The 42,354-nt window shown below is 59.9% G+C and carries 36 protein-coding genes, 2 tRNA genes, 1 pseudogene and 1 riboswitch (1 of these 40 only partly in view); of the genes and pseudogenes, 29 read left to right on the top strand and 10 right to left on the bottom strand.

Annotated features, from left to right (window positions below; all coding sequences use genetic code 11):
• From JHD62_RS04850 to JHD62_RS04835, 4 genes and pseudogenes are all read left to right on the top strand, one after another.
• A pseudogene (locus JHD62_RS04850) lies at positions 1 to 357 on the top strand (cytochrome bc complex cytochrome b subunit); the annotation flags it as partial.
• Positions 358 to 374: 17 nt separating this feature from the next.
• Positions 375 to 1,136, top strand: coding sequence for a cytochrome c1 (locus JHD62_RS04845; protein WP_199101986.1), 762 nt, complete (start codon positions 375 to 377; stop codon positions 1,134 to 1,136).
• Between the two features lie 156 nt (positions 1,137 to 1,292).
• Positions 1,293 to 1,895, top strand: a complete 603-nt coding sequence (locus JHD62_RS04840; protein ID WP_045846647.1) for a glutathione S-transferase N-terminal domain-containing protein — start codon at positions 1,293 to 1,295, stop codon at positions 1,893 to 1,895.
• Between the two features lie 8 nt (positions 1,896 to 1,903).
• On the top strand, positions 1,904 to 2,350 hold the full coding sequence (locus JHD62_RS04835) for a ClpXP protease specificity-enhancing factor (protein WP_045846739.1): 447 nt from the start codon (positions 1,904 to 1,906) through the stop codon (positions 2,348 to 2,350).
• Positions 2,351 to 2,394: 44 nt separating this feature from the next.
• Here the strand turns inward: JHD62_RS04835 and JHD62_RS04830 are convergent, their stop codons facing one another.
• Complete coding sequence (locus tag JHD62_RS04830; protein ID WP_199101985.1) at positions 2,395 to 4,065, bottom strand: histidine kinase N-terminal 7TM domain-containing protein; 1,671 nt, start codon at positions 4,063 to 4,065, stop codon at positions 2,395 to 2,397.
• Between the two features lie 103 nt (positions 4,066 to 4,168).
• Positions 4,169 to 4,234, top strand: a riboswitch (S-adenosyl-L-homocysteine riboswitch).
• A 70-nt stretch (positions 4,235 to 4,304) separates the two neighbouring features.
• Here JHD62_RS04830 and ahcY point away from each other — a divergent pair.
• Both ahcY and metF read left to right on the top strand, forming a co-directional pair.
• Positions 4,305 to 5,705, top strand: a complete 1,401-nt coding sequence (gene ahcY / locus JHD62_RS04825) for an adenosylhomocysteinase (protein ID WP_045846645.1) — start codon at positions 4,305 to 4,307, stop codon at positions 5,703 to 5,705.
• A gap of 136 nt (positions 5,706 to 5,841) precedes the next feature.
• Positions 5,842 to 6,678, top strand: a complete 837-nt coding sequence (metF, locus tag JHD62_RS04820; protein ID WP_045846644.1) for a methylenetetrahydrofolate reductase [NAD(P)H] — start codon at positions 5,842 to 5,844, stop codon at positions 6,676 to 6,678.
• A 65-nt stretch (positions 6,679 to 6,743) separates the two neighbouring features.
• Here the strand turns inward: metF and JHD62_RS04815 are convergent, their stop codons facing one another.
• The 3 genes from JHD62_RS04815 to JHD62_RS04805 all read right to left on the bottom strand — a co-directional run bounded on the left by JHD62_RS04815 (position 6,744) and on the right by JHD62_RS04805 (position 10,258).
• Positions 6,744 to 8,597 (bottom strand): diguanylate cyclase, encoded by a 1,854-nt coding sequence (locus JHD62_RS04815; protein WP_199101984.1) that lies wholly within the window; start codon positions 8,595 to 8,597, stop codon positions 6,744 to 6,746.
• Positions 8,598 to 8,607: 10 nt separating this feature from the next.
• Positions 8,608 to 9,654: an ABC transporter substrate-binding protein gene (locus JHD62_RS04810; RefSeq protein ID WP_199101983.1), complete on the bottom strand. Its 1,047-nt coding sequence runs from the start codon at positions 9,652 to 9,654 to the stop codon at positions 8,608 to 8,610.
• Between the two features lie 118 nt (positions 9,655 to 9,772).
• Positions 9,773 to 10,258: an Lrp/AsnC family transcriptional regulator gene (locus JHD62_RS04805; RefSeq protein ID WP_045846641.1), complete on the bottom strand. Its 486-nt coding sequence runs from the start codon at positions 10,256 to 10,258 to the stop codon at positions 9,773 to 9,775.
• A 460-nt stretch (positions 10,259 to 10,718) separates the two neighbouring features.
• Between JHD62_RS04805 and hppD the strand changes: the two genes are divergently transcribed.
• From hppD to JHD62_RS04770, 7 genes are all read left to right on the top strand, one after another.
• Positions 10,719 to 11,801 carry a 4-hydroxyphenylpyruvate dioxygenase gene (gene hppD / locus JHD62_RS04800; protein ID WP_045846639.1) on the top strand — a complete coding sequence of 361 codons (1,083 nt, stop codon included), beginning with the start codon at positions 10,719 to 10,721 and terminating at the stop codon, positions 11,799 to 11,801.
• A 94-nt stretch (positions 11,802 to 11,895) separates the two neighbouring features.
• Positions 11,896 to 13,026, top strand: coding sequence for a homogentisate 1,2-dioxygenase (locus JHD62_RS04795; RefSeq protein ID WP_062789191.1), 1,131 nt, complete (start codon positions 11,896 to 11,898; stop codon positions 13,024 to 13,026).
• A 58-nt stretch (positions 13,027 to 13,084) separates the two neighbouring features.
• Positions 13,085 to 14,068: a fumarylacetoacetate hydrolase family protein gene (locus tag JHD62_RS04790; protein ID WP_199101982.1), complete on the top strand. Its 984-nt coding sequence runs from the start codon at positions 13,085 to 13,087 to the stop codon at positions 14,066 to 14,068.
• Positions 14,061 to 14,711: a maleylacetoacetate isomerase gene (gene maiA, locus JHD62_RS04785; protein WP_199101981.1), complete on the top strand. Its 651-nt coding sequence runs from the start codon at positions 14,061 to 14,063 to the stop codon at positions 14,709 to 14,711. The genes JHD62_RS04790 and maiA overlap by 8 nt, the downstream gene beginning before the upstream one ends.
• A gap of 125 nt (positions 14,712 to 14,836) precedes the next feature.
• Positions 14,837 to 14,912: transfer RNA gene (locus JHD62_RS04780), tRNA-Phe, on the top strand.
• Between the two features lie 21 nt (positions 14,913 to 14,933).
• Positions 14,934 to 15,009 (top strand) — tRNA-Phe (locus tag JHD62_RS04775).
• A 127-nt stretch (positions 15,010 to 15,136) separates the two neighbouring features.
• On the top strand, positions 15,137 to 15,931 hold the full coding sequence (locus tag JHD62_RS04770) for a Cof-type HAD-IIB family hydrolase (protein WP_370541028.1): 795 nt from the start codon (positions 15,137 to 15,139) through the stop codon (positions 15,929 to 15,931).
• A 268-nt stretch (positions 15,932 to 16,199) separates the two neighbouring features.
• Here JHD62_RS04770 and ptsG read toward each other — a convergent pair whose 3' ends face one another.
• From ptsG to JHD62_RS04755, 3 genes are all read right to left on the bottom strand, one after another.
• Positions 16,200 to 17,981: a PTS glucose transporter subunit IIBC gene (gene ptsG / locus JHD62_RS04765; RefSeq protein ID WP_199101979.1), complete on the bottom strand. Its 1,782-nt coding sequence runs from the start codon at positions 17,979 to 17,981 to the stop codon at positions 16,200 to 16,202.
• 90 nt (positions 17,982 to 18,071) lie between these two features.
• Entirely contained in the window at positions 18,072 to 20,585 is a 2,514-nt protein-coding gene (gene ptsP / locus JHD62_RS04760; RefSeq protein ID WP_199101978.1) for a phosphoenolpyruvate--protein phosphotransferase, read from the bottom strand.
• Positions 20,586 to 21,016: 431 nt separating this feature from the next.
• On the bottom strand, positions 21,017 to 21,406 hold the full coding sequence (locus JHD62_RS04755; RefSeq protein ID WP_045846632.1) for a DoxX family protein: 390 nt from the start codon (positions 21,404 to 21,406) through the stop codon (positions 21,017 to 21,019).
• A 127-nt stretch (positions 21,407 to 21,533) separates the two neighbouring features.
• On the opposite strand from JHD62_RS04755, the gene JHD62_RS04750 reads away from it, so the two are divergent.
• Entirely contained in the window at positions 21,534 to 22,451 is a 918-nt protein-coding gene (locus JHD62_RS04750; RefSeq protein ID WP_199101977.1) for a LysR family transcriptional regulator, read from the top strand.
• Positions 22,452 to 22,485: 34 nt separating this feature from the next.
• Here JHD62_RS04750 and JHD62_RS04745 read toward each other — a convergent pair whose 3' ends face one another.
• Positions 22,486 to 23,784 carry a dicarboxylate/amino acid:cation symporter gene (locus tag JHD62_RS04745; protein WP_199101976.1) on the bottom strand — a complete coding sequence of 433 codons (1,299 nt, stop codon included), beginning with the start codon at positions 23,782 to 23,784 and terminating at the stop codon, positions 22,486 to 22,488.
• Between the two features lie 377 nt (positions 23,785 to 24,161).
• On the opposite strand from JHD62_RS04745, the gene JHD62_RS04740 reads away from it, so the two are divergent.
• Positions 24,162 to 25,049: a DNA-binding protein gene (locus tag JHD62_RS04740; RefSeq protein WP_199101975.1), complete on the top strand. Its 888-nt coding sequence runs from the start codon at positions 24,162 to 24,164 to the stop codon at positions 25,047 to 25,049.
• 46 nt (positions 25,050 to 25,095) lie between these two features.
• Here the strand turns inward: JHD62_RS04740 and JHD62_RS04735 are convergent, their stop codons facing one another.
• On the bottom strand, positions 25,096 to 25,701 hold the full coding sequence (locus JHD62_RS04735; protein WP_045846629.1) for a MarC family protein: 606 nt from the start codon (positions 25,699 to 25,701) through the stop codon (positions 25,096 to 25,098).
• Positions 25,702 to 25,994: 293 nt separating this feature from the next.
• The gene (locus JHD62_RS23045) at positions 25,995 to 28,880 is read right to left on the bottom strand and encodes a THUMP domain-containing protein (RefSeq protein ID WP_370541027.1); all 2,886 of its coding nucleotides are present in this window, start codon (positions 28,878 to 28,880) and stop codon (positions 25,995 to 25,997) included.
• Positions 28,881 to 28,974: 94 nt separating this feature from the next.
• Here JHD62_RS23045 and mutY point away from each other — a divergent pair, with 94 nt between their 5' ends.
• From mutY to JHD62_RS04660, 14 genes are all read left to right on the top strand, one after another.
• Positions 28,975 to 30,051 carry an A/G-specific adenine glycosylase gene (gene mutY / locus JHD62_RS04725; protein ID WP_233160639.1) on the top strand — a complete coding sequence of 359 codons (1,077 nt, stop codon included), beginning with the start codon at positions 28,975 to 28,977 and terminating at the stop codon, positions 30,049 to 30,051.
• 54 nt (positions 30,052 to 30,105) lie between these two features.
• Positions 30,106 to 32,310 (top strand): bifunctional (p)ppGpp synthetase/guanosine-3',5'-bis(diphosphate) 3'-pyrophosphohydrolase, encoded by a 2,205-nt coding sequence (locus JHD62_RS04720; protein WP_199101974.1) that lies wholly within the window; start codon positions 30,106 to 30,108, stop codon positions 32,308 to 32,310.
• A gap of 9 nt (positions 32,311 to 32,319) precedes the next feature.
• Positions 32,320 to 32,748, top strand: a complete 429-nt coding sequence (locus JHD62_RS04715) for an NUDIX hydrolase (protein WP_199101973.1) — start codon at positions 32,320 to 32,322, stop codon at positions 32,746 to 32,748.
• A 137-nt stretch (positions 32,749 to 32,885) separates the two neighbouring features.
• The gene (gene deoC, locus JHD62_RS04710) at positions 32,886 to 33,653 is read left to right on the top strand and encodes a deoxyribose-phosphate aldolase (RefSeq protein ID WP_199101972.1); all 768 of its coding nucleotides are present in this window, start codon (positions 32,886 to 32,888) and stop codon (positions 33,651 to 33,653) included.
• Positions 33,654 to 33,751: 98 nt separating this feature from the next.
• Entirely contained in the window at positions 33,752 to 35,095 is a 1,344-nt protein-coding gene (gene deoA / locus JHD62_RS04705) for a thymidine phosphorylase (protein WP_199101971.1), read from the top strand.
• Positions 35,092 to 36,306 carry a phosphopentomutase gene (locus tag JHD62_RS04700; protein WP_199101970.1) on the top strand — a complete coding sequence of 405 codons (1,215 nt, stop codon included), beginning with the start codon at positions 35,092 to 35,094 and terminating at the stop codon, positions 36,304 to 36,306. Before deoA ends, JHD62_RS04700 begins: the two co-directional genes overlap by 4 nt.
• A 24-nt stretch (positions 36,307 to 36,330) precedes the next feature.
• Entirely contained in the window at positions 36,331 to 37,041 is a 711-nt protein-coding gene (gene deoD, locus JHD62_RS04695) for a purine-nucleoside phosphorylase (protein ID WP_199101969.1), read from the top strand.
• A gap of 12 nt (positions 37,042 to 37,053) precedes the next feature.
• Entirely contained in the window at positions 37,054 to 37,536 is a 483-nt protein-coding gene (locus tag JHD62_RS04690) for a hypothetical protein (RefSeq protein WP_199101968.1), read from the top strand.
• 37 nt (positions 37,537 to 37,573) lie between these two features.
• On the top strand, positions 37,574 to 38,008 hold the full coding sequence (gene rplM / locus JHD62_RS04685) for a 50S ribosomal protein L13 (RefSeq protein ID WP_045846621.1): 435 nt from the start codon (positions 37,574 to 37,576) through the stop codon (positions 38,006 to 38,008).
• Between the two features lie 10 nt (positions 38,009 to 38,018).
• Positions 38,019 to 38,411 (top strand): 30S ribosomal protein S9, encoded by a 393-nt coding sequence (gene rpsI, locus JHD62_RS04680; RefSeq protein ID WP_045846620.1) that lies wholly within the window; start codon positions 38,019 to 38,021, stop codon positions 38,409 to 38,411.
• A gap of 371 nt (positions 38,412 to 38,782) precedes the next feature.
• Entirely contained in the window at positions 38,783 to 40,663 is a 1,881-nt protein-coding gene (locus tag JHD62_RS04675) for a methyl-accepting chemotaxis protein (protein WP_199101967.1), read from the top strand.
• A gap of 102 nt (positions 40,664 to 40,765) precedes the next feature.
• Positions 40,766 to 41,809 (top strand): N-acetyl-gamma-glutamyl-phosphate reductase, encoded by a 1,044-nt coding sequence (gene argC, locus JHD62_RS04670; protein WP_199101966.1) that lies wholly within the window; start codon positions 40,766 to 40,768, stop codon positions 41,807 to 41,809.
• A 95-nt stretch (positions 41,810 to 41,904) separates the two neighbouring features.
• Complete coding sequence (erpA, locus tag JHD62_RS04665) at positions 41,905 to 42,255, top strand: iron-sulfur cluster insertion protein ErpA (protein ID WP_159874944.1); 351 nt, start codon at positions 41,905 to 41,907, stop codon at positions 42,253 to 42,255.
• Between the two features lie 75 nt (positions 42,256 to 42,330).
• A protein-coding gene (locus JHD62_RS04660; protein WP_199101965.1) for a CheR family methyltransferase crosses the window boundary here: on the top strand, positions 42,331 to 42,354 show its 5' portion. Its footprint extends 840 nt past the window's final position; only the first 24 of its 864 coding nucleotides appear in the window; the start codon lies at positions 42,331 to 42,333; its stop codon lies beyond the right edge, outside the window.

Genomic DNA, 42,354 nt, shown 5'->3' with positions numbered 1-42,354 from the left:
GGTGCTGCCGTGGTGGTGATTGCCTTCCTGCCGTGGCTGGATCGTTCCCCGATCAAGTCCATCCGTTATCGCGGTCCCAAGTTCAAGTTCATGCTGGTGCTGTTCATCATCGCCTTCATCGGCCTGGGCATCCTGGGTGCCATGCCGCCGACAGCTGGTCGAACCCTGATCTCGCAGATCCTGTCGTTCGTCTACTTCGCCTTCTTCCTGGGCATGCCGTTCTACACCAAGAACGACGTTGGCACCGTACCGGTACCGACCCGTGTGACGGACACCAATGGCAAGCGTCAGCTGCAGTTCCTGGTGCTGGTGGCAGTGACCGTGATTGCGGCCTACCTGTTCGCCACCAACGTGTAAGCAAGGGGAAAGGACATATGAAAAGCAAAATCCGCCACCTGATCGCTGCCATGGCGCTGGTGTTGCCGGTAAGCGGCACGGTTCTGGCCAATGAAGGGCCGAAGCTGGAAAAGGCTCCGATCGACATTCAGGACACCGAAAGCCTGCAACGTGGTGCCCAGCTGTTCAGCAACTACTGCCTGTCCTGCCACTCGGCCAGCGCCATGCGCTACAACCGTCTGGAAGACATTGGCCTGACTGAAGAGCAGATCAAGGCCAACCTGTTGCCGGAAGGTGCCAAGATCGGCGATCAGATGAATGTTTCCATGGACAAGAAGGACGCCAAGGTATGGCTGGGTGCGGCTCCGCCGGACCTGTCGCTGATTGCCCGTTCCCGTGGTGCAGACTATCTGTACGCCTACCTGCGTGGCTTCTACCGTGATCCGTCCCGTCCGACCGGCTGGAACAATCTGGTGTTCGACAAGGTTGGCATGCCGCACGTACTGTGGGAAATGCAAGGTGAGCAAGTACTGAAGACCGAGAAAAATGCTGAAGGCCATGAAGAGCACAAGCTCGAACTGGTCAAGGCCGGTACCCTCACCAAACTGGAAAACGGCAAGGCCAATACCGCCGAGTTTGACAAGCGCATGGCTGACCTGACCAATTACCTTGTGTTCATTGGTGAGCCGGCTCAGGTGAAGCGCCATCAGATCGGCTACATTGTGCTGCTGTTCCTGGGTGTGCTGCTGCTGCCGCTGACCTACTTCCTGAAGAAGGAATACTGGAAAGACGTGCACTAAGTACTGGTGCAGTTCAAAGAAAAAGGCGGATATTTCCGCCTTTTTTCTTTTGTAATCATGGTGTTGTGATCTAGTTGTGGAAATTGCTACTCCGAAAATGGTAAAATCCCTTCTTTGATCGAAATCGACAGCTCCTGTCAAGGATATCCGCAAGCCATGATGACTCTTTATTCTGGAATTACCTGCCCCTTCAGCCAACGTTGCCGTATCGTGTTGTATGAAAAGGGCATGGATTTCGAGATCATCGATGTAGACATTCACAACAAGCCGGAAGATCTGGCTGTGATGAATCCCTACAACGAAGTGCCGGTACTGGTGGAGCGTGACCTGATCCTGCACGAATCCAACATCATCAATGAATACATTGACGAGCGTTTCCCGCACCCGCAACTGATGCCGGCCGACCCGGTGATGCGTGCGCGTGCCCGCCTGTTCCTGCACCGTTTCGAAAACGAGCTGTTCTGCCATGTGAAAGTGCTGGAAGCTGGCGCTACCGGCAAGGAAGCCACCAAGGCGCGTGAAGCCATCCGTGATGGCCTGACCACCATTGCACCGGTATTTGCCAAGCAAAAGTTCATGCTGGGTGAAGAGTTCTCCATGATCGATGTGGCCATCGCTCCGCTGATGTGGCGCCTGGAGCATTACAACATCGACCTGGGCAAGCACGCTGCTCCCATCCTGAAATACGCCGAACGCATTTTCCAGCGCCAGTCTTTCATTGATTCGCTGACCCCGTCCGAAAAGGCCATGCGCAAGTAAGGATGACCATGAGCGCCAGTACCAAGCCATATATGCTCCGCGCACTGTATGAATGGTGTACGGATAATGGTCACACCCCCTTTGTGGTGGTGTGGGTGGATGAGCATACCGATGTCCCGCGCGAATACGTGAAGAACAACGAAATCGTGCTCAATATTGCTGCCAGTGCAACCCATAATCTGCGCATCGACAACGAGTGGTTGTCGTTCTCCGCCCGCTTTGCCGGTGTATCGCGTGATATCTGGGTGCCGGTTGGCAATGTGATGTCGATTTTCGCGCGGGAAACCGGCGAAGGAATGGGCTTCGAGGTTGAACTGGGTCAGACACCTGGCAAACCTGCCTTGCAGCCGGTCAGTGCGGCTACCGAGCCGGTGGCAGATGCCGACGCAGACAGCCCGGCACCGGAAACCCCGCCGCGTGCGGGTGGTCGTCCCAGCCTGCGTATCGTGAAGTAAGGCGTGTGATGTCAAACAAGGCCGGGATATATTCCCGGCCTTTTTCATTCACTGCCTGCGTTTTGCGTCGGGGTGTGCGGACTGTTTTCCGTCGGGCTGGAGTCCTCCGCGACTGCCGGAGTGGGGGCGTGCAGTAAAACCTGGTTCTTGCCCTTGGCCTTGGCCTGATACAAGGCCATGTCCGCCAGCTGGTACAGGCGGGCAAAATTATTGCCATCCTGCGGAAAGCAGGCAATACCGCAAGAGAAGCTGGTTTGAAAGCGCTGCTCCTCAGCCTGGAACTGTAGCTCGGAGAAGCGTTGGCGCAGTAATTCCATGCGCATCCAGCCATTGCGCTGGTCTGCCGAAGGCAGCACCACGATGAACTCCTCACCTCCCAGGCGACAGACAATATCCGCCTGCCTGCAATGGGCGCGCAGCAAGTCGGCCAGTGCGCACAGCACGGTATCGCCAATGATGTGACCAAAGCGGTCATTGATGCTTTTGAAGTTGTCCAGATCAATCAGCGCAAAGGTCAGCGAGCGCTGTTCCCTGCCAGCCCGGCTGATTTCCCGGCCCAGGGTTTCTTCCAGATAACGACGGTTGTACAGGCCGGTGAGCGGATCGTGCAAGGCCTGCTCCCGCAGTGTGTCCTGCAGGGTTTCGATTTCGTCGATACGGGTTTTCAGTTGCAGATAGGCCTGGTGCAAGGCCTCCTCCGCCAGACGCTGCCGTGAAATATCGCGCAGCACCAGCATGCGCCCACCCAGGGTAACGCCACTTTCGCGAATCGGAAAAGCGCGGACTTCCAGAATGGAACGCGAGCCAGGCCCATTCAGTTCCACCTGATGCGAGCCATCCTGATCTGCCACTGCAACCAGGGCGGCAATCTGCAATTGCTGTCCGCACAGCACACCTGCCGGTTTGCCAAACAGGTTGGCAGCCGCCGGATTGATATCCAGAATGGTTTTTTCATTGTCTATCACCACAATGCCGTCACCCATGGCATTGAAGGCGTTGCCGCGCGCGATAGGCACCACGTACAACATGCGCAGGTAAAGCAGGTCGAAGGCAAAAATGGCACCGGTGGCGGCAAAGCACAGCGGTGTGGGGTCCAGTCCTTGCCAGCTGATATTGCCTGACAGGTACAGCAGATTGCCTATCCACGGGACAATGGCGCCCAGCATCAGGATGAGCGACTGGCCGCGGTAATGAGGCGAGTAAAAGTGCAGGGTACGCAGCAAGAGCAGTGAGCCAAGCAGCATCATCAGATAGGAATACCCGGCAACCAGTAACCAGAACAAAGGCCCGTGGTTGAAAATCAGCAGATTGTGTCCGGAGGGAGAAGGCTGAAAGCTGCGCCAGATCAAGCCATGCTTTTCATTGGTAAGCGCAAGCGCCAGGCTGAACAGGGGAATCAGCAATAACTGCACGATGGTGCGTGGACGTAGTGCGCGTTCCAGCTGGTTGTAATCGGCGGCCAGCAGGAAAAACAGTACCGGCACACTCAGGGTGCCCAGGTATTCCACCTTGGACCAGAATATCTTGTCGCGCAGCAAGGTGGAGGACAACTCCAGTGTGGCTGCACCAGCCCAGACCGTGACAGCCAGCATCAGCCAGGCCAGATAGCGGGCTCCGCTTACCTTGCGCCTTTCCCAAGCCAGGATGCCGATGGTGGCAGCACTGAGGGCGGCTAACCCGGAAATGGCTGAAATGGAGGTAAAAACAAGAGACATGAGACCCGCTATGCAAAGTGACTATATTTACCGCAACGTTTTAGTTTAACCCCTGTTGTGCAAGTTTCATTCACATTTTTGTGTCTCTAGGTATAATTACGGCATTCCCGAGGAGCGCTGCGAGGTCAATCCCCAGGCTCGGGCTTCTTGCAAACGGCGCTCACCTGACTAATCTCCGTGCCGATGCCGGAATAGCGGGTGAGCCGCGTTCCGGCCGGCGTGCGAAAGGACTTTGCACGATGGCTGAATTCTCCGATTTTCACGTAGCTGACATCAATCTTGCAGCCTGGGGCCGCAAGGAACTGGCAATCGCCGAAACCGAAATGCCCGGCCTGATGGCGCTGCGTGAAGAATACGCGCACCAGAAGCCGCTGCGCGGTGCCCGCATTGCCGGCTCGCTGCACATGACCATCCAGACTGGCGTGCTGATCGAAACCCTGGTGGAACTGGGTGCCGATGTACGCTGGGCTTCCTGCAATATCTTCTCCACGCAAGACCATGCAGCTGCTGCCATTGCCGCAGCGAATATCCCGGTATTTGCCTTCAAGGGTGAAAGCCTGGATGAATACTGGGAGTTCTCCCACAAGATCTTCGAATGGCCGGAAGGCCAGGAAGCCAACATGATTCTGGATGACGGTGGCGATGCCACCTTGCTGCTGATGCTGGGCAGCAAGGCCGAGCAAGACCGCAGCGTCATCAGCCATCCGTCCAACGAAGAAGAAACCGCGCTGTTTGCTGCCATTGCCCGTTATCTGGAAGTGGACCCGCACTGGTATTCCAAACGCCTGCCGCATATCAAGGGCGTGACCGAAGAAACCACCACTGGCGTGCATCGTCTGTACCAGATGCAAAAAGAAGGTCGTCTGCCGTTCCCGGCCTTCAACGTCAACGACTCGGTGACCAAGTCCAAGTTCGACAACCTGTACGGCTGCCGCGAATCGCTGGTGGATGGCATCAAGCGTGCCACCGACGTGATGATCGCCGGTAAGGTAGCCGTGGTATTGGGCTACGGTGATGTGGGCAAGGGCTGCGCCCAAAGCCTGCGTGGCCTGGGTGCCACCGTGTGGGTGACTGAAGTGGACCCGATCTGCGCGCTGCAAGCCGCGATGGAAGGCTACCGCGTGGTGCGCATGGATGACGTGGCCGATCAGGGCGACATCTTCGTTACCACCACCGGTAATGTGTCGGTGATTACCCACGAGCACATGGTCAAAATGCGCAATAACGCCATCGTGTGCAATATCGGCCACTTCGACAGCGAAATCGAAGTCGCCAGCCTGCGCCAGTACCAGTGGGACAACATCAAGCCGCAGGTTGACCACATCATCTTCCCGGATGGCAAGCGCATCATCCTGCTGGCCGAAGGCCGTCTGGTGAACCTGGGCTGCGCTACCGGCCACCCCAGCTTTGTGATGTCCAACTCCTTCACCAACCAGGTGCTGGCGCAGATGGAAATCTTCCAGCATGGTGAAAAGTACGGCAAGGAAGTCTATGTGTTGCCCAAGCATCTGGACGAGAAGGTGGCCCGCCTGCACCTGAAGCGTATCGGTGCCAACCTGACCGAGCTGTCCGACGAGCAGGCTGCCTACATCAGCGTACCGAAGCAGGGCCCTTATAAGCCGGCGCACTATCGTTATTGATAGCGGGCTGTAAGGCAAACGGACAGGGCAGGGTATGATGCACCTGTCCGTTTTTCTATCTGCGGGCCACTACCGCTTCGACACGCTGCAGTATAAAAACTAAAGCCTGCCGCCCCGAGCAGGGACAGAGACGATCATGAACGAACAGAAAAAAACCTTCAGCTTCGAGTTTTTCCCGCCCAAGACCCCGGAGGGCGTGGCCAAACTGCGCACTACCCGCCAGCAACTGGCCCAGTTCAAGCCACAGTTTTTCTCGGTGACCTTCGGTGCTGGTGGCACCACCCGCGATGGCACCCTGTCCACCGTGCTGGAGATCCGCAGCGAAGGCCATGCGGCGGCACCGCACCTGTCGTGTATCGGCTCGACACGGGAAAACATCAGCGCCATCCTCAACGAATACCGCAATCACGGCATCCGTCACATTGTGGCGCTGCGTGGTGACATGCCGTCCGGTATGGTGGCGGCTGGTGAATTCCGCTATGCCAACGAGCTGGTCGAATTCATCCGCAGCGAGCATGGCGAACATTTCCATATCGAAGTGGCGGCTTATCCGGAATTCCATCCGCAGGCCAAGTCGGCCGAGGACGACCTGAACAATTTCGTGCGCAAGGTAAAAGCCGGTGCCAACTCGGCCATGACCCAGTATTTCTTCAATGCGGATGCCTACTTCCGCTTTGTCGACGAAGCGCAGGCGCGCGGTGTGGACATTCCGATCGTGCCGGGCATCATGCCGATTGCCAACTTCGGCCAGCTTTGCCGCTTCTCCGATATGTGCGGGGCCGAAGTGCCGCGCTGGCTGCGTCAGCGCATGCAATCCTATTACGATGATGCGGCCTCCATTCGTGCCCTGGGTCTGGATGTGGTGACCGAACTGTGTGACCGCCTGCTGGCCAATGGTGCGCCGGGCCTGCACTTCTACACCCTGAACCAGGCTGGCCTGGTGTCCACGGTATGGCAGCGTTTGGGCCTGTAATTGCTGCGCGCTCACGCAATCAAAAAAGCCCGGTTTATGACCGGGCTTTTTTTGTCCACTGCGGCTCAAGCCAATATATGAGGTGGCGTCTGGGCTTGTACCACCTGATTGCGACCCAGGTTCTTGGCGCGATACAGCGCCAGGTCGGCATCCCGCATCAGTTGCTGGCTGGCGTGGTGATTGTCCTGCAAGGTGGCAACGCCAATGCTGATGGTGACCCGGTCGCCAACCGAGCTGTTGCGATGGGCAATGGCCAGTTGCCAGATGGCCTGACGCATGACCTCGGCCAGTGCCAGGCTGTCGGCAGCGTGATAGCCGGGTAACAGGACCCCGAATTCCTCACCACCCACCCGTGCAGCCAACGCTGCCGTGCCAGCCAGCTGCGACTGTATGCACTGCGCAACCTGACGCAGGCACTGATCGCCCGCCAGATGCCCGTAGCTGTCGTTGAATTGCTTGAAGTAATCGATGTCGATCTGCATCACGCTCAGGCTCTGCTGCTGGCTACGTGCCTGGGTGAAGCATTCCAGCAACTGCTCATCAAAATAGCGCCGGTTGGCAATACCGGTGAGGCCGTCACTGAAGGCCATGCGTGCCAGGTCGGCATTGGCATTGCGCAATTGTTGCTGGGTGCTGCTCAGGGTTTGCAATTGCTGGCGGCGGATGATGGTATTGGCCAGTGTTTCACCCAGCAGACGGGCTTGCTGCTGCTCCTTGCCCTGCCACTGGCGTTGGCGGCTTACCATATCGCAGCCGAACAAACCGATCGGCCGGCCCATATGGTCGATGCGCAGCATGAACAGGCTTTGCACCTGATGGCTTTCCAGCTCATGGCGTTCCAGCGTGGCGCTGGCGGGCAGGGCGGACAAGGCATCCAGTGACAGCACGCCAAATTGCTGCAATTGCTGCCAGGCGAAGCTGCGCTGTTGCAGGCTTTCTCCCAGCAAGGTGTGGGTGGTGGGAGAAATGCCGGAGGCGCACCATTCATGCACGGTGTCGACCAGCCACGCGTCGGAGAAGCTCACCAGATAACAGCGCTCCACCTGCATGAACTGGCCGATTTCTCCCAGCGCCATGTCGGTGGCCTGATCAATGTCGTGTAACGGGATATTGATGAAGCGGGTGGAGATACCGGCAATCAGCTGCTGAAAGCGCAGTAGCTGGTCCAGCTCCCGGGTGCGTTCGGCCACCAGCCTTGCCAGTTCGTCGCGATGGCTGGCCAGCTCGTTTTCAATTCCGCTGCGTTCGGCCAGATGACGGTTGATATTGTCGCTCATGCTGCGAAAGGCACGTGCCAGTTCGCTCAGCTCATTATCCACCACCTGATCGGGTGAGCCGGGCAGCAAGGGGGGCAATGCCTGGCCTGGTTGATAATTGCGTACTGTTTGCGCCATGTCCTGCAGCGGCTTCACCAACTGGCGGTTGAACAGCCACCACAACAACAGGGCAAGGCCAAAAAAGCCCAGCAGAAACTGCAAGGTGGCACTGAGCACTTCATGCCACATGGCCTGGTAGACCGGTTGGCGCGAAACCAGCAGTTGCAAGGTGCCAATGCTGTCCTTGCCATGCGGGGAGGCCAGCGGCAGGTGATATTCCTCACGGTTGTACTGGTCTTGCAGGGCCGGGTTGTCGTAGCGCAGGGACTGACCCAGTTCGGTACGCACTTCCACGCTTTGCACACCCGGAATCTGCCCAATCAGCCGCAGCTGCAACTGGATGGCCGGAATGTCCACATCCCAGGCGCTTTGTCCCAGCAGCGGCAGGTAAAGACGGGAAACCGTGTCCGGAATGGCATTCATCTCCCGCTGCCCGTCGCGCCATACCACCACGGCCTTGAGCGTGATGACGGCCACGCCAAACAGCAGGGTATACAGCAGTAACTGCCATATCAGCTGGCGGGTGAGTCGGCGGGTGGGCATGAACAAACTCCTAGTTCAGCAGTGTGCTGAAGCCAAAGGCATAGCGTTGCAATGCCGGATTGGCGAATTTGCTGAATTGCCTGAAACGGATGCCCTTGTAATCATTATCGGCGAATAACTGTAAAAAGCGTTGCGCTTGTTGACGGGAGACCGTGCTGAAAATGGTGGGGTGCAGCTGTAGTCCCTCGCTGGCAAAGTCATGACCGTGATGGTAATCGTACAGCAGCACCAGGCTCCATGCACCGGTCATGAAATGGCCGGCGGCCAGGGCGGCAAGCTTGTCATCACGTCTTTCCTGCATGGCGCGCGGTGAATTGTTGATGGCACTGAGCAATACCGTCTTTCCGGCCTGCTTGCCACTTTGGCGGATGGCTTCTTCCATGCCGAACGCCATTTCATCATTGGCTGCCCATACCAGATTGATCTGCGGATAACGCTGCAACAGCCACAGACCTTGCTGCATTGCGCGTTTGCTTTCCCATTCGCCATAAACCAGCTGGGTCAATGTGGCATTGGGTGTGGTGGCCAGTATCTGGCGTGCGCCTTCCACGCGCTGGGTGGAAGCTGGTGTGGAGCGATCGCCAGCCACCATCAGTACATGTAACGGGGTGTCGGCCGGAAAATGCCGGGATGCTTCATCCAGCAGGGCTTTCATGGTGAGGCTGCCCGCCATGGCATTGTCTGGTGTCAGCGAACCCAGCCAGTATTTGAGCCGTTGTCGTGGCAGGCCGCTGGTTTGCAGTTGGGCGGGAGTCAAGGGGTTGAAGCTGAGAAAACAGGGGATGCCGGCCTGATCGGCCAGCGACAGCATGGCTGGTCCGGCCAGTTTTTCATTGACCAGCAGCAGGTAGTCCGGCTTGCGACGTCGCTGGGTGACGGCCTGCACCAGCTTCACCATCTGCACGGGGTCGCGCTCGGCGGACAGCACTTCCAGCTGGATGTCGAGCTGATCGGCAGCGGCCTGCATCGCACGGACCGCGCTCAGCCAGAAGGCTTCATTCTGGTGCCCCGGCGAAATGAATGTGACCGTAAATGCCGCTGCCTGGTTGTGCAACATTATTGCAACAACCAGGACAAGAAGCCGGATCGCGTGGATCACCTGCATGCCGGGGCCTTTATTCAATCCTCCTGCGTTCATTATCGGACTTGGCAAGGACTTCTGCAGCGCAAGTGGCTCAAATACTTCTGAGCTGGCTGAGCGGCAATGAAGTCGTACGCTTGATCTCTTTCAGGACGAAGCTGGACTTCACATCCTCAACGCCTTGCTGCTGCAGCAGCTCATCCATGACAAAGCGCGAGAAATGTTCCAGATCTTCAAAATAAACTTGCAAGAGATAGTCCATTTCGCCGGTCATTGCAAAGCAATTGATAACTTCCGGCCAGCGTTGCACGGCATCAATAAAACTTTGCACATGGGTATTGCCGCGCTTCTCCAGCACGACACGGACATAGGCCTGCAAGCCGAGGCCGATTTTGGCCGGGTCCAGCAGCGCGACGTACTGTCGAATCACGCCGGATTCTTCCAGCTGTTTCAAGCGTCTCAGGCAAGGTGATGGCGAGAGCGCGACTCTTTCCGCAAGTTCCACATTGGTCAACCTGCCATTGAGCTGAAGCTCGGACAGGATGCGCAAGTCTGTCTTATCTAGCGTAAGACTTGGCATATAAACTCCTCTGATTTGAAATTTTTGAAATTATATTTCTAGTTATTATGTATCTGGGGGATGTTAGCAAGAAAATTGCCCGGCCTTTTCCCTAGAATAAAAAGCCTAGCCCGGACATTTTACACGGTGGCAACAGATCACTGGATAATGTCGGCAACGATGGAGGAGAAGCCCGGTGAGACACACAAAATCGTGCCGCCGGGGCAAAGACAGCGCCACCCCTGATCGCAGCACACTGCGTATCCGGTGTGCGCCTGCACGTACGGCAACACGCAGCCATCAACCCGCATCCCGTGCGCGGTAGCTGCCGGGCCTGCCTGCGCCGTTCCCCTCCCTTGCTTTTGCCGATTGCCACCGCGTTGGTTCGCTGGCCTTGCTTGCCACCACCACACCTGGTCTGACCGTCCGGATTCTTGCCATCTGCAGCAACCGGGCACGTGCAAAGGAAAGAGGAGAGAAAATGAAAATGGAAACACCGCTGCATAACCCGCTGGCTACCGACGGCTTTGAGTTTGTCGAATACACTGCCCCCACTGCCGAAGGCATTGCCGATTTGCGCCAGCTGTTCCTGTCGCTGGGCTTTGTCGAAGTGGCACGGCATCGCAGCAAGAATGTCAGCCTGTACCGCCAGGGTGACATCAACTTCATCCTGAATGGCGAGCCTACCCAGCCGGCCAACGAATTCGGCAAGGTACATGGCCCGTCCGCCTGTGCCATGGCCTGGCGGGTGAAGGATGCGGCCAAGGCGTATGAATATGCGCTGGCGCACGGTGCCAAACCCTATGTGCGCCCCATCGGCATGATGGAACTGAACATCCCGGCGGTGGAGGGTATTGGCGGCTCGGCGCTGTACTTTGTCGACCGTTACGGCCCTGCGCACAATATCTACGATGTGGATTTCCTGCCGCTGGACGGCGTGGAGCAGCACCCGGCTGGTGTCGGCCTGTATGAGATCGACCACCTGACCCACAATGTTTTCCGCGGCAATATGGCCAAGTGGGCCGGTTTCTACGAAAACATCGGCAATTTCCGCGAAATCCGCTATTTCGACATCGAAGGCAAACTCACCGGCCTGGTATCCAAGGCCATGACCAGCCCTTGCGGCAAAATCCGCATCCCCATCAATGAGTCCTCCGACGACAAGAGCCAGATCGAGGAATTCCTGCGCGAATATCATGGCGAAGGCATCCAGCACATTGCGCTGACCACCCGCGACATCTACCAGACGGTGGAAACGCTGAAGGCCGCCGGTACCCGCTTCCTGGATACGCCGGACACCTATTACGACAAGGTGGACAGCCGCGTGGCTGGCCATGGCGAAGACCTGGCCCGCCTGCGCAAGAACAGCATCCTGATCGACGGTGCACCGGTGGAAGGCGCGGGCATCCTGTTGCAGATCTTCACCGAAACCGTCATCGGGCCGATTTTCTTCGAAATCATCCAGCGCAAGGGCAACGAGGGCTTTGGCGAGGGCAACTTCCGTGCCTTGTTTGAATCCATCGAAGAAGACCAGATCCGCCGCGGCGTGCTGAAGGCGGATTAAGGCAAGCAGAACAAGGTGGCAGATGGTGGCACCGTCTGCCTCTGTGCACAGCTCTCCCTGCATGGCGGCCAGCCATGCAGGCAAGGAATGGCCCATGCGTAAATGGATAGGATTCCCGCACCGGGAAGGGACAATTTCCCGTCAGGCCCACGCCGATTTACCGGCGGAGGGTATTTATGAACGTGAAGTCGGGCGTAGCGGTTTTTTTGGCCCTGCCACGCATCTGCATCACAAGCACCCGCCCACTGGCTGGTCGGCATGGGAAGGGCCGCTCAAGCCGCGTGCCTTCGACCTGAACGAACTGCCCAAGGACGTGGCAGCCCCCTGGTCCGCCCCGCTGGTGTTGCACAACAGCCAGTGCCAGTTGCGCATCTGGACCTGCTCCCAGGCCATGACCCAGCTGTACCGCAATGGTGACGGCGATGACATGCTGTTCATCCATGCCGGTAGCGGCGAGCTGTTTTGCGACTACGGCCACCTGAGCTACCGCGATGGCGATTACATCCTGATTCCGCGCTCCACCAACTGGCGCATCGAACCGGCCGAAACCACCACCATGCTGCTGATTGAAGCCAGCAACGGGGCATATCAGCTGCCGGACAAGGGCATTGTCGGCCCGCATGCGATTTTCGACGAAGCCATGCTGGATGTCCCGGCCATCGACGATGCCTTCAGGGCGCAGCAGACCGAAGACGAATGGCAGGTGGTGATCAAGCGCCACAATGTGCTGTCTACCGTCACCTACCCGTTCAATCCGCTGGATGCCATCGGCTGGCATGGCAATATCGCGGTGGCGCGGATCAACTGGCGCGATATCCGGCCACTGATGAGCCATCGTTATCATCTGCCGCCCTCGGCACACAGCACCTTTGTGGCCGACGGCTTTGTCATCTGCACCTTTGTGCCGCGTCCGATCGAATCGGACCCCGGTGCGCTCAAGGTGCCGTTCTATCACAACAACGACGACTACGACGAAGTCATCTTCTACCACGCAGGCGACTTCTTCAGCCGCGACAATATCAAGCCCGGCATGCTCACCTTCCACCCCGCCGGCTTTACCCATGGCCCGCACCCCAAAGCCTTTGCCAAGGCGATGAGCGAGCCGAAAAAGTTCACCGACGAAGTGGCGGTGATGATCGATACCCGCAACGCGCTGGAGCAGGGGCCCGGCCTGCCTGCCGTGGAGTGGACGGGCTATGTGGACAGCTGGAAGCCCAAGACCTGAACCAGACACCGGGCGGCTGGCGTGATGAGCCATACCGCCCGTCAAGGAAAGCACACCGATGAAACTTGCCACCTACCGCAACCACACCCGCGATGGCCAGCTGATGGTTGTCAGCCGCGATCTCACCCGCGCCATCGCCGTACCGCATATCGCCGCCAGCCTGCAGGCTGCGCTTGATGACTGGAGCCATTGCGAGCCTGCCTTGCAGGAGATTTATGCCGCCCTGAACCAGGGGACGGTCAACGGTGCCGTCAGCTTTGACCAGTCCGCCTGCCACAGCCCGCTGCCACGTGCCTACCAGTGGGCAGATGGCAGTGCTTACCTTAATCATGTGGAACTGGTACGCAAGGCGCGTGGCGCCGAAGTACCGGCCAGTTTCTACCAGGACCCGCTGATGTATCAGGGCGGGTCGGACACCTTCCTGCCGCCACATGCCGACATTCCGCTGGCCGATGTCAGCTGGGGGCTGGATTTTGAAGGCGAAGTGGCAGTGATTACCGACGATGTGCCGCTGGGCAGCCAGCCTGGTGATTGCGCCGCACATATCCTTCTGCTGATGCTGGTGAACGATATCACCCTGCGCAACCTGATTCCGGCCGAGCTGGCCAAGGGTTTCGGCTTCTTCCAGAGCAAGCCGGCCACGGCCTTCTCGCCGGTGGCGGTAACGCCGGACGAGCTGGGCCAGACCTGGCACGACAGCAAGGTACATCTGCCGCTGCGGGTGGAATACAACGGCAAGCTGTATGGCCAGCCACAGTGCGGAGTGGAAATGCAGTTCAACTTTGCCCAGCTGGTGGCGCATGTGGCCAAGACCCGTGCGCTGGCGGCAGGCTCCATTGTTGGTTCCGGCACCATTTCCAATCATGACCGTGCCACCGGCTCCTGCTGCCTGGCCGAGCAGCGCATGATCGAGATCATCGAACAGGGCGCACCCGTCACGCCCTTCATGCAGCCAGGCGACCGCATCCGTATCGAAATGCTGGATGCTGCGGGCCATTCCATCTTCGGTCGCATCGATCAGCAGGTAGCTGCCCATGACTGAGCGCGTGCTGTATGGCTACTACCGCTCCAGTGCCGCTTACCGGGTGCGAGTTGCGCTGAATCTCAAGGGCCTCTCCTACCGGCAGCAGGCGGTCAACCTGCTCAAGGGCGAACAGCGCGATCCGGCCTATCTGGCGCTCAACCCGCAAGGGCTGGTGCCAGCCTTGCTGGATGGCGGCCTGTTGCTGACCCAGTCGCTGGCCATCTGCGAGTATCTGGACGAAGCCTATCCGGATACGCCAGCGCTGCTGCCGCGCGACTTGCACGAACGGGCAAGGGTGCGGGCGCTGGCCTTGAGCATTTGCGCCGACATCCACCCGCTGCACAATGCCCGTGTCCTGAAATATCTGGAAGGCGAACTGGAGCAGCCAGAAGCGGCGAGGCTGCAATGGATACGCCACTGGATTGCCACTGGATTTGAGGCACTGGAACAGCAATTGGCGGCCAAGCCGCAGCCCTTCGCCTGCGGTGATGCCCCCGGCCTGCTGGATGTCTGCCTGGTGCCACAGGTATTTGCCGCGCGGCGCTTCGGGCTGGATCTGACGCCGTATCCGCACATCGTGCGCATTGATGCCGCCCTGGCCAGCTTGCCAGCCTTTGCTGCGGCACATCCGGCGCGGCAGGCGGATGCGCCGCCGGTTTGATAAGGTAAATAGCACCACTTGCTTTAATTCAGCGGTATTTTCAGCCTTTTTGAAAAATGTCTTGACGCAGCTGGTCTGCTCTGATTTAATGCGTGGCTCTGATGACGCGAAAGCGTAGCAGTGATGGCCAGTTAGCTCAGTTGGTAGAGCAGCGGATTGAAAATCCGCGTGTCCGTGGTTCGATTCCGCGACTGGCCACCAACATCACCGCAGCTGTCAGACGGCCAGTTAGCTCAGTTGGTAGAGCAGCGGATTGAAAATCCGCGTGTCCGTGGTTCGATTCCGCGACTGGCCACCAGAATTCACGCAAAAGCCAAGCTCAATGCTTGGCTTTTTGCATTTCTGCTCCCGCCGCAGTGTAGTCCTGCAGCTACATGGCAGGGGGTGTAAAATCGCTTGCTCCCCCACTCAAGCGGAGTCCTGCCGTGTATCGTTTCATCGCCTCCGATCTGGACGGCACCTTGCTGGATGAACACCACTGCGTCAACGCGCTGACTGCGCAAACCCTGCAACAACTGGAAGCACGCGGCCTGCATTTTGCGCTGGCCACCGGCCGTCATTATCTGGATGTAAAAGGCATCCGGGATGCTCTGGGCATTGCCGCCTATCTGATCAGCTCCAATGGCGCGCGCGTGCATGACCCGGACAACCGCCTGATCCACAGCAGCAATCTGGACCCCGCCATCGTGCGCCAGATTGCCCAGCCGGAATTTGCTGCCGGGACGGTGCTGAATTTCTATCTGGATGATGCCTGGCTGATCGACCAACCCTACCAGTACCTGCTGGATCTGCATGCTGACTCCGGCCTGCACTACCAGGTCGCACCCCTGCATCAGCATGATGGGGCAGGAGTGGCCAAGGTCCTCTACATTGCGGACCATGCCCATTTGCTGACTGTCGAGGCCAAGCTGCATCAGGCCTTGGGTGAGCGTGCCTATATCACCTTCTCGGCGGATAACTGTCTGGAAGTGATGGCACCCGGCGTATCCAAGGGCCATGCGCTGCAACTGGTGCTGGACGAGCTGGCTATCGACACCGCTGATTGCCTGGCGTTTGGCGATGGCCAGAACGATATCGAACTGCTGCAAACCGTGGGCCACCCGCGGGTGATGGCCAATGCCCACCCGAGGCTTGCATCGCAGCTGCCGCAGGCGCAAACCGTGGCCAGCAATGCACAGTCCGGCGTGGCCCTGCATCTGCGCCAGTTATTCGCCCTGTAGCCGCCGGGCGTTGTTCCGCACGCAATGAAAAATGGCTGCCATCGGCAGCCATTTTGATTGTTGATACTTGGCATCTCGCTTTCTTGCGAGAAAGCGAGGCTCCCTTTCAAGGAAAGGGCGGGGGGATTGGGAATCGATGGGAAGGCTGCGGAATCAAGCAGTGAATCGAAAGGCCCGGCTTTGCCGGGTCCCATACCATCGCACCAAATTACTGTGGCAGCAGCCTGAGGCTGCCTGAGGCAGCCCTTGTCGTTTTTGCGGAGCCTGATCAGCCCTGCAAGGCTTGCGCCAGTGCGCCGGCCTTGTCACCAACAATCAGATGCCAGGTACCCGGCTGGGTCTGCACGCAGGCCATGACCCCGGCTTCGCGGGCCGCTGCTTCATTCAGGCTGGCCGCCTGTTTCAGCTGCACGCGCAGGCGGGTGTGGGCAATGGCTTCCACCTGCTGCACATTGCCACGGCCACCCAGTGCGGCCAGGATGGCTGCGGCTGTGGCGGCCAGTTGCGGGTCGGCCGGGGTGCTGCTGACTGCTGCCGGAGCATGGGCTGTTGCAGTGGCTGCACTGGCTGCTGCTGCCGCAGGCAGTTCCGCATCGTCACCAGCGGTTTTCAGGTAGATCTCCATATCGGTTTTCAGGTTTTCCGATTGCGGCCCGAAAATGGCCTGAATGCCGCTGCCTACCTGAACCACGCCGGATGCACCCATGGCCTTGAGCTTGGCCTGGTCCACCTGTGCCGGATTTTTCACGGCAATACGCAGACGGGTGATGCAGGCATCCAGATTGGTGATGTTGCTGCGGCCGCCAAAGGCCAGTACCAGGGCGCGGGCGCGCTGGTCTTCGCTTACCGCACCTTCGCTGCTGCTGTCTTCATCTTCACGACCCGGTGTTTTCAGGTTGAATTTCAGGATGACGAAGCGGAACACGCTGTAGTAGATGACGGCGTAGATCGGCCCCAGGATGAACACATACCAGGCATGGTGCGATTTGTTGCCGATCAGGTTGAACATCAAAAAGTCGATGCCACCTTGCGAGAAGGTGAAGCCCATGTGCATGTCCAGCGAGTTGGCCACGAACTGGGCCGATGCTGCCAGGCAGGCGTGGAGGAAATACAGCACCGGAGCCACGAACAGGAAGGCGAATTCGATGGGTTCGGTAATACCGGTCAGGAAGGAAGTCAGCGCGGCGGAAATCATGATGCCGCCCACTTTCACACGGTTTTCCGGCTTGGCGGTGTGCCAGATGGCGATGGCAGCAGCCGGCAGGCCGAACATCTTGAACAGGAAGGCACCGGACAGCACGCCTGCAGTCGGATCACCGGCAAAGAAGCGGTTGATGTCGCCGTGGATGTGTTTGCCGCTGGCATCGACAAAGTCGCCCATTTCAAAGAAGAAGGGCACGTTCCAGATGTGGTGCAGGCCAAACGGAATCAGCAGACGCTCGACGAAACCATACACGGTGGCGGCAGTGCGCGGGTCGCTCACGGCAGCCCATTGCGAGAAGGTCTTGATGGCACCACCGATGGGCGGCCAGACGAAGGACAGTACCGCACCCAGCACGATGGCGGCCACCGCGGTGACGATGGGCACAAAGCGCTTGCCGGCAAAGAAGCCCAGGTATTGTGGCAGGCTGATGCGGTAGTACTTGTTGAACATGTATGCCGCCAGCCCACCGGCCAGTATGCCGCCGAACACGCCGGTCTGGATGGACGGCATGCCCATGATGGTGTCGGGTTTCACGCCCAGCAGCCCGGCCATGACGCCCAGCGTGGTGGTCATCACCAGGAAGCCGATGGTGGCGGCAATGGCGGCCACACCGTCGTTTTCGGTAAAGCCCAGCGCCACGCCCACGGCAAAGATCAGCGGCAGGTTGCCGAAAATCACGTCACCGGCGTTTTTCATCAGCGACAGGATGGCAAGCAGCACGGTGCTCTGGGTGTGGAAGTCGGTGGCGCCAATGCCCAGCAACAGGCCGGCTACCGGCAGTACGGCAACAGGCAGCATCAGTGCCTTGCCGATTTTCTGCAGAAAAGCGAAGGATTGATCAAACATGATAGTGATTCCTGCGTAATGCTCCCGCCTGCGTCAGCAGGCGAGGAGCCAGCACCGTCCGGGCAAAGCCGGACGGCAGGTTCGTCGCGCTTAGCGCGCCTGTTGTGCCAGATGGGCGCGCACTTCGGCTACCGTTCCCAGTGCCAGCACCTGTTGGGCCAGCGTACGGCATTCGTCCATGCTCCAGCGTGCCAGTGTGGCCTTGACGCTGGCTACGGCCGGGGTGCTGACCGATAGTTCGGTCACGCCCAGGCCTACCAGTACCGGCGCGGCGCGTTCGTCCGACGCCAGTCCGCCGCACACGCCCACCCACTTGCCGTGGGCGCGGGCACCGTCGCAGGTCATGGCAATCATGGCCAGCACGCCCGGATGCAAGGCATCGGCCTGCTTGGCCAGTTGCGGATGGCCACGGTCCATCGCCAGTACGTACTGGGTGAGGTCGTTGGTGCCGATGGAGAAGAAATCCACTTCCGGCGCAAAACGCGCAGCCAGGATGGCGGCAGACGGTACTTCCACCATGATGCCTACCTTGACCTCGGCATGGCCGCTGGCAGCTTGTTCTTCGGCCAGAATGGCCTTGGCGGCGCGCAGTTCGTCCAGGGACGCCACCATGGGGAACATGATGTGCAGGCGGGTGAGCGGAGCGGCTTGCAGAATGGCACGCAACTGGGTGCGCAGCAGGTCTGGGCGGTCCAGGCTGACGCGGATGCCGCGCAGGCCGAGGAAGGGGTTGTCTTCCTTGGGCAGCGGCAGGTAGGACAGCGGCTTGTCGCCACCTACGTCCAGCGTGCGCACTACCAGCGGGTGATCGCTGCCCAGCTCGCGGGCCACCGCGCAGTATTCGGCAGCCTGTTCGGCTTCGGACGGTGCGGTGTCGCGGTTGTCGAACAGGAATTCCGAACGCAACAGGCCCACGCCTTCGGCACCGGCTTTCACGGCATCACGGGCATCGGCGGCATTGCGGATATTGGCCACCACTTCGATACGGCTGCCATCGCTGGTTTGTCCCGGCTGCTGCGACATGGCCTGTTCGGCGGCGCGACGTTCGGCCAGACGGGCGATGGCGGCTTCGGCTTCGGTCTTCTCGGCGGCGGTGGGGGCAATGTTCAGCGTGCCGGCAGTGCCGTCCAGAATCACCTCACGGCCATCTTGCAGCGCCAGTGCAGCTTGCGAGATACCGCAAATGGCGGGAATGCCCAGCGAGCGGGCCAGAATGGCCACATGGCTGGTGGCACCGCCAGTGCGGGTGCAGAAACCCAGTACCTTGCTCGGGTCCAGCGCGGCGGTGTCGGACGGTGCCAGGTCTTCGGCAATCAGGATGGAACCGGCCGGTACGTCCAGCTCGGCTTGCTTGACGCCAGCCAGCAAGGCCAGCACGCGGCGGCCTACATCGCGGATGTCGTTGGCGCGTTCACGCAGCAGGGCGTTGTCCTGCGCTTCCAGACGGGCAGAGTAGGCACTGAAGGCGGCACGCCAGGCCCAGGCAGCGGATTTGCCATCGGCCAGGCTGGCATAGGTCAGGGCCAGCAGGTCCGGGTCTTGCAGCAGTTCCTGATGCATGGACAGGATGGCGCGCTTGGCCTGGTCTTGCAGCTGGGCCTTGATGGCTTCGATCTGCTCGGCAGCTTCTTCCGTGGCGCGGGTGAAGTTTTGCTGTTCCACCACGCCGGCGGCACCGGCTTCCACCACGTCGAATTCTTGCAGGCGGTGATGGAAGATACGGCCAATGGCGATGCCGGGCGAAGCACCCACGCCAGCCAGCACGCCAGCGCTGTCCTGTTGCACTGGCTGGGTAGCAGCCGGGGCAGCTGCGGCCGGCGCTTCGTCCAGGCTCTCACCGCAGCGGTCCAGCAGCAGTTGGGACAGTTCGGCAATCGCAGCGGCGGCATCCGGGCCGGTGGCCAGTACCCGCACCTGATCGCCGTTGACGGTAGCCAGGCCCATGATGCCGACTACCGATTTGGCATTGGCCACCTTGTCGCCCAGTTGCAGCTGGATATCCGCTGCAAAGCGTTTGGCGGCGCTGGCAAATACCGCAGCCGGACGGGCATGCAGGCCGGCCGGGTTGGTCAGGGTGATGGTTTCCGAACTCAGGGTTTCGCCTTCGGCCTGGCTGGCGGCTTCTGCGCTGCCTTGCAGGTCCAGCGTCATGATGATGCTCTTGCCTGCTTCGACCAGACCGCTGGCGCAGGTGAGCTTCTCCACCACTTCACCATTGGTGATGATGATCTGGGTGAGCAGGCTGGGGGCGGTGCAGGCGACCAGGTCGAGGTCGAAGTCGATCAAGGCCTGGCCGGCCTTCACCTGCTGGCCTTGCTCCACCAGCGGCACAAAGCCTTCGCCCTTGAGCATGACGGTGTCGATGCCGATATGCACCAGCACTTCGACGCCATTGTCCGAGGTGATGGTCAGTGCATGATGCGCAGTATGAATATTGCTTACAGTACCGCTGACCGGAGCCAGCAGCGAGCAGGAGGTCGGGTCCAGGGAAATGCCGTCACCCACCATTTTGCCGGCGAAAACCGGGTCGGGGACGGTATCCAGAGCGACCAGCCACCCGGAAAGGGGGGCGAGAATGTCCAGTCGTGGCGCGGGAGAGCCCATGTGAAACTCCTCAGGAGTTGATTGCAACAGTTATTTTATTACGAGCGATTGTTGGGGCAGGATTAAGCCGCAACTCGGCGCGTAAGGCAAGTGCCTAATCAGCCCGTTAAACGCAAGAATGTTGTTATTGCAGGATTAAACCCGGTTTTCTGCTGAATGTGTAGGCAGTTTGCAACTGTCTGCATCATGCCAATATTGTAATTTAGCTACAGCAAGGATGTGAAACTGGCTTGATGGCCGTCAACAAAATGGCGGGTGAGTGCAACCGCAATGCCACACCCTTGAACCGCGATGTCCGGCTCAGTATGGCAGCCATGCGTTCAGCATAGCGGGATGGCGTGGGCTGGCAAGGCCGCAGTGCCCGGGCCGGAACGCAAAAACGCGGCCTGCCAGAGCTGGCGTGCCGCGTGAGAGATGGGGGATAAGTCGGTTTACTGCTGTTGACGGCCAGCAGGTTCACCCAAGAAGAACAGTGCCAGCGAGCTGGTGATCAGGAAGGCGGAATATTCCCAGCCGCCGCCCTGATTGGTGAACATCCAGCCATTGGCACCATGCACCAGTACGATGGTGCCGGCCAGCAGCGGCACCAGCGCCAGTGCAACCCAGCGTGCTTTCAGTCCCAGGATCAGCAGCAGGCCACCACCGATTTCAGCGGCCATCGACAGATAGCCGACAAAGCCGGGCAGGCCGAGGCTGGAGAAGAACTGGGCAGTACCGGCCGGGCCGAAGACAAACAGCTTGGTAGCACCATGTGCCAGATACATCAGGCCCAGGGATACGCGCAGAATCAGGGCGGAAAGTGCGGGAGAGGTGGTGTTCATGGCAATACTCCTGTAGCGGTTAAAGCCCGTTTGTGGATGGGCGGTGGCAGTGGGAGTATTTGACCATGCACTTATCGCTTGATAAACATGCTATAAATGAAGAAATTATTTACTAATTGGAAATTGTATGGACAGATTCTCGGAAATCCGCGCCTTTGTCACCGTGGCCGAGCAAGGCAGCTTTGCCGCTGCAGCGGACAGGCTGGACCTGTCGCGTGCCATGGTAACCAAGCTGGTATCGGCACTGGAGGCCCGGCTGGGCGTCCGGCTGATGCATCGTACCACCCGTCGCCTGTCGCTGACCGAAGCGGGTGAAACCTATCTGGCGCAAGGCGGCGCACTGCTGGCGGAACTGGAAGACCTGGACGCGCTGCTGTCGCAAGGTGCCAGCAAGGCCAGCGGCCGCTTGCGGGTGACGGCACCGGTTTCTTTCGGCATGCGCTTTCTGGGACGGGCGATTGCCGGTTTCCAGCGCCAGCATCCGCAGGTGGAGGTGGAACTGTCGCTGAACGACCGCAAGGTGGATCTGGTAGATGAAGGCTTTGACCTGGCAATCCGCGTGTCCAATCTGGACGATTCCAGCCTGATTGCCCGGCCGCTGGCCAAGGTGCGAGACCGTCTGTGTGCGTCACCGGACTATTTGCTGCGCCACGGCGTGCCGCAGCATCCGGACGAACTGGCCCAGCATGATTGCCTGATCTACACCCTGATCAATCAGCCCCATTTGTGGGAATACCAGGGGCCGGATGGCCAGCCGGGCAAGGTGCGCATCAAGGGCAGCCTGCGTGCCAATAATGGCGACATCCTCACCGACGCCGCCGTGCATGGCATGGGCATTACCCGTCAGCCGGAATTCCTGCTACAGCAAGCATTGGCAGCAGGACAGCTGCAAACCATTCTGGATGACTACCACTGGACCTGCCTGGATGTGTCCGCCGTGTACCCGGTGCGTCGCCATGTGCCGGGCAAGGTAAGGGTATTTGTGGACTTTCTGGTCGATTTTTTTGCCCAGCAAAAAAACAGCCCGTCGTATGACGGGCCATAAGCTGACTGAAAGGTCGAACGAGGTACAACATTAATCAGTGCTTGGCGGGCGGTGCATCCGGTTCCGGCAGCACTTCACCATTGAGCACGCGCTGCATGCGGTCGGTATCCAGCGCCTTTTCCCACTTGGCCACCACCACGGTGGCCACGCCATTGCCGATCAGGTTGGTGATGGCGCGTGCTTCGGACATGAAGCGGTCCACACCAATCAGCAGCGCCAGGCCTTCCACCGGCAGCTTGCCGCCCAGCGTGGCCAGCGTGGCCGCCAGGGTGATGAAACCACCGCCGGTGACGGCTGCTGCGCCCTTGGAGGTGAGCAGCAATACGCCGATGATGCCCAGCTCTTCACCCAGGCTCAGTTGCACATTGGTAGCCTGGGCAATGAAGATGGCCGCCATGGTCAGGTAGATGGACGTACCGTCCAGGTTGAAGGAGTAACCTGTCGGAATCACCATACCCACCACCGGTTTGGCGCAGCCCAGGTGTTCCATCTTCTTCATCATGCCCGGCAGGGCGGATTCGGACGAAGACGTACCCAGCACCAGCACGATTTCTTCCTTGATGAAGGCCAGGAACTTGAAAATGCTGAAGCCGTTGAAGCGGGCGATCGCGCCCAGCACGATGAAGACGAAGGCAAAGCAGGTGAGGTAAACGCAGGCCATCAGGAAGCCCAGCTGTTTGAGCGAACCCACACCGTATTTGCCGATGGTGAAGGCCATGGCACCGAACGCACCGATCGGGGCCAGCTTCATCAGCATGTTGATCACGCCGAACAGCGCATGCGAGAACTCGTCCAGCATGGAAATGACGGTCTTGCCGCTGCTGCCCATGCGGGTGAGCGCCAGGCCCAGCAATACCGAAAACAGCAGCACTTGCAGGATTTCACCGGTGGCAAACGCGCCCACCACGGTATCCGGAATAATGTGCAGCAGGAAGTCGACGGTATTCATGTCCTTGGCGCCGGCGGCAAACTTGGCTACCGACTTGGCGTCAAGGGTGTGCGGGTCCACATTCAGGCCGGCACCGGGTTGCAGCAGGTTCACCACCACCAGGCCAATCACCAGCGCCAGCGTAGTCACGACTTCAAAGTAAAATAGTGCCTTCACGCCAACACGGCCCACTTCCTTCATGTCGCCCATCTTGGCAATGCCCACCACCACGGTGGAGAAAATGATGGGGGCGATCATCATCTTGATCAGCTTGATGAATGCATCACCCAAAGGCTTCATCTTGGCGGCGGCTTCCGGATAGAAAGCCCCCATCAGTACGCCGATGGAGATGGCAACCAGCACCTGGAAATACAGGCGCGAGTGGAGCGGTGTTTTGGCTTGCATGTCTGGTCTCTTGTTCTCGGATATTCAGAGGTTGAGCGTTGTTCCGGATCCTGATGGATCCTGTTGTTGCTTGCATCCTAGCAAGCGCTGGGTCTTTGGCTAATTGCTGATATCCCTAAGCCAAGCTGGAAAATACGGATTTGTCGCCGGTATATTTAAATTTCCAGAAAATTCCTAGTAAAAAATTGGTTATTTACTGGACTTTATGTCTGCTTTATCCCATTGTGCATTTCCTGTTCCGAGCAAAGAATTTCACCTTTAGGTCAGTATCCGCTTTCAGACCCGTGCGTTGTTTAAGCAAGGCCCCTGTCCAAGCTGCTTGATTCTGATGTTTTCGGTGGACGATCAAGTCCGCAGAACGTTAAAGGATAATTTTCATGGTGAAGGCCGACCCGATTCCTGCCGAAGTGCGCGAACGCATCCATCGCGTTGCCGCCGAGCTCTATGCCAAGTCAGGTTACCAGTCATTGCCTGCGCTGGACGATGTGCGCAAATGTGCCAATGTCGATATGAATGTGGCCAGTCTGGTACTCAAGGAGTGGCGCAAGATTCAGCCGGTCAGCCCCGAGCCACTGGGAAGCAAGCTGCCTGCGCCGGTTGAGGAAGCTGGCCTGGCAGCGATTGATGCTGTCTGGCTGCATGCCCAGCAGTTTGCCAATCAGCATTTGCGTGCAGCCCAGGCAGGCTGGCAAACCGAGCGTGAAGAACTGGATGCGCTGCGCGCCGAGTTGGCAGAGGCCTTCGAACGCCAGGCGGCCGAGCTGGATGCGACCAGTCAGCAGCTGAGCATGGTGTTGGCACTCAATGCCCGTCAGCAACAGGAGCTGGAGCGTGCTGCCCCACGTCTGGATGAGTCTGCCAGTCGGCTGGGAGAGACCGAAACGCGGCTGGTGACGGTGGAGCGAGAGCTGGGTGAAACCCACGAGAAACTGGCGCAATCCTACGACGATGTACGCGCACTACGCCAGCAGTGTGATGAGTTGCGCAAGGAGTGTGATGGCTTGCGCAAGCAACAGGCGCAGTTACAAGAAGAGCTGCGTGTCCAACGCTCGGACAAGGAAAGCGCCCATCGTGCCGTAGCCAGTCTGCGTCAGCAATTGCAAGCCGCAGGTGGTGGAAACCCGGCTGGCCAGGTTGGTGCGCCGGAAGCTGCGCAGGATTCTAATGAAAGCAATGAGATCGAAGCGGTGGCCTATGGCCAGTCGGTAAGCAGTCGTTTGGCCACTTCCTCGCGTGCAGCCGACCTGATTGTCCGCTCACGCTGATGACACAAGCTGGCGCCTGTCTGTGGCGCCAGCCTTGCGCTACCGTTCAATGAAACTGGCGGATGTAGGACGCCACGCCTCCCAATAGCATTTCAATCGAAATCGCAGTCAGCACCAGTCCCATCAGGCGCTCCAGCGCGGTAATGGCCTGCTCCCCCAGCAGCTTTTGCAAGCGCCCGGAAAACAGGAATACCACGGTAGTTACCAGCATGCAGATGGTGAGCGCACCTATCCATTCGAGCATGCGTGCCGGTTCGCGGGTGGACATCAGCAGCACCGTGGCCATGGCTGAAGGCCCGGCAATCAGGGGAATGGCAATCGGCACGATGAAGGGTTCGCCGTGCATCTTGTCGCTGCCGAATACGCTGCCGCCTTCGCTGGGGAAAATCATTTTCAGTGCAATCAGGAACAGGATTACCCCGCCTGCCACCTGCATCGACTGATCAGTCAGGTGCATCACATCCAGAAAATTCCGCCCGAAAAACATGAAAGTCAGCAGCACCAGAAAAGCGATCAGGCATTCGCGGTACACCACTTTCTTGCGGCGCTCCGGTTTTACCTGCTTGAGCGCGGAGATGAACAGCGGAATATTGCCGAGCGGATCGGTAATCAGGATCAGCAAGACCGTGGCGGAAATGAAAGAAGTTTGCATGGTGGTGTCGACGTGTTGGTCAGTGAAACATTCTGCCGGCGGCAGATTTTATTTTAGTTGCTGCCTGCAAAGGGATGCGGGCAGTAAAGCAAACAAGCCCGGGAATGCCGGGCTTGTCAGGCTGCTGACAAAGTAACTGGTGCGATTGCACAGGTCCCTGCACCGCCGGGCCGTTCGACTAAGTTAATTCGTCCACAACCTTCCCATCGATTTGCCTGCCCCTCGCGCTTGCCCTGTCAATTACAGAGACTGGCGAACGCGAGAAGCGGTTTGTCAGATTTGGCGATCGCAGTTTATTCGGCGTCGGCAACGCCGTTTGCCTCGTCATCTGCCGCCGGTTTCTCGCGGCGGGCGCTGCCAGCCACCATGGGGATGGCAAACAGACGGCAGGGCAGCGAACCGTTGAACAGCGGGGTGCGGCGCTTGACCGACAGGTGGATCAGGTCGGACAGGCGCAAATCGCCAGTAAAGAAGTGCGCGGTCCAGCCGGCGAAGTGGGCCTTCAGCCAGTCGCCCAGCTGCGGGTACAGCTCGGCCAGCGCGTCCTGCTCGTCCATGCGCACGCCATAAGGCGGGTTGGTGACAATGAAGCCGCTATCGGCAAACGGGCGTGCTTGCAGCACGTCTTGTGCCTGCAGCTCGATGGCATCGGCCAGACCAGCGCGTTGCAGGTTGGCACGGGCGATGGACAGCATGTTGCGGGCGCGGTCGCTGCCTTTGATGGCCAGATTGCGCACCGGCAGTTCGGCCGCGCGCGCTTCGCTCAGCAGCGCTTCCCAGGACAGGGCGTCAAATTCGCGCAGGCGCTGGAAACCAAAGCGGCGGTTGCGACCCGGCGCGCGTTTGAGTGCGATGTCGGCCGCTTCCACCAGAAAGGTGCCGCTGCCGCACATCGGGTCCAGCAGCGGCTGGCTGCCATCGTAACCGGCAATCAGCAGAATGCCGGCTGCCAGGTTTTCCCGCAGCGGGGCTTCACCGGTTTCCTCGCGCCAGCCGCGCTTGAACAGCGGTTCACCGCTGGTGTCCAGGTAGATGGTGGCATGGTCGCGGGTGAGGAAGGCGTGGATGCGCATGTCTGGTGTGCGGGTGTCCACATTGGGACGGCCGGCATTGGCCTGACGGAAGCGGTCGCACACGGCGTCTTTCACCTTGAGCGAGACAAAATCCAGGCTGCGCAGCTGTGCGCCGATGGCATCGGTTTTTACCTTGATGCTGCGCGATACGTCGAACCAGCGCGGCCAGTCGATCTGCATGGCCAGCTGGTAGATATCGCTTTCTTGCTGGTAACCGCCTTCGGCCAGCTTCAACAGCACACGGCTGGCGGTGCGGCTGTGCAGGTTGGCCTTCATCATGATATCGGCGTCGCCACGGAAGGCTACCCCGCCGTCCACCTTGCTGACATCGTTGGCACCCAGTGCGTTCAGTTCGGCCACCAGCGTCATTTCCAGGCCGCGCGGACAGGGGGCGAACAAGGCCAGTTGCTTGTCGCGCAGGCCGGTCAGCGCATATACCGTTTGCGCGGCCAGCTTGTCGTTCCATGCCGGTTTGTCGGTATTTCTGGCCTGGCGGCTGTCTTGCTGGCGCGGGTCGCGCTCCATGCGGTGTTTGTTGTCGAAGGGCTTGAGGCTGGCCGGGGAGTTGCCCCGCTCGCGGGGTTCCCAGCTGCGTTCATGACGGGCATCGCGACGCGGGCTGTCCTCGCGCTGGAAGCGCTCACGCGGTGCGCTGTCTTCCCGGCGATCGGCCGGTTTGGAGAACAGTTTGCGTGGTGCGTTTTCCTGCGCCGGTTCCTCGCGGCGGAAGCGGTTTTCCCGTTCCGCAGCCGGTGCCGGCAGGATTTCCGGGTCGTAATAGCTGGCCGCATCATTGCGTTCCACGCGGCGCGGGGCTTGCTCGCGCGGCTGCTCGTCACGGCGGAAGCGGTTATCACGCGACGCGCTGTCATCACGACGTTCGGCCGGCTTCGCGAACAGCTTGCGTGGTGCGTTTTCCTGTGCCGGTTCGTCACGGCGGAAGCGGTTTTCCCGTTCGGCCGTCGGTGCCGGCAGGATTTCCGGATCGTAGTGACGGGCGGCATCATTGCGCTCGAAACGGCGCGGAGCCTGTTCCCGTGGCGGCTCGTCACGGCGGAAGCGGTTATCACGCGGCGCGCTGTCTGCACGGCGCTCGGCCGGCTTGGAGAACAGCTTGCGCGGGCCTTGCTCTGCCGCCGGAATGGTCGGTGCCGTCTCTGGTGTGTCGCGTTCCACATGACGCGGAACATGAGGTTTGTGTTCGATCTGGCGATCCGGCTGGCTGTTCAGCGGTTTGCGGCCGGACGGGCCACGGTCACGCTGATAGCTGCGTTCGCCTTCCGGGCGGCGCGATTCATGCAGATCGCCACGGCTATCGGCCGGATGCAGGCTGCGCGGTGCCGAGGCATCGCGTTCGCGCGGCGGATAAGGCTTACGCTCGCGGTCGTCACGGTTGAACGGTTTGCGGTCACCGTCACGGGCGTCGAAACGGCGCGGCTCGCCATCGCGCGGCGGGTAGGGCTTGCGCTCGCGGTCGTCGCGGTTGAATGGTTTGCGTTCGCCGTCACGGGCGTCGAAACGGCGCGGCTCGCCATCGCGCGGCGGATAAGGCTTGCGCTCGCGGTCGTCACGGTTGAACGGTTTGCGTTCGCCATCACGCTGCTCGAAGCGGCGCGGCTCGCCATCGCGCGGCGGGTAGGGCTTGCGCTCGCGGTCGTCGCGGTTGAACGGTTTGCGTTCGCCATCACGCTGCTCGAAGCGGCGCGGCTCGCCATCACGCGGCGGGTAGGGTTTGCGCTCGCGGTCGTCGCGGTTGAACGGTTTGCGCTCGCCATCACGCTGCTCGAAGCGGCGCGGCTCGCCATCACGCGGCGGGTAGGGCTTGCGCTCGCGGTCGTCGCGGTTGAACGGTTTGCGCTCGCCATCACGCTGCTCGAAACGGCGCTGTTCTCCTTGGCGTGGCGGCTGACCTGCTGCCGGACGGCGCGAGGAGTAAGGATCGCGTGGGCCGTCGGCCGACGGTGCTTTCTTCTGGATGATGGGACCCTTGGCCGTGCCATCGGCGGGTGCGGCGGCACTACCAGCGGCAGGCTGAGCGGATGAGGTGTCGCTGCTGCTGACATCGCGGCGCAGATTGGCGCGCTGGCGTGAACGGAAAGTGGCCATGGGTACATCCTTCAAATAAGCAAGCTTTAAGCAATCTTCCATTTTACCTTATTTAAAGGCGCACTGCTTGGTGCTGCTCCGCCTTTCAGGTAGCATGTCCGGTTCCCTTTTGTTTTGGCGCGGCTTTGCCATGTTGCAGGATTCATTTGCCACCCGTCTGGTGGCCTGGCAGGAACATCACGGCCGGCACGATCTGCCCTGGCAGGTGAGCGACCCGTACCGGGTATGGCTGTCCGAAATCATGTTGCAGCAAACGCAGGTAACTGCGGTGCTGGGCTATTACGCCCGCTTCTTGCAGCAATTCCCTGACGTGGCCAGCCTGGCGGCCGCGTCTGTCGATGAGGTGCTGGCCTTGTGGAGCGGCCTTGGCTATTACAGCCGGGCGCGCAATCTGCACAAGGCCGCCCGCATGGTGATGGATGAATTTGGCGGACGGTTCCCGGAACAGCGCGAGGACATCCAGCGGCTGCCTGGTGTCGGGCGCTCCACGGCTGCCGCAATCGCAGCCTTTGCCTTTGGCCAGCGGGAAACCATTCTGGACGGTAATGTCAAACGCGTCTTGACGCGTTGCTTTGGCATCAGCGGTTTTCCCGGTGAGAAGACAGTGGAAAACAGGCTGTGGACGCTGGCAGAATCCTTGCTGCCTGCTGACGCTGCGCAGATGACGGCCTACACCCAGGGCCTGATGGATCTTGGCGCCACCGTGTGCGGCCGCAAGCCGGCCTGTACCGTGTGCCCGATGGTGGATGGCTGTGTAGCCGCACAGCAGGGGCGTACCCATGAGTTGCCCACACCGCGACCAAAGAAGGCGGTGCCCACCCGACACACCGTCATGTTGCTGGCACAGCATGGTGACCGGATCTGGCTGGAGCGCCGGCCGCCCACGGGTATCTGGGGCGGCTTGTTATCCCTGCCTGAGTTTGCCGACTCCATGGCGGTGGAAAGCTGGCTGGCCGAGCAGGGCAGTGGTGATGTGCTGCCCTCCTGGCCGGAGCTGGAGCATGTGTTTACCCATTTTCGCTTGATCATCACCCCGGTGCCGGTGCGGCTGGATACGCTGGCCGGCTCCCGGGTACAGGATTCCGCCGGCCAGTGGCTGCCATTGGAGCAGGCACTGGAGGCCGGATTGCCCGCCCCGGTCAAACGGCTGTTGCAGCGTTTGAATGCGTGAGTGCGGCGTATTGGTATTCTTTTTTCGTGCAGCCTTGCTGCCCAGGTGTGAAATATGGTTTCCGTAGTGCGTTCGATGGCCGATACCCTGGCCGATGCAGCCGACCCGAAACGGTGGCTGGAACAGATGTCCGCAGCCCTGCCCGAGGCCGAAGCCAGCCTGCTGGCACGTGCCTTTGAAGCCGCGCGCGAGCTGTATCGCGGCAAGGGGCTGGTGAGCACCGGCGAGGACCTGTTCAGCCATGCGGTGTCCGCCGCGGCCATTGTGGCCGACCTTAACCTGCTGACCGACGCCATTGTCGCCACCCTGTTGTTTGCCGTGCCGGACCACAAGCCCGACTGGCAAGGATGGATGACCGAGAATTTCGGCCAGACTGTCACCGTGCTGGTGGATGGGGTGGGCGGTGTGCGCCGCATTACCGAGCTGGCGCGCATCGACAAGCTGGAAACCCCGGAAGAACGTGCCCGCCAGGCGGAAACCATGCGCAAGATGCTGCTGGCCATGGTGGCGGACATCCGCGTGGTGCTGATCAAGCTGGCCTGGCGTACCCAGACCATGCATTACCTGCCCCATGTGCATGACGAAGCAGTGCGGCGCGCCATCGCTACCGAAACGTTGGACCTGTTTGCCCCGCTGGCCAACCGCCTGGGTGTGTGGCAGATCAAGTGGGAGCTGGAAGACCTGGGCTTTCGCCATACCGAACCGGACAGCTACAAGAAAATTGCCAAGTTGCTGGACGAGCGCCGGCTGGAGCGCATCGATTACATCGACCGGGTGCTTGACACCCTGCGCTCCGAGCTCAAGGCCGCCGGGGTCAAGGCCGAAGTAGCCGGGCGGCCCAAGCACATCTTCTCCATCTGGAAGAAGATGAAAAAGAAAAAGCTCGACTTTACCGAGCTGTACGACATCCGCGCCGTGCGCATCCTGGTGGAAAAACTGCCGGACTGCTACACCGCGCTGGGCATCATCCACGGCATGTGGCAGCCGATTCCGGGCGAGTTCGACGACTACATTTCCCACCCCAAGGCCAATAATTACCGCAGCCTGCACACCGCGGTGATCGGGCCGGAGGACAAGGCGCTGGAGGTGCAGATCCGCACCTTCGAAATGCACGAACATGCCGAATTCGGCGTGGCCGCGCACTGGCGCTACAAGGAAGGTGGCAAGGGCGATGCGCAGTACGAGGAAAAGATTTCCTGGCTGCGCCAACTGCTGGACTGGCGCGAGGAAATGTCTGACCGCGAAGGCCTGGCCGAAGCCTTCAAGACCGAGCTGTTCTCCGACACCATCTATGTACTGACCCCTCAGGGCCGGGTGCTGGCGCTGCCGCATGGTGCCACGCCCATCGACTTTGCCTACGCCATTCACACCGGCCTGGGCAACCGCTGCCGGGGTGCCAAGGTGGAAGGGCAGATCGTGCCCCTGTCTACCCCGCTGCAAAACGGCCAGCGGGTGGAAGTGTTGACCGCCAAGGAAGGCGGACCTTCCGTCAACTGGCTGCACGATGGCTGGGTGAAAAGCCACCGCGCCATCTCCAAGATCCGCCAGTACATCCGCATGCAGAATGCGGACACGGTGCGCGAAACCGGCAAGCAATTGTTTGAGCGCGAGCTGGCCCGCCACCCACATCAACAACCCAATCTCACCCTGCTGGCGGAAAAACTGGGTTACGCCAAGCTGGACGAAGTGTACGGCGCCATGGGACATGGCGAACTCAGCGTCCGTGCGGTCGCCAATGCCATTGCCAGCTTTGCCCCGCCGCCACCGGCGGATGTGGAGCCGGAAAGCATCATCCGCGCCAGCAAGGGCGGCCATGACGCGGGCGGCATCCTGATCGAAGGGGTGGACAACCTGATGACGGTACTGGCCAAGTGCTGCAAGCCGGCACCGCCGGATGCCGTGGTCGGTTTCGTCACCAAGGGCCGTGGCATCTCCATTCACCGCACCAATTGCCTCACGCTCAAGCGCCTGTCGGCCGATGTGCCGGAGCGGCTGATTGCCGCCGGCTGGGGCGATCAGAAAAGCAGCGTGTTCCCGATTGATATCGAGGTGGTGTCGCTGGATCGTGGCGGTTTGCTGCGCGATATTTCCGATGTGCTGTCCCGCGAAAAGCTCAACCTGATTGCGGTGCATACCCTGTCGCGTGATATGCGTGCCAAGATGCGCTTCACCGTGGAAGTGCGCCAGGTACAGGACATCAGCCGCGTGCTGGCGCGCATGATGGAGCTGCCGGGCGTCACCGATGCGCGCCGGGTGTAAGCACTGGTCATGAGCGAGCCGTTTTGCGGTACCAAAGCAGCGCTGTTTTATCAGGACAGCCTGCTGGTGTATCTGCGCGATGACAAACCGGGGCTGCCCTTTGCTGCCTGCTGGGATTTTCCCGGCGGCGGGCGGGAGGGGCAGGAAAGCCCGTTTGCCTGCCTGCAACGCGAAACGCGGGAAGAATTCGGCATCCTGTTACAGCCAGCCCAAATCGTCTGGCAGCGCAGCTATCCCAGCTGGCACCGGCCCGGCGCGCAAAGCGTGTTCATGGCAGGCAGGCTGGAAACTTCCCAGGCTGAGTCCATCCGCTTTGGCGACGAAGGCCAATACTGGTGCTGGATGAAACCCGGGGATTATCTGGCACAAAGCGCAGCGGTTCCCTATCTGCAGCAACGCTTGCAGGACTATCTGCAGGCAGCGGCAATACTTACGTAATAAATGCCGGATGGCTCTCATGCCAGTTGACAGTACGGTCATTGCCGATTGATTTCAATTGAAGATATTTCCATAATCGCTCCTCTGAATCTGTCGGCCATCGCCAGCCATGCAGATGACAACCAAGCAGGAATCCCATGTCAGAACTCATTACTGCCGCGCGTCGCGCCCTGTCCATGATGGACCTCACCTCTCTGAACGATGACGATACCGATGCGAGCATCGTTGCCCTGTGCCAGCAAGCCAGCAGTAGTGCAGGTACGGTGGCGGCAGTCTGCGTCTATCCCCGTTTTGTTGCACTGGCGCGCCGCACGCTGGATGAGCTGGGCCTGCAACAAGTCAAGGTGGCCACTGTCAGCAACTTCCCGGCTGGTGGCGATGACATTGCGCTGGCTGTCGCCGAAACCGCAGCGGCCATCGCAGACGGTGCTGACGAGGTGGATGTGGTGTTTCCGTACCGTGCCTTGCTGGCAGGCAATGCCGAAGTCGGGGCCGCGCTGGTGGCGGCCTGCAAGGAAGCCTGCGGCGACAAGCTGCTCAAGGTCATCATCGAAAGCGGCGAACTGAAAGAACCGGCCCTGATCCGCGAGGCCAGCCTGATTGCCATCGCCGCCGGGGCCGACTTCATCAAGACCTCCACCGGTAAAGTGGCAGTGAATGCCACGCTGGATGCCGCAGGCATCATGCTGGCCGCCATCCGCTCCACCGGTACACGGTGCGGCTTCAAGGCTGCGGGCGGTGTACGCACGGCTGCCGAAGCCGCCGAATATATCGATCTGGCCGAACACCTGCTGGGCGAGCACTGGGTCACAGCGGAGCATTTCCGCTTTGGTGCCTCCAGCCTGCTGGCCAATCTGCAGGCAGAAATCAGCGGCGGGGCGGCCACCGCCGGTGGCGCTTACTGAGCCACGCCACCGCAATCAGCTGCATGCAGGCCGAAGCCCGTCTTCGGCCTTGTCTATTGGCAGGGCGGTCGGCCTTGCCCACCCAGCAGGAGAAACCCATGTTTTTACCGCAGGAAGTCATCCGCAAGAAGCGCGACGGCCAGACGCTGTCGGCCGAGGAAATCGGCCAGTTCGTGGCCGGGATCACCGATGACAGCGTGGCCGACAGCCAGATAGCCGCCCTCGCCATGGCGGTGTATTTCCAGGGCATGGAGCTGTCGGAAAATGTTGAACTGGCCATGGCCATGCGTGATTCCGGCCGTTGCCTGCGCTGGGACGACCTGCACCTGCCAGGACCCGTGCTGGACAAGCACTCCACCGGTGGGGTGGGCGATGTGGTGTCGCTGATGCTGGGGCCGCTGATTGCCGCCTGTGGTGGCTTTGTGCCGATGATTTCCGGCCGTGGTCTGGGTCATACCGGCGGCACGCTGGACAAGCTGTCTGCCATCCCAGGCTACAACCCCTTTCCCACGCCGGAACGCCTGCGTCAGGTGGTGCGCGAAGTCGGCGTGGCCATCATCGGCCAGACCAGCGATCTGGCCCCGGCAGACCGGCGCTTTTACGCCACGCGAGACATCACGGCCACGGTGGAATCCATTGCGCTGATCACGGCATCCATCCTGTCCAAGAAACTGGCCGCCGGGCTGGATGTACTGGTGATGGACGTCAAGGCCGGCAGCGGTGCCTTCATGCCCACCATGGCACAGTCCATTGCGCTGGCCGAACGCATTGTCCATGTCGGCAATGGCGCCGGGGTCAGCACCCGCGCCCTCATCACCGACATGAGCCAGCCGCTGGCCAGCAACGCCGGTAACAGCCTGGAAACCCTGGAAGCCATCCGCTACCTGCGTGGCGAGGCCGCCAACCCGCGCCTGCATGCCGTTACCATGGCGCTGTGCAGTGAAATGCTGCTGGCCAGCGGCCTGGCCAAGGATGCGGTGGAGGCCGGGCAGCGGCTACAAAACGCACTGGACTCCGGCCGCGCCGCCGAAATTTTCGGCCGTATGGTATGTGCGCTGGGTGGCCCGGCCGACCTGCTGGAGCAGCCGGAACGCCATCTGGCTGCAGCACCGCTGGTACGCCCGGTCTATGCTGAGCATGGCGGCTTTGTCAGCGCCATGGATACCCGCGCACTGGGCATGGCCGTGTGCGCCTTGGGCGGTGGTCGTCGTCAGGCCAGCGACCAGCTGGACTACCGTGTCGGACTGAGTGGCTTTGCCGAACTGGGTGCCGAACTGATGCCGGACACCCCCTTGCTGTTCATCCATGCCGCCGACACCGCCAGTGCCGACGAAGCCGAACGCCGGGTGCGCGAGGCCATTCATCTCGCGCCACAAGCACCCGCAGCACTGCCGCTGGTGTATCAGACCATCCGCCAGCTGGCACAGGAGCCATCGCAATGAAACGCGCCATCATTCTGATACTGGATTCGCTGGGCATCGGGGCGGCAGCCGATGCGCCACTGTTCGGTGATGCAGGCAGCAACACCTTGGGCCATATCGCCATGGAAGCCGCTGCCGGCCGTGCCGACAAGGGGCGCAGCGGTCCCTTGCAACTGCCCAATCTGTCCCGCATGGGACTGGGTCATGCCTGCCAGCTGTCCTCCGGTTATTTCCCGGAAGGCATGGAACAGGTGGCACCGATCGCGGCCTACGGTTATGCCCGCGAACTGTCCAGCGGCAAGGACACGCCATCCGGCCATTGGGAAATCGCCGGTGTGCCGGTGTTGTTTGACTGGGGTTATTTCACCGACAAGGACAACAGTTTTCCTCCTGCCTTGCTGGAGGAGATTGTCAGCAAGGCAGGTTTGCCGGGCTTTCTGGGCAATTGCCATGCGTCGGGTACGGAAATTCTCGACCGCTTGGGTGAAGAGCACCTGCGCACCGGCAAGCCCATTTTCTATACTTCGGCCGATTCGGTATTCCAGATTGCCTGCCACGAAGAAACCTTCGGGCTGGAGCGCTTGTACCAGCTGTGCCAGATCACCCGCGAAGCGCTGGAGCCTTACAATATCGGCCGCGTCATTGCCCGTCCGTTTCTTGGAGAGGGCAAGGGCGGCTTTGTGCGCACCGGCAATCGCAAGGACCTGGCACTGCCGCCGCCCGCTGCCACCGTGCTGCAAAAGCTGGCCGACGCCGGCGGGCAGGTGGTGTCCATCGGCAAGATTGCCGATATCTATGCCCATGTCGGCATTACCGAACAGCACAAGGCCACCGGTTTCGACCAGATCTGGGATGCCACGCTGGCGGCCATGCACAACACGCAACAGCGCGCCATCATCATGGCCAACTTCGTCGATTTCGACTCCAGCTACGGCCATCGGCGCGATATCGCTGGTTACGCCCGGGCGCTGGAAGAGTTCGACCGCCGCCTGCCCGAAGTCATCGACGCCTTGCAGCCGGACGATATCCTGATTCTGTCGGCCGATCATGGCTGCGACCCTACCTGGTCCGGCACGGATCACACGCGCGAGCATATTCCGGTGCTGTGTTATGGCCATGGCGTGCCCGCCGGTTCCATTGGCACGCGCAGCACTTTTGCCGACATCGGCCAGAGCGTGGCGCGTCATCTGGGCCTGCCTGCCATGGACTACGGGTCTTCCTTTCTGAACTGAGCACGCCACACAAGGAGAAGCATAATGGCTACCCCGCATATCAATGCCCAGAAGGGCGATTTTGCCGAAACCGTGCTGATGCCCGGCGACCCGCTGCGCGCCAGAATGATTGCCGAAACCTTTTTGCAGGATGCCCGCGAAGTCACCAGCGTGCGCAATATGCTGGGCTACACCGGCAACTACCAGGGCAAGCGTCTGTCGGTGATGGCCCACGGCATGGGCATCCCCTCTGCCAGCATCTACACCACCGAGCTGATCCAGCACTACGGGGTGAAAAACATCATCCGTGTCGGCTCCTGCGGTGCAGTGACCGCCAAAACCCAGCTGCGCGAGTTGTACATCGCCATGGGTGCCTGTACCGACAGCAAGGTCAACCGCATGCGGTTCAATAATCATGACTTTGCCGCCATTGCCGATTACACCCTGCTGCGTACCGCCATGGACGCCGCCCAGCAACTGGGACGTACCGTCAATGTGGGCAATGTGTTTTCCGCCGACCTGTTCTACGGCGTGGAACCCACCATGCTGGAAGTGCTGGAGCGGATGAACGTGCAAGTCATCGAAATGGAGCTGGCCGGCATTTACAGCGTGGCTGCGCAATACGGTGCGCGTGCGCTGGGCATTCTGACGGTTTCCGACATCATCCCGACCGGCGAAGCCACCAGTGCCGAAGAGCGGCAAACCACCTTCCGCGAGATGATGGAGCTGGCGCTGGAGACGGCAATCCGCTTGTAGCAACATGCTGCCATGCAGCAGCGTGGTTTCGCTAAAACGAGCTCAGCTACTGCTGCCCTGCTGCTGCAAAGCAGGTTTTCTGAATGCCAATCAGGATGGCAAGCAAGTTATCTGTCTGATTTGTTGTTTAATATCAGTGGTTTGCTGATGTGTTGCAGTTGGCGCACTATTTTTAGTGCAGTGCACAAAAAATACTTGCCAAACCAGGGGGTGGTCCTGATAATGAAACCTGCATCAGGACGTGGCATGCAATGTGTGCGTTTTGGTGTTGTCTCCTCCATCCTCCTTCTTTTAGGTGGAACTTGGCGCAATCAACATGGATTGCGCTTTTTTTTTGCCCGGCGCATGCCCGGCTGCCGGCAATCAAGTATTCTCTCGTCCATATGGCGTTTTTCTGCCCGGTTGTGGCAAAAAAGACCGCTTTCCCGTCCCGTTTCAGCATTGTCATTTGCTTTGTTACACAATGGTTTGACAGTGGGAAGGGCACTGCATTAGAATCCGTAACTTTCAAGAATTACGATGGAAGAGTTCCATGAAGACCTTTTCTGCCAAGCCGCATGAGGTTAAGCGCGAGTGGTTCGTGGTCGACGCCGAAGACAAGGTGCTGGGTCGCCTCGCCGCCGAAATCGCTCACCGCCTGCGTGGCAAGCACAAGCCGGAATACACTCCGCACGTTGATACCGGTGACTACATTGTTGTAGTCAACGTTGACAAACTGCGTGTTACTGGTACCAAAGCGCTGGACAAGAAGTACTACCGTCACTCCGGTTACCCGGGCGGTATCTACGAACGCAACTTCACCGAACTGCAAAACCAGTTCCCGGAACGCGTTCTGGAAAAAGCCGTTAAAGGCATGCTGCCGAAGGGTCCGCTGGGCTACGCCATGATCAAGAAGCTCAAGGTGTACGCTGGTACCGAACATCCGCACACTGCCCAGCAGCCCAAAGTGCTGGAATTTCGTTTTTAAGGCATAGAGAATGAACGGTAAATACTACTACGGCACCGGCCGTCGCAAGAGCTCCGTAGCTCGCGTGTTCATGCAAAAGGGTAGCGGTCAGATCATCGTTAACGGCAAGCCGGTTGACGAATACTTCTCCCGCGAAACCGGTCGCATGGTTATCCGCCAGCCGCTGGTTCTGACCGAAAACACCGAATCCTTCGACATCAAGGTTAATGTTGTCGGTGGTGGTGAAACTGGTCAGGCAGGTGCTATCCGTCACGGTATCACCCGCGCTCTGATCGACTTCGACGCAGTTCTGAAGCCGGCTCTGTCCGCTGCAGGCTACGTAACCCGCGATGCGCGTGAAGTTGAACGTAAAAAGGTCGGCCTGCGCAAAGCTCGCCGCGCCAAGCAGTTCTCCAAGCGTTAATCGCCTGGTGCTGTTTATGCAAAAGCCGCCTTCGGGCGGCTTTTTCTTTTGCTGTTGGCTGTCTTTCTTCCCCACCGCATTGCTTCTTCCTGTCATTGCCATCTTGCTTGCCCAAGTCGAAACAGTACCGCTGGTACTTGCTTGCGGTCGTTGTTTCTTTACCTGAAATAATACCCTATTCATATTAATGTCTTTAAGCTGTCATTTAAATTGATTAGTTTACAAAGAAAATGGCAGTAAGTTTAACGGGTTTACCCTGGTGAATAGTCGGTGTATGGTGGCCCCCTTTTGTCTTTTGGCCCACGTCGTCCGGTGGGCAGGTAGTAGCCCGGTAAGGCTGCCGCCACGATGCAGATCAACAGGAAATCCAGATGTCTTTGAAGCAACGCCTGCTCGCCTTTGTCGCTCTACTGTTAGTGATTGTCATCACCCTTCTGGCCTTATTGTCTTATCAGCGCATGCGGGCGGAAATCATCGTCGGGGTGCGCCACGAGCTGGACGCTGCCATGCTGGGAAACCGCAGTGCGCTGGCCAACTGGCTGGGGCAGCGCAAGGATGCGGTGGAGGCCACGGCGACATCGCTGCTGGATACTGGTGACATCCTGCCCCAATTGCAGGAAGGCAAGACAGCAGGCCGCTTCGACCAGCTGTTTGCCGGTTATGCCGACAAACGCATGATTTACCAGCTGGCCGACAAGCATGCCCCGGAAGGTTACGACCCGACTTCCCGTCCCTGGTACAAGCAGGCGGCCAGTGCCGGCGGCAGCATCGTGACCGAGCCTTATGTGTTTGCCAGCACCAAGAAGCTGGGTGTGACCGTGGCTCATCCCTTGCTGCGCAACCAGCAGTTGCTGGGTGTGGTGGGCGGCGACATTTCGCTGGAAGGCATCATCAGCCTGGTGCAGGGCATCAAGCTGCGTGGCGATGGCTACGCATTCCTGGCCACCCGCAGTGGCAAGATCGTGGCGCACCCTGCTGCCGACAGTACGCTCAAGCCGGTGGCGGAGGTAATGCCAGGTCTGGATGCAGCCCTGCTGCAGCAGGCCGATGCCGGCAGCAAGCTGGAGGAGCTGCAAATCGGTGGCCGCACGGTATATCTGCAACTGTCGCCGGTGCCCGGTTCTGACTGGGTGCTGGGCAGCGTGGTGGACAAGGACGTCATCCTGGCGCCGTTGCAGGGCTTGCTGATTACGCTGGTGGTGGCCGGTGTGCTGTGTGGTGTGCTTGCCATCGCACTGGCACAGCTGGTACTCACCCGCCTGCTGCGCGGACTGATGCGCTTGCGTGATGCCTTGCTGGAGATTTCCAGCGGCCATGCTGACCTTACCCACCAGCTGCATGTCGGACAGCAGGATGAAATCGGCCAGACCGCGGAAGCATTCAACCGCTTTGTGGCAAGCCTGCGCCGCATGTTCATTGATGTGCGCGAGCATGCGATTGCACTCAATGGCGAACTGGACAGTCTGCAACAGGTCACCCACACCGTTGCGCGCCAGTCCGAGCGGCAGTCGGAGGTATCCAGCGCTGCGGCTGCCACCATCGAGCAGATCACCGTCAGCATCAATCACATTGCCGACAATGCCGCGATGGCTGAACAGGCGGCCAGTGAGACCGGCACCACCTCGGCCCATTCCGCCCAGGCGGTCAGCCGTCTGGCCGACGATATTGCCAATATCGCCGAGGAAGTAGGGCATTTGGGGACGGCACTGAATGCGCTGGGTGAACGTTCCGGGCAGATGAATACCATTATCGGTGTGATCCGTGATATTGCCGACCAAACCAACCTGCTAGCCCTAAATGCCGCCATCGAGGCCGCACGCGCCGGCGAGGCTGGCCGCGGCTTTGCCGTGGTGGCCGATGAAGTGCGCAAGCTGGCTGAGCGCACCGCCAAGGCGACCGTGGAAATCGGCCAGCTTATCGATGCCACCCATGGTGACATCCATACCGCACTGGACGACATGGCAGATACCCAGCGTTCGGTGGCCAGTGGCGTGGCAGCGTCGCGTACGGTGGCGCAGGACATGTCCGGCATTCAGGGGCGGATTGCCGAGGTTGTGGCAGGTATTCACGATATTGCCGATTCAACGCGTGAGCAGTCGGTGGCCACTACGGAAATGGCACGCGCCTCCGAGCAGGCCAACCGCGCTACCATCGAAACCGATCAGGCGGTGCAAGGTGCCATGCAAACCGTCAGCCAGCTGCACAAGCTGTCGGCCGATTTGCAAGCCATGGTGGCCCAGTTCCGCCTGTAAGCCTCGGGCCTGTGTGACGCAGGCCCGATCACGGTTGCATCGTCTCGGCCTAGTCCTTAGACTGTCGCTTTTGCGACGTTTATTTACACAAGGAAGTACAGCATGATCAAGGTGGGCATCGTCGGCGGTACCGGTTACACCGGTGTCGAACTGTTGCGTCTTCTGGCCGGGCATCCCGGTGCCGAGGTGGTGGCCGTTACCTCGCGCAAGGAAGCAGGCATGAAAGTGGCCGAGATGTTCCCCAGCCTGCGCGGTCGCGTGGATGTGGCCTTCTCCACCCCGGATGAAACCCCGCTGGAGCAGTGCGATGTGGTGTTTTTTGCCACCCCGCACGGCGTGGCCATGGCCCAGGCGCGTGAACTGCTGGCAGCCGGCGTCAAGGTCATCGACCTGGCGGCGGATTTCCGTCTGAAAGACCCTGCCGTATTCCAGCAATGGTATGCCATGGAGCACAGCTGCACCGACCTGCTGGCCGAAGCGGTATACGGCCTGCCGGAGGTGAACCGCGATGCCATCCGCCAGGCACGTCTGGTTGGCATGGCGGGGTGCTATCCCACTTCGGTCCAGTTGGGCCTGCTGCCGCTGCTGGAAGGCGGCAAACAGCTGATCGACACCCAGACGCTGATTGCCGACTGCAAGTCCGGTGTATCCGGTGCCGGTCGCAAGGCCGAGGTTGGCGCGCTGCTGGCCGAAGCCGGTGACAACTTCAAGGCCTATGCCGTGAAGGGTCATCGTCATTCGCCGGAAATCGAGCAGGGCTTGTCCGCCATTCATGGTGGCCCGGTCAAGCTGACCTTCGTACCGCACCTGACCCCGATGATTCGTGGCATCCATTCCACCATCTACGCCCGCATCAAGCCCGAAGCGCTGGATACCGATTTCCAGACCCTGTTCGAGCAGCGCTATGCCGGTGAGCATTTCGTCGACGTGCTGCCGGCCGGTAGTCACCCGGAAACCCGCAGCGTGCGTGGTTCCAACACCGTGCGCATTGCCGTGCATCGTCCGGGCAACGGTGATCTGCTGATCATCCTGGTGGTGGAAGACAATCTGGTGAAAGGCGCATCCGGTCAGGCGGTGCAAACCATGAACCTGATGTTCGGCCAGCCGGAAAACGCCGGTCTGGACATTGTTCCGCTGCTGCCGTGATGCAGGAATGATTGAATATTGGCCATTCGCCCTGATATCCGACTAAAATAGTAGGTGAATGGCTGCGAGGCCGAAATCGATTTGCGAGGTGAACCATGTCCGAGACTACCGAAATGCCGACCCCGATCAACTTTACCGACAGCGCCTGCAACAAGGTGCTGGACCTGATCGCGGAAGAGGGCAATCCTGACCTGAAACTGCGTGTGTTCGTGACTGGTGGTGGCTGCTCCGGCTTCCAGTACGGTTTTACATTTGACGAAATCGCCAATGAGGACGATACCGCTATAGAGAGAGACGGTGTCACTTTCCTGGTCGACCCGATGAGCTACCAGTATCTGGTGGGTGCGGAGATCGACTATCAGGAAAGCCTGGAAGGCTCCCAGTTTGTCATTCGTAACCCGAATGCCACCACCACCTGCGGTTGTGGTTCTTCCTTCTCGGTGTAAACCGGCGGGCAGACAAACAGGAGTAGAATGAAAACCCGGACTCAGTCCGGGTTTTTTTGTATCGGGGGAAACAAGATGAATAAAGTGCCACCACTGGTG

The sequence above is a fragment of the Aquitalea sp. ASV11 genome, from assembly GCF_016429185.1.
Taxonomy (GTDB): domain Bacteria; phylum Pseudomonadota; class Gammaproteobacteria; order Burkholderiales; family Chromobacteriaceae; genus Aquitalea; species Aquitalea pelogenes.
The sequence above is the reverse complement of the archived record's forward strand: the minus strand, read 5'-3'. Positions and strand labels throughout refer to the sequence as shown.

Bases quoted from the DNA above. Each gene is read 5' to 3' on its own strand.
- JHD62_RS04845 (WP_199101986.1), top strand. From the start codon at position 375: ATGAAAAGCAAAATCCGCCACCTGATCGCTGCCATGGCGCTGGTGTTG.
- JHD62_RS04840 (WP_045846647.1), top strand. From the start codon at position 1,293: ATGATGACTCTTTATTCTGGAATTACCTGCCCCTTCAGCCAACGTTGC.
- JHD62_RS04835 (WP_045846739.1), top strand. From the start codon at position 1,904: ATGAGCGCCAGTACCAAGCCATATATGCTCCGCGCACTGTATGAATGG.
- JHD62_RS04830 (WP_199101985.1), bottom strand. From the start codon at position 4,065: ATGTCTCTTGTTTTTACCTCCATTTCAGCCATTTCCGGGTTAGCCGCC.
- ahcY (WP_045846645.1), top strand. From the start codon at position 4,305: ATGGCTGAATTCTCCGATTTTCACGTAGCTGACATCAATCTTGCAGCC.
- metF (WP_045846644.1), top strand. From the start codon at position 5,842: ATGAACGAACAGAAAAAAACCTTCAGCTTCGAGTTTTTCCCGCCCAAG.
- JHD62_RS04815 (WP_199101984.1), bottom strand. From the start codon at position 8,597: ATGCCCACCCGCCGACTCACCCGCCAGCTGATATGGCAGTTACTGCTG.
- JHD62_RS04810 (WP_199101983.1), bottom strand. From the start codon at position 9,654: ATGTTGCACAACCAGGCAGCGGCATTTACGGTCACATTCATTTCGCCG.
- JHD62_RS04805 (WP_045846641.1), bottom strand. From the start codon at position 10,258: ATGCCAAGTCTTACGCTAGATAAGACAGACTTGCGCATCCTGTCCGAG.
- hppD (WP_045846639.1), top strand. From the start codon at position 10,719: ATGAAAATGGAAACACCGCTGCATAACCCGCTGGCTACCGACGGCTTT.
- JHD62_RS04795 (WP_062789191.1), top strand. From the start codon at position 11,896: ATGCGTAAATGGATAGGATTCCCGCACCGGGAAGGGACAATTTCCCGT.
- JHD62_RS04790 (WP_199101982.1), top strand. From the start codon at position 13,085: ATGAAACTTGCCACCTACCGCAACCACACCCGCGATGGCCAGCTGATG.
- maiA (WP_199101981.1), top strand. From the start codon at position 14,061: ATGACTGAGCGCGTGCTGTATGGCTACTACCGCTCCAGTGCCGCTTAC.
- ptsG (WP_199101979.1), bottom strand. From the start codon at position 17,981: ATGTTTGATCAATCCTTCGCTTTTCTGCAGAAAATCGGCAAGGCACTG.
- ptsP (WP_199101978.1), bottom strand. From the start codon at position 20,585: ATGGGCTCTCCCGCGCCACGACTGGACATTCTCGCCCCCCTTTCCGGG.
- JHD62_RS04755 (WP_045846632.1), bottom strand. From the start codon at position 21,406: ATGAACACCACCTCTCCCGCACTTTCCGCCCTGATTCTGCGCGTATCC.
- JHD62_RS04750 (WP_199101977.1), top strand. From the start codon at position 21,534: ATGGACAGATTCTCGGAAATCCGCGCCTTTGTCACCGTGGCCGAGCAA.
- JHD62_RS04745 (WP_199101976.1), bottom strand. From the start codon at position 23,784: ATGCAAGCCAAAACACCGCTCCACTCGCGCCTGTATTTCCAGGTGCTG.
- JHD62_RS04740 (WP_199101975.1), top strand. From the start codon at position 24,162: ATGGTGAAGGCCGACCCGATTCCTGCCGAAGTGCGCGAACGCATCCAT.
- JHD62_RS04735 (WP_045846629.1), bottom strand. From the start codon at position 25,701: ATGCAAACTTCTTTCATTTCCGCCACGGTCTTGCTGATCCTGATTACC.
- JHD62_RS23045 (WP_370541027.1), bottom strand. From the start codon at position 28,880: ATGGCCACTTTCCGTTCACGCCAGCGCGCCAATCTGCGCCGCGATGTC.
- mutY (WP_233160639.1), top strand. From the start codon at position 28,975: ATGTCCGGTTCCCTTTTGTTTTGGCGCGGCTTTGCCATGTTGCAGGAT.
- JHD62_RS04720 (WP_199101974.1), top strand. From the start codon at position 30,106: ATGGTTTCCGTAGTGCGTTCGATGGCCGATACCCTGGCCGATGCAGCC.
- JHD62_RS04715 (WP_199101973.1), top strand. From the start codon at position 32,320: ATGAGCGAGCCGTTTTGCGGTACCAAAGCAGCGCTGTTTTATCAGGAC.
- deoC (WP_199101972.1), top strand. From the start codon at position 32,886: ATGTCAGAACTCATTACTGCCGCGCGTCGCGCCCTGTCCATGATGGAC.
- deoA (WP_199101971.1), top strand. From the start codon at position 33,752: ATGTTTTTACCGCAGGAAGTCATCCGCAAGAAGCGCGACGGCCAGACG.
- JHD62_RS04700 (WP_199101970.1), top strand. From the start codon at position 35,092: ATGAAACGCGCCATCATTCTGATACTGGATTCGCTGGGCATCGGGGCG.
- deoD (WP_199101969.1), top strand. From the start codon at position 36,331: ATGGCTACCCCGCATATCAATGCCCAGAAGGGCGATTTTGCCGAAACC.
- JHD62_RS04690 (WP_199101968.1), top strand. From the start codon at position 37,054: ATGCAGCAGCGTGGTTTCGCTAAAACGAGCTCAGCTACTGCTGCCCTG.
- rplM (WP_045846621.1), top strand. From the start codon at position 37,574: ATGAAGACCTTTTCTGCCAAGCCGCATGAGGTTAAGCGCGAGTGGTTC.
- rpsI (WP_045846620.1), top strand. From the start codon at position 38,019: ATGAACGGTAAATACTACTACGGCACCGGCCGTCGCAAGAGCTCCGTA.
- JHD62_RS04675 (WP_199101967.1), top strand. From the start codon at position 38,783: ATGTCTTTGAAGCAACGCCTGCTCGCCTTTGTCGCTCTACTGTTAGTG.
- argC (WP_199101966.1), top strand. From the start codon at position 40,766: ATGATCAAGGTGGGCATCGTCGGCGGTACCGGTTACACCGGTGTCGAA.
- erpA (WP_159874944.1), top strand. From the start codon at position 41,905: ATGTCCGAGACTACCGAAATGCCGACCCCGATCAACTTTACCGACAGC.